Below are 57,671 nucleotides of genomic sequence, written 5' to 3' on the forward strand. Positions count from 1 at the left end.
GCCCATCGCTACTTTTTTGGTAGCTGATTACAATATCAATATGCTTTTGTCTTCTACAAAGCGTGGTGTAATCTGGAGCTATCCAATTTAATCCGCAAAGTTTAATCAGACTTTGCACAAAGCCAGTGACCATACGTAAAGACAGACGGAATAAGGATTTAATCATTAAGCAGCATTGGATGGCTGCGTCGGAGTAGGTTTGATTTCGCCCTTGTTTGCCTTTTGATGGCGCATACCATTGCGCAGGATCAAACCAAATGGCAATATTTCCGCGACTCATGAGTGCTCGGTTATATGCGGGCCAATTGGTTGTGCGGTAGATTTTGTGTGTAGGCTTCTTCATTTGAAAATTATATCGCTGAAAAAGCCTTTACAGATAGGTTTGTGCAACAAAGCCTATTTATAATTATAAAAAATTAGAGCATTATAAATATCGATTGTCTATTTTTCACCCAGTTTCTGTGAAAAGGAACGTATATCGGCAATACAAATATCTTAAATCTAAATTAAAGATGTATTTGCTAATGATAATTAGTATCACTTGCATTATTTTTTGTTTATAATTTTTCGAAATGGATTGATATGTAATGACTCAAACCACTGAGATGTTCGAAAAGGATTTTACGAATCTTAGTACTTGTGATACTACAAAGGTGCTTGTTTTACTTAAGCATAGTAGGCACGTGCGCACTTTAAAATTATCAATTCATTGTCTTATTTTTTCTCATTAGCTGTGAATGTCCTGATATGTTTAAACGTCCTCTCTCTACGCAAAAGCCACTCTATTTGGCGATGCAAATCATTTTTCTGTCTTCAACTGCCATGCTGTCTATGACACATGCAAACAGCGTAGAAGAGGAGGAGGCGAATGTAACGTCTCAGCCAAATGCACAGTTGGCGACCATTACCCTTACAGCCCAAGATAAAACAGCAGTTACCGAAAATACAGGCAGCTATACGACGAGCAGCACAAATACCGCAACCAAGTTAAATTTATCCCTACGTGAAACGCCACAAACAGTCAAAGTCTATACCCGAGAATATTTAGATGACCGTAACATTGAATCCTTCCAAGATTTGATGAGTAATATTACAGGTGTATCTACTCCGCGTACGGACGAACGTCAGCGACCTTATGCACGCGGTTTTGATGTAGATTATTTCCTCATCGATGGCAAGCCAACAACTGCAAACTTAGTGGCAGCTGACCTAGATTTAAGTATTTATGACCGTGTTGAAATTGTAAAAGGTGCTAATGGTTTAATGACTGGAGCTGGAAGCCCAGCAATGGGTATTAATTTAATCCGTAAGCATGCAAATTCAAGGGAATTTGCTGGATCAGTAAGTGCATCGGCAGGTTCGTGGAATAGTTATTCAAGCTCGGCAGATCTATCTGCACCTTTAAATAGTGATGGTTCACTTCGTGGACGCGTATTTGTAAAACATTTTGATGAAGATTCATTTATGGATTTTTATGAGAAAGAGCGAAATATTGTTTATGGTGCAATTGATTATGATATTAGCGATAAAACATTATTATCTTTCGCAGCATCTTATCAAGAGTTGAATCGCGATGGTGTGCGTTGGGGAGGTTTACCTGCTTTTTATACCGATGGCACAAAAACCAATTTTGACCGTTCATCGATTGTGAGTTCAGATTGGACATTTTGGGATGTAAAGTCCACAGCACTGTTTGCAAACTTAAAGCAAAACTTATTTAATGACGTTGATTTAAATGTTGCATACTCATACCGTCGAGATGATACCGATAGTTTTATTTTCTATACTGCTGGAAAAGTGACTAAAGCAACGAATACAATTCCCATTGAAAATGCCTCGGTATATCGCGACCAAAAGCGAAACGATGAAAATAATGTCGATGTTTATATTACTGCACCATTTACCCTTGCAGGGCGAAATCAGGAAATCGTTTTAGGTGGTTCTTGGAATAAAGCCCAGCTCAAGAAAAATACTTATGGGCAGACCTTTGTTCCAAATAACCCTGCGTTAACTAAGCAAAATCTAATCGATTTGTTAGGGCAAGATGTAATTGATTTTAATCACATGAATACGCGTTTGATTGGTTCATTAGAAATGGATAAAACCAATCCATTGAATGAAACCACGCAAACCGCTGGATATATTTCAGGTAAATTCCACATTTTAGATCCATTAAAAGCAGTTGCTGGTTTACGTGTTTCAAATTGGGAGTATGAGTCAGAAACACATACAACGGATCGTAAATTTGAAAATCAATTAACCCCTTATGCAGGTCTTATTTTTGACTTTGCACCGAACTATTCATGGTATGCAAGCTATACCAGTATTTTCAAACCACAAACAAATAGAGATCAGTCGGGTGACTACTTAGATCCTGTAGAAGGTAAAACGTATGAAACTGGTGTAAAAGGGGAGTTTCTTGATAAGCGTCTAAATGCGGGGCTTTCAGTGTTTCGCATCGAGCAAAGTAATGCAGCTCAAGCTTTACTGAAAGCAGATGGTACAAATGTTAAAGTTGATGGTACAACCAATGAAAATGCTTATTACGGGACAGATGGTGTCGTGAGCAAAGGGGTTGAGTTAAATATTGATGGTGAAATCAATGATAACTGGGGGCTTAGCTTTGGTGTTGCCAATTTTGATGCTAAGGATGCCAAAGGTGATGACTACAATCCTACAAACTCACGTACCACGGCTGATGTTTTTGTAAAATATAAAAATGATTCGTGGTATGCAGGCGCAGGTTTAAACTACTACAGTAAAATCTATATCGGTACAGGTGCTACACGAGTTGATCGGGGTGATTTGTATCTTGCAAATGCGATGCTGGGCTATAAATTTGATGAAAATATGAGTATGCAAGCAAACGTAAATAATATCTTTGATAAGAAGTATTATGAAGGGATTGGTCCAAATGCTATGGCTTGGGGTGATCCAAGAAATGCAACATTAAGCTTTCATTATAAATTTTAATTTTAAAGTTATGTTGCTGTAAAAACAAAAAAGACCCAATTGAGTCTTTTTTGTTTTTTAAGATTATGTATTTTTAAAATACTGAGCTCAGTTTTAAAACATCATGTAATCTAAAGCATAGAAATTGTACATTGAGAAACTTTAGCCTGTTCATCACTGACTTATCTGTTTTAGAATTAATGCAATAAGCATCATTGGATATCTCATGAACTATCAATTCGATGCATTTATGACCATTGTTGCAGCAGTTGCTGTGCTATTGGTCGGTTATGTATTTGTGAATAAAGTCAGTATTTTAAAAAAATATAACATTCCCGAACCAGTTGCGGGTGGGTTGGTTGCAGCTGTTATCACTTATATCTTATTTAAAGGTTCAAACATAACTGTCAACTTTGATACCAATATTCAGCAAATTTTTATGCTGATGTTCTTCACCTCTGTGGGGTTAAGTGCAAGCTTAGTTAAGCTCAAAGAAGGTGGGAAGTCGCTGCTTATATTTTTAGTCTGCGTCATTGTATTTGTCCTGCTGCAAAATGTGGTTGGTATTAGTCTTGCCAAAGTTTTAGGTCTAGACCCGCTGATTGGTTTAATTACCGGTTCGGTCACACTCACAGGTGGTCATGGGACAGCAGGTGCATGGGGCACGATATTTGAACAAGAACATGGTGTGCATGGTGCGATTGTGCTGGGTATGGCAAGTGCAACATTTGGTTTAATCATTGGTGGGGTAATAGGTGGACCTATCGCTAAATTTCTGATACGTCGCTACCAGTTGGCTGAAGAAATTCCAGCTGCAACAGGGCGTAATGAAGCGCCACCTTCAGCACAAACGGCGCCATTTGAATTTCCTGAAAAGACGCGTCTGATTACAGCGGATGATGCGGTCAAAACCATGGGGATGTTTGCCATTTGTATCAGCTTTGCATACTTCATGACAGCGGTAGCTAAAGGGCAGTGGTTTGAGCTACCAAGTTTTGTTTGGGCACTGATGTGTGGTGTGGTTTTACGTAATATTTTAGAGCATGGGTTGAGAGTTCAGGTTTTTGACCGCTGTATCGATGTATTTGGCAATGCTTCACTGGCACTGTTTTTAGCCATGGCGTTGATGTCCTTACAGCTTTGGTTGTTGGCAGATCTAGCAGGTCCTTTAGTGATTATCCTGATTGTTCAAACACTGTTCTTAGCACTTTATTTATACTTTGTGACTTTTCGTGTGATGGGTAAGAACTATGATGCTGCGGTACTCTGTGCAGGCCAATGTGGCGTCAACTTAGGCGCGACACCGACAGCAATTGCCAATATTCAAGCGGTAACCAATACCTATGGACCATCCCATAAAGCCTTTTTGATCATTCCGCTGACGGGCGCATTCTTTGTCGATATTGTGAATGCTTTTGTGATTCAGCTCTCAATTGGTATTTTGGGTTAATATTTTTAGAGATGATATCGTTAATAAAAAAGCACTTTAGGGTATTTTTTTATTGGTTACGGTTTTGTATTTGAATGATGTGCACTATCTAAAATATCAGAAATATAAAATCTATAGACATTAAAAAGCCCCATGGTTAGGGGCTAGTCGTATGCACATCTAAGGCACATACTGTAAGAGGCTCATCTCATACTGAGTGTATTAAACCACATTTACACAATATTTGCAGCAATCACTCAATCATAATGAGGTCGGATTTATTTTCGAGTTTTAAAGGGCGTAAGGCAAAAATGGAGCGTGTATGACGTACACCTTTCATTGAGTATAAGTTTTTACGCAAAAAGCGTTCATAGTGTTCTGCATTTTTCACTGCGACTTTGAGTAAGTAGTCGTAATCGCCAGTTACTAAATGTGCTTCAACCACTTCAGGCATGTAAGCCAGTGCTTCACTAAATTGCTCTAAGATTTCATCATCATGGCGTTCAAGCGTAATCTCAATAAAAAACAGCTCATTAATACCAATGGCTTTTGAATTAATCTTCGCTGTATAGCCTTCAATGATATTGAGGTTTTCTAGACGTTTTACACGTGTCCAGCACGGAGAAGACGAGAGCCCAACTTTCTCAGCCAACTGGGTAACAGTCAGGCGGCCATCTTGGCGAAGTTCAGACAAAATACGGCGGTCAATTTTATCTAAAACGTAGTGAGCGTCATTCATAACGTATTCCTGCGTATAATTTTCTTTATAAACTATTTTATGTGAAAATATTTCTCAATAAATACTCAAAATAAGCAAATAAAAGAGAAACACTCTGCATCGGTTATGACTACAATAAAGTGATTCAATCAAAGTCATTTGGGAAATTGGCTTTGATTTGCAAACAGCGTCTTTAAAGGGAAGGGTGCCTTTTAACGGCGCTGTTTGCTGACTTATTTATGGTATTTTTTGTGTTTTTGATCTTTGTTTAAACCAGTAAGTTAGAGTTAGGCAGCCAATCCAAAGTGGAATCAGCATCACTGCAATTCGCATATCAGGTGTAAGCCACATCACCACTAAAATACCAAGCATAAATACAATACAGATATAGTTACTGATAGGGTAAATCAAAGTTGGAAACAAGGTTGATTTTTGCAATGCCAGCATACGTTGCTTGAATTTTAAATGGGTCAACGCCAACATCATCCAGTTAATCACAATGGCTGAAACTACAAGACTCATCAGTAGTTTAAAGGCTTTTTCTGGGAAGATATAATTCAAGACGACGCACAGTAAGGTCACCAATGCAGAGCATAAAATGGCTGCATAAGGGATGCCACGCTGGTTAATTTTCTTTAAAAATTGTGGAGCATTGCCTTGTTCTGCCAGGCCTAGCAGCATACGACTCGTGCCATAGCTGGTACCGTTATACACCGATATAGCTGCGGTTAAGACCACAAAATTCAGCACAGTTGCAACGCCTTGACTACCTAAGGAGTCAAATATCAAAACAAAAGGACTACCGCCTTCTGCGATTTGATTCCATGGAAACAATGAGAGCAGAACAATGATCGTAAGCACATAAAACAGTAACACACGGTAGACAATTTGATTGACTGCTTTAGGAATAGTTGTGGTCGGATTTTTAGTTTCCGCAGCTGCTATACCAACGAGTTCAATACCGCCAAAGGAAAACATAATGATGGCCATCGCCATGATTAAGCCAGAAATGCCATTGGGAAAGAAACCGCCTAGAGCCCAGAGGTTGGAAATAGAGGCATGTGCACCACCGTGACCACTTGCCAGTAACCAAGCGCCATATCCAATCATGCCAATGATGGCGAGAATTTTAATCATGGAGAATAAAAATTCTGTTTCACCAAAGACTTTGACATGCAGCAGGTTGATGGCATTGATCAGTACAAAGAAACCAAGCGCTGAAATCCATGTGGGAATTTCAGGCCACCAATACTGGACATAGAGGCCGATGGCACTTAGTTCCGCCATGCAGACCAAGACATTGAGCACCCAATAGTTCCAGCCCGACATAAAGCCAGCAAAAGGGCTCCAAAATTTATAGGCAAAATAACTAAAAGAGCCACTCACGGGTTCTTCAACCACCATTTCACCCAACTGGCGCATCATGAAAAATGCAATTAAGCCCGCCAGTGCGTAGCCTAAAATAACGGAAGGGCCAGCCAGTTTAATGGTTTGCGAAATGCCTAAAAATAGGCCTGTACCAATAGAGCCGCCTAAAGCAATCAGCTGAATATGGCGGTTGCTCAGCCCATGCTTAAGCTGGGGTTGCTGTTGTGCAGACATGATTCATCCATCTCTAGCACATGCGATAGTCATCACATGAACTATGACTTAATAAAAATTCGTGGTGGAAATATAATATTTATTTATCGATTAATGAAATTAAATTTATCAATAGCGTTGGTTTTTATCTGAAAGCTGCAGTTTTGCGGTGAAAATAAAGCCAGTCAAGTAAGTGCTGCTTGAACTGGCGATAGGCTTGGCTTGATATGTACCGCCTTAAGATGAAAGCTGTGCTGCAATTTCAGGCCATAAGTTTTGATGGGAGCGCTTAAATATCGCCATATGTCCAATGACTTTATGGCCATAAGCCTGTGGTTTGAGTTCAATTTGATCTGTTTGTGCATTTGGGTAAAGGCTGAGTAAGCCTTTAACATTCACTTGTGTGGCAATTTCATCATCCGAGGCCCAAATGGCTGTAATTGGACAGCGAATATCACGGTGGAAATCATCTTGTACAGTTTTGCCTAAGGCATTGATGACATAACCAGGTTTGCTGCAAAACTGTGCCCAATCACGTGCCACATCTTTGGGTAGGTTTTCGCCCATGCCAATGGCATTGGTCGGTCCGTAACCTAAGGTATAACGTGCAATAGGAAAGATCAGTTTAAACATCACAGGAGCCAGAAGTTTAGTACGACCTTTCAAATCTTTTACGTGACCTGTTGATCCTGCAACAGCAACAACTTTTGCGACTTTTTCATAGTTTGGGTTAATACCTAAAAGTTGCCCACCTGCACTATGACCGAGCAAAATCACTTGTGTCGCTTGGGTCTTATTCAATAACACCTCCATCGCCGCTGGAATGTCCAATTGCCCCCATTGCACGATGCTGGCTTTCGACTTTTTAAGTGGTTCATGCAGAGACTCACCAATGCCGCGAAAATCAAAAACCAAAACGGCATAGCCTTGTTCGGCAAGCCATGATGCAAAATGGTGGTAAAACTGCTGGGTAATACCTGTGGCAGGGCAGATTAAAACAGGTAGGGCTTGCTGTGTACCTTGGGCTGCATAAAAGCGTCCACTGAGTGAATAATGGTCAGAGCAGGTGATAGCTAAAGTTTCGTAATTTTGCATAATCGGTTAAGCATAGAATTTTTTTCTACTCTACCTAAGTTCCAAAAAGAAACTTGTCTAATCTATGACTTTGAAGTCAAGTAGATCTGTATAGAATAGGGTGAAAATAAAAAAGGAAAACACATGCAGTTTGTTGAATTAGATATGTCGGTAAAATTTGCACTTTTGTTTAGTGGGATTTTTCTGTTTGTTGGGATGCTGACAGGGGTATGGAAATATGCGCAAATTCGCCATTCACCACAGTTTCGTGCGCATTATTATGTTGATATCGCACACCGCAGCAGTTTGTTATATGCACCTGCAAGTTTAATTATTGCGGTAATGGCCGCAATTTCAGTCTGGCCTGAACCTGTGAATATGCTGTTTGTGGGAATCAATTTATTCTTTTTTAGCTTCTCTATACTGAGCTATATTGTGCATGGGGTATTGCAAGACACCAATAACCAATTTCGTAGTCCGCATGTTTTAGGCAAATGGACTTTGCCCAAATCAATCATGCTGATGGCAATGATGGCATTGGTTGTGGGGGAAATTGTAGCGACGTTGGGTTTGTTGTGGGGAATGTTTTTAGGTTTATTTTAAGTTGTTCTTATAGCTTTTTAATTTTTATACTTTTACAAAGGTGGATGACTAATCATCCACCTGTTTGCTAGTCAATTGACTGTGTGGCCTTTCGGAATTTTTGATCGACGACTGCCCATAAATAAAAGGCAAATGATACGACGATAGCGTAAGCAAAATATTCAGCTTTAAGGTTACCTTGAATTAAGCCATGCATGATCATAATGACCATTAGGGCAATGGTGGTACTTAAATACGTCACCATATTCTTGTTTGCCTTCAGAGCGTTAATGAAGACTTGCTTGTTGAAATGTAATGATAACATCTCCATCCCTCCTTGAGTTTTTGACTAAAAACCAATGTGTTTAGTCGGATTAGTTCTAAATGTTGTACTGCTAAAACTTGCGTTGATCAAGAGCAAAAACAACTATTTTTCAGAGAAATTATGCTATACCAATCAGAAAATATGTATGTAGCATTTTTTTAGTGAATAAATAGTATTTCGTTACGGTATAAGATGACAAATAACTGATGTATGTAAGCTTATACATAGATTGTATAAAGCAATATTGATGCCATGAATGGCTTACTAGGACAGGCTTTAAAGAATTTTTTATTTTCTAATATTAAATTTAGAAGAGATATGAAGGAGTTGATATACGACTTTAGCGGTGTATATGAAATGTGTCAGTATGTACAAAAACTGATGTAGAAAGAAATGAAACAATATGTGTCCATTTGGATAAAATGTGACAAATATTGATCATGCTTAAAATCAGGTTTGGGTAAAACCAGATTTTAACAACATCAGTTTTTGCTTACTTTTTCACTTTGTCGATTACAACAGCAATTACAAAAACCACCAATGATGGGATAAGCCATGCAAGGTTTTGTTCTGCAAGAGGTAAGTGAGTCAGCGCATAAGGCAGTTCAAAGTTCGCAACTTTTAAACCGTCTAGAAGGCCAAAGACCAAAGACACTGCGGTAACAGGTGCAATCACTCGGCGAGGATGATTAAAGAATTTCCAGCCAAAGCTCAGCATAATTACTACAATTGCAGGTGGATAAATTGCACTTAAAACAGGCACAGAAAAGGCGATAAGTTTGGTTAAACCTAAGTTTGAAATAATGAAAGAGAAACCAATCAGAATGAAGACCCAAACTTTATAGCCAATTTTAGTGATTGAACTGAAATATTCAGCACATGCACAGGTCAGGCCAATCGCAGTGACCATACACGCAATAAAAATCATGGCAGAAAGGAAGATAGAACCTAAGTCACCAAATGCATGTTGAACATATGCATGCAGGATCACTGCACCATTGCTCGCATTTGCTGCGACTTCATGGCTTCCAAGGCCAAGTTTAAATAAGCTGAGGTAAACTACAGTTAAACCAATACCAGAAATGATACTCGCAATAACTGCATAACGCGTAATCAGTTTAGGGTTGCTGACACCACGTGAACGAATGGCTTGAATAATCACAATACCAAAAACCAAAGCACCTAAAGTGTCCATGGTTAAGTAACCATTTACAAAACCTTCAGAAACAGGGCTGTCAACATAATTATTGATGGCTGGCGGAACGAAACCCGTTGGAATCATCATCGCCGCAATGCCAAGGATGGCTAAAGATAAAATCTTCAGTGGCGAGAGTACATAGCCAACCGTGTCTAAAATCTTGTTTGGATACAGTGAAATGAGGGTGACTACACTAAAGTAGATTGCACTGTAGATCAGCAAGCTGCTGCTTGATGTTCCAAGATAAGATGAAAAACCAATTTCATAAGAAACGGTTGCAGTACGTGGTGTCGCAAAGAGTGGTCCGACAGTTAGGTAACACGTAATGGTTAAAATGAGACTGGCTATTTTACCCAAAGGTGAACTTAAAATTTGAATCGAACCTTCGACACGTGACAGCGCAATAATGGTGATTACAGGTAAGCCCACAGCAGTGATTAAGAAACCAAAAGCTGCTAGCCATACATGCTCACCCGCTTGCTGAGCCACAATCGGTGGAAAGATAATGTTGCCCGCACCAATGAAGAGTGCGAAAGTCATAAAACCCAAAGCAACAATATCCCGAGTACGCAGACTTGTCATAAAAGGGAGATCGAGTTGAACAAAGGGGACGATTTTAGTGCATAAGTGTTTTTTTGGCTAATTTATTTCATGGGTAGTATTAAATTTTTTTATAAGATGAAAAGTGAATATATCAACTTGTAAAAAATAGGTTGATATATGTGATTGATTATCCATTTTAAAATAGAAAAATTATAAATATTAAAAGCTTGAGGCGCTATTTTTCCTAAATTAAAAGTTGTAGTGCAAATGCTTTAAAATTACACAAATTATTTAGAGGTCAGTTGTTGAAGGCTAGCCTAAGATTTAAGTTTGAACAAAAATATTGAGAAAAGGTCTATACTTGCGACTTCATAATTGAGGATATTTCAATGCGTGGCTTAAATGTGAGCATAAAAACTGAACAAGATGTAGAAAAACTTCGTATATCTGGTCGTTTGGCTGCCGAAGTTTTAGCGATGATTGGTGAGCATGTAAAGCCGGGTGTCACGACTGAATATCTGGATGATATTTGTCATGACTTCATTGTAAATACCTTAAAAGTGACGCCTGCCAATATTGGTTATCATGGCTATACCAAAACCACCTGTATTTCTCCAAATGAAGTGGTCTGTCACGGTATTCCATCGCCGAATGTTGTACTTAAAGATGGCGATATTATTAATATTGATGTGGCGATTATTAAAGATGGCTACTTTGGTGATACCAGTCGTATGTACTATGTGGGTACAGTGAAACCGGAAGCCAAAAAGCTAGTCGATACGACTTATGAGGCGATGGTTGCAGGTATTCATGCTGTGAAGCAAGGTGCGACGCTTGGTGATATTGGTTATGCCATTCAAACTGTTGCGCACCGTGAAGGTTATAGTGTGGTACGCGAGTATTGTGGTCATGGTATTGGCAAAGTTTATCACGAACAGCCAAGCGTATTGCACTATGGTCAACCAGGTAAGGGGATGCAGCTTAAAGCGGGCATGGTGTTCACGATTGAACCGATGATTAATATGGGCAAAGCGCATGTCAAAGAGCTCAAGGACGGTTGGACAGTCGTGACTGCCGATAAATCTTTAACTGCGCAATGGGAGCATATGGTACTCGTGACTGAAACAGGTTTTGAGTTACTATCACCTTGGCCTGAAGGCACGGGCACTTATCTGGAAATTTAAGTTGATGTTTTGTCTGTGGTTAAATTTTAGACTTTGGTCTAGCTTTGTGACTTAAAAGCTAAATTAAGTCTTAAAAGCAATAACTGATATTTCTGAAACCCTTTATTTGTCGCATTTTTGCTATTTTTTGATTAAAACTTATACGTGTAAGCTATTGGTCTAGACTTCATTTTGTCACTAAAATTGTTTCTAAGATACTCGCTGTAGTTTCTTATTTTGAAAGTTTATGAGCTTATCCACCTCGGTTAAGCTCTTTTTTTTGTCTAATAGATTGGCTCAATGTCATTGAGCATGTGTAGAGTTTAAAGTGATTTATTTGAGCTAAGGTGTTCAATTAAATAGTCAATAAACACGCGGACAGCAGGCAATAAACCACGACGTGAAGGATACACCGCATGAAAAATACCGTGTGGTGCTTTCCAGTCGGGTAGGACACGAACCAGCTCACCACTTTTCACCATATCTTGTACGATGCTGTCTGGAAGTAAGGCAATACCGCAGTTCTTACGGACCAGTTGAGCCAACATACTCAAATCAGAGCCCATCACTACAGGATTGACGCGTATTTTCTTTTGTTGCTGCGCATCATTATGCACGATGATATGTTGATCTAAATGCTCATCAACCATACTCAGTATATGATGTTGGCTTAAATCTTTAGGTTGTTTCAGTTCGCCAAATTCATTTAAGTAGGCTTGGCTGGCAAATAAATGCTGCTCGATATTTTCAAATTTACGAATTACCAAACTTGGATCATCGTCTAGATTGGAGCGGACGCGAAGGGCAATATCAAAACCTTCGTTGATAATATCCACACGGCGATTGGTTACCATCATTTGCACTTTAATTTCGGGATAGGTTTTTAAGAAACTTGGTAAAATGCGTGCAATTTGGTTTTGTGCAATCGATACTGGCAGGCTGAGTTTAATGACGCCACGCGGTTGTAAACTGAGATGATCGACCAAATCGTGTGCGGCTTGTGCAGCATTCATCATCACTTGCGCATGACGGTAAATATTCATACCAATATCGGTCACTGCGAAATGGCGGGAGCTGCGTTGAATTAGGCGTACACCCAAGCGCTCTTCGAGGTTATACACGCGTCGACTGAGCTTGGATTTAGGAATATCTGTTGCGCGTTCGGCTGCGCTAAAACCACCATGTTCAACCACTTGAGCAAAACAATAAAAATCATCTAAATCGCTTAACATTCACGATGTCCATTTGTGCAACGATAGGCTTAATTAAAAAGTGATCGTTGCAGTTTGTCAATTTTGAAATTGTAGAGATTTAATTGAAAATACTCAGCTATTTTAAGGGTTTCGCTGAGTTTTCGCTTGTTTGAGTATTTCAAGCACCACTTTATATTCTTCAAGTCGTGCAAAGTCGTGTGCTGTTGGATTGTTTATGCGCGTAAGGTTCATATTATCGAGTACATCAACATATTTCACTTGGGTTGCAAGAGGGTTTAATACAGTGCGCTTAGCCGCTTCCAAACGTGATTCACCTGTTTGTTTGGTCAGTGCTTGTATGGATTGAATGATCTCGGCACTAAAGCCAAGCGCTTTTAAGTCTTCAGCAGTCGTTGCGGTGTCTTCCAAAATGTCATGCAACACCGCAATGATTTGTAGGGTGGGATTGGAAAATTGCAACATGAGGCGAAGTGGATGCAAGATGTAAGGTTGTCCGCCCTTATCGAGTTGCCCCGCATGTTGGGTTGCAGCCAGTGCAATGGCTTTTTCTAAAGTCGACATGATTATTCTAGGTACTTTATCCTATGCTAAACTTCGCAGCATCTTTGTTTAAAAACTAAATTATGACTTATCAATTGATCCCACTAGACTGTGAAGCGACAGATCCTGTAGCGTGTCCACACTGCCAACAACAGGTAATTGATTGGTCTCAGGAACAATACGTTCAGCCTTGTGAGCATACCTTATTTATTGCGATGGACATTGGTTTTGAATATATCACAGATGAATTTGAAGCGACCATGCAGCGCAGTGTTGATGATCTCCATGCACATGATGATCAAGTGATTATGTTTGAAGAGTTAACTCAAGCCAGTTACCCAAAATTTATCATGTTAAAAGCACCACTTGGTGTTGAAGGCTATTCACGCTATTTAGGCTTTACGGCTTAATAAATAAAAGCGCCATTGCGGCGCTTTTATTTGAATCTGTCTTAGTTTTCTAAAGCTTCTTCTTCACTTTCATCATCTGCGGTATCCATACCTAGTTCTTTAAGTTTACGCGTAAGGGTGTTACGCCCCCAACCGAGTAACTCAGCCGCATGCCGTTTACGGCCACGGGTTTGTTGCAGCGCAGCAATGATCAATGTACGTTCGAACATGGGGGTGGCGATATCGAGAATTTTCATCTCGCCATTTTTCAGCTTTTGCACAGCCCATTGACCCAATAACTCGTCCCAATGATGCACCGCAATGCGATCTAAGTTATGCGCGGCTTGTGCATCTTCACCTGAACGGGTAATTGGAATTTGCTTCAGTTCTGACGGAAGGTCTTCAGGATAAACTTCACGCCCTGTAATCATGACTGTTAACCAGCGGCAGGTGTTCTCAAGTTGACGTACGTTTCCTTGCCAAGGCAGCTGTTGCATATATTCTTGCGTTTCAGGGCGAAGGATTTTAGGGCTTACACCTAATTCTTTGCCTGCGCGTGCCAAGAAGTGCTGCGCCAACATCGGGATGTCTTCGCTACGATGCGCCAGTTTTGGAATGTGAATGCGAATCACGTTTAGACGGTGATATAAGTCTTCACGGAAGCGACCATCATGTACCAATTTTTCTAAGTCTTGGTGCGTTGCCGCGACAATACGTACATCTACTTTTACTGGGATATGCCCACCAACACGGTAAAACTCGCCATCAGCCAAGACACGCAGTAAACGCGTTTGTGTTTCAAAAGGCATATCGCCAATTTCATCTAAAAACAGCGTTCCACCATTGGCCTGTTCAAAGCGACCTTGGCGCTGGGTATTGGCGCCAGTAAATGCACCTTTCTCATGACCAAAAAGCTCTGTTTCAATTAGGTCTTTGGGAATCGCGGCCATGTTGAGTGCAATAAAAGGTTTGCTGCTCCGTGGTGAGTGGCGGTGTAGCGCATGCGCAACTAACTCTTTACCTGTACCAGATTCACCATTAATTAACACTGTAATGTGTGATTGAGACAAACGACCAATCGCGCGGAAGACTTCCTGCATAGCAGGAGACTCGCCAATGATTTCGGTCGATTGAATCGGTGGTACCGTTTTTGCCGATTCTTGCTGCTGCATTTTGGTGATGTGCAAAATCGCACGATTCACTAAAGCTAAGGCTTCATCAATATCAAAAGGCTTGGGTAAATACTCAAATGCACCTGTTTGATAACTTGAAACAGCAGACTCTAGGTCAGAGTGAGCCGTCATAATAATGACAGGTAGATCAGGATAGTTGGCTTTAACTTTCGCTAAAAAAGTTAAGCCATCGATGCCGGGCATTCGAATGTCGGTCAAAATTACATCGGGTGCATCTAAACTGAGTTGGTCTAAAGCAGATTGAGCTTCTTCAAAACTTGTGACGTCAAAACCTTCTTCTTTGAACGTTTTTTCCAGCACCCAGCGCATGGCGCGATCGTCATCAATTACCCATATTTTATTTCGCGACATGGTTTAACTCCCAAGGTATATATAAGCTAAAAGTTGTTTTTCCGGGAACAGATTGGCATTCAATCATTCCGTTATGTTGATGCATAATATTTTGCGCAATACTTAAACCCAGTCCTGTGCCTTTAGCACGACCCGTGACCAGTGGGTAAAACACGGATTCTAAAATTTCTTCTGGAACGCCCGGACCATTGTCTTCGATATCAATCCGTACCACAGAGCGTTGAAGTACACCATTAATGGTCACTAAACGTTGAATACGGGTGCGTAACATTAGTTCAGGTTGGTGGTCGACAAAGAACTCTTTATTTTCAGTCATGGCTTGCACTGCATTGACGCTAATGTTCAACATGACTTGTATCAACTGATCACGATCGGCCATGACTTCAGGTAATGACAAATCATAATCACGGGTGATCTTAATTTTCTTTTTGGTTTGGTTGGTTATGAGTGAGCGAACGCGCTCTAAAGGCTCATGTACATTGACCAATTCATAACTGGGGAGCTGACGAGAACCAAGCATGGTGTCTGCTAAATTACGTAAGCGATCAACTTCACTAATAATAATGTCGGTGAACTCGCTATATTGCGGATCATTGAGGCTACGCGCTAACAGTTGTGTAGCGCCGCGAATTCCGCCCAACGGATTTTTAATTTCATGTGCAACACCACGAATGAGTTGGCGTGCGACCTGATGTTGTTGTAGGAAATTTTCTTCCTTGGAAATTTTAAGCATCCGATCAATTGGATTGATCTCAATTAAAAGCAAAGGGTGATAGGGTTTATTTGAATTCAGCTGTGACACGGTATAGTCAACATGAATATCTTTAAAGTTGACCTTTATAATGGCTTCACGACGGGTGTAGTGTTGTCCCGAGTTTAAAGTATTGAGAAGTGCTTCTTCTGTATTGAACTCATCATTGGGTGCATGGAGTAAATTAAGCGCAGGTTGGCCAGAGGCACGTAAAAGACTGATATCAAATAATGCTTCGCAAGAGGAATTTAAGTAAAAAATATTTAATTTACTGTCGACCAATAAAATCGCAGTGGTCAAATTGTCCACTAAAAGGCGATAGTCGATAGAAATAGGGTGATCCATTAGCGAATGTATCCTGTATTAAAATAGCGCAATGGCATCTTGATAAAGCATTAACCGTTCCAAATAGCGGACTGAATTGATGCAAATAAAGCAAAATGCACGCCAACTTTGATTTTGTATAGTGAAATGAGCACACTTTTTTTGCGGAATGCGCTGTAAATGAACGATTAGCTAAAGATATAGCGGATTCTAAAAATCAAGTAAACCGAAAGTGACTTAAAATGGTGCGTTATGTTAATTCTACTACAGTGTTGGTTTTATTTTGGTGCATTAAACAAAGAGTGTGGAATCGATCTGTTTTTATAAACAGAAAAGACATACAATACGCGCATTCTAGTGGAGCGCAGATTCATGAAATCCCCCAAAGTCGGTTTTGTTTCTTTAGGTTGTCCTAAGGCATTGGTTGATTCCGAACGAATTTTAACTCAGTTGAAGACTGAAGGTTATGATGTAGCATCAGATTATGATGGTGCGGATTTAGTTGTTGTAAATACCTGTGGTTTTATTGAATCTGCAGTGCAAGAGTCTTTAGATGCCATTGGCGAAGCCATGAGTGCGAACGGTCGTGTAATCGTTACGGGCTGCCTAGGTAAAGACGAAGACAAAATTCGCCAAATGCACCCAAATGTCTTAAAAGTGACAGGGGCGGCTGCATATCAAGAAGTGATGGAAGCTGTGCACCAATACGTGCCTGAGCCACCAAAACACAACCCATTTATTGACCTTGTTCCAGAACAAGGGATTCGTTTAACGCCGAAGCATTATGCGTACTTAAAAATCTCAGAAGGGTGCAACCATCGTTGTACCTTCTGCATTATTCCAAGTATGCGTGGTGACTTAGTGTCTCGCCCAGTCGGTTCTGTTTTAGAAGAAGCGGCTGCGCTTAAACGTGCCGGTGTAAAAGAAGTACTCGTTATCTCCCAAGATACTTCTGCTTACGGCCTCGATACCAAATACAAATTAGACTTTTGGAATGGTCAACCTGTTAAGACGAAGTTCTATGACATGTGTGAGGCCTTAGGTCAACTGGGTATTTGGGTGCGTTTGCACTATGTCTATCCATATCCACATGTGGATGCAGTGATTGACTTGATGGCACAAGGTAAAATTTTGCCTTATTTGGATATTCCATTCCAACATGCCAGCCCAAAAGTTTTAAAACTAATGAAACGACCTGCGCATAGTGAAAATACACTTGAGCGTTTAAAGCTGTGGCGTGAAAAATGTCCTGACTTGGTGATTCGTTCAACCTTCGTTGTGGGTTTCCCTGGCGAAACTGAAGAAGATTTTGAAATCTTACTTGAGTGGTTAAAAGAAGCACAACTTGATCGCGTAGGCTGCTTCACCTATTCACCTGTTGAGGGTGCGACAGCAAACGACTTGCCAGATCACGTGCCTGAAGAGATTAAGCAACAGCGTTATGAACGCTTTATGGAAGTGCAACAGGCGATTTCTGCTGCCAAACTTCAAAAGCGTGTTGGTCAGAAAATGACGGTGCTGGTCGATGAGTTGGATGAAGAATTCCCAGTTGCGATTGCACGCTCATACGCAGATGCTCCTGAAATTGATGGCAATGTCTTTGTGGAAGATATTGATAAAAGCCAGATTAAATCAGGCGATTTGTTAGAAGTCGAAATTACCGATGCAGATGAATATGATCTGTATGCACAATTGATTTCGATTAAATCGAATTAAGACACAAATAAAATTTTAAAATTTAGATATTGGAGTTATTGCGATGTTGGATTCTAAAAAACCACGTTTTGAACGCATCTTACTGAAACTTTCTGGCGAAGCGTTGGCTGGAAATAAAGATATGGGTATTGATGCTCAAGTACTTGATCAAATGTCTTTGGCAATTGCGCACTTAGTAGGTTTGGGTGTGCAAGTCGGGATTGTTGTGGGTGGTGGTAACTTATATCGCGGTAGTCAATTGCAAAAAGATGGTTTGGTTGGTCGCGTAACGGGTGACCAAATGGGTATGCTTGCAACCGTGATGAATGGCTTGGCATTACGTGATGCTTTAGTACGCCGTAATATCAAAACCCGTTTGATGTCTGCATTGCCAATTGGTGCTGTGGTTGAATCATACTCAAGCCGTGATGCGATTCGTCACCTAACACAAGGTGAAGTTTGTGTGTTTGTCGCAGGTACAGGTAACCCGTTCTTTACCACAGATACAGCAGCATGCTTACGTGGTATCGAGATTGAAGCCAACCTGATCCTAAAAGCAACGAAAGTTGATGGTGTCTACAACAAAGACCCAAGCAAATATGATGATGCCGTTAAATATGACACTTTAACCTTTGATCAAGTGTTAGATGAAAAATTGGGTGTGATGGATTTAACAGCGATTTGTTTGTGTCGTGACCATAATGTGCCGCTTCAAGTCTTTGACATGAATAAAGCAGGTTCATTGCTTTCAGTGGTTATGGGTGAAAAAGAGGGTACTCACGTAACGAACTAATGTACGTGACCTCGAAAGCTCTTTATACTACACGCTATTTTAGAATTTATATCTTTTCGAATTAAGTAAGGAAGATCACATGATTAACGATCTTAAAAAAGACGCAGAAGACCGTATGAACAAGTCACTTGACTCGTTAGAACACGGTTTTGCCAAGGTTCGTACAGGACGTGCGCATCCATCTATCTTAAACGGGGTAATGGTTCCTTACTATGGCTCAGATGTGCCATTAAACCAAGTGGCAAACGTGGGTGTTGAAGACTCGCGTACCTTGTTGATTCAGCCATTTGAGCGCACGATGGTTGCAGCAATTGATAAAGCGATTCGTGAATCAGATTTGGGTTTAAACCCGATTACGGCTGATGCGATTCGTGTTCCAATGGCTGCATTGACGGAAGAAACACGTCGTGACATGCAAAAAGTTGCGCGTAACGAAGCTGAAAATGCAAAAGTTGCAGTACGTAATATTCGCCGTGATGTACTGGGCGACATCAAAGCATTGTTGAAAGAAAAAGAAATTTCTGAAGATGATGAACGTCGTGCATCTGATGATATTCAAAAAATCACAGATAAGTTTGTTGCTGAAATCGACAAACGTCTTGCGAATAAAGAAGCTGAGCTGTTGAAGGTCTAATTTGTATAATGACCGATTCAGAAGATAAGCTTACTCTTCCAAAACATGTTGCCATCATCATGGATGGCAACAATCGTTTTGCCAAAAAAAATGCAATGCAAAAGGGCGATGGTCACCGTGAAGGAAAAAATGTCCTGGACCCGATTGTAGAGCATTGTCGAAAAAGAAATATTCAAGCATTAACCGTTTTTGCTTTTTCGAGTGAAAATTGGAAGCGCCCTCAAGCTGAAGTTGATTTGCTCATGAAACTGTTGGAAGACACGATTCATGAACAGTTGCCTCGTATGCATCAATATCAAATGTCTTTACGTTTTATTGGTGATCGTTCTAAATTATCTCCGCAATTGCGTGACTTAATGTTGCATGCCGAACAAGACACTGCTAATTTCGACAAGATGACTTTGACCATCGCAATTAGTTACGGTGGGATGTGGGATATGGCGCATGCGGCTAAGCAGATTGCGCTTGCTGTTCAATCTCAAGCGTTAGATCCTGAGCAAATTGATGAACATATTTTTGGCCAATACGTAAGTTTGAGTGATTTACCGGCTGTGGATCTATTGATTCGTACAGGTGGGGATTTTCGTTTATCGAACTTTATGTTGTGGCAAGCAGCTTATGCAGAGCTTTACTTCACTCCAACTCTTTGGCCAGAGTTCAGTGTAGAAGAGTTTGATGACGCCTTGGCTGTATTTGGTGGGCGTGAACGTCGTTTCGGGAAAACGACGGAACAAATTCTACAAGATAAAATTGAGAACTAATAAATGTTAGAGCGGATTATAACCGCATTGGTTTTGGTGGCCGTTGTACTGAGTTGTATGTTTGCAACCCAGTCACACTATCCAATGTTTGTGCTGATGATTATTGCGGCAGGGGTTGCAGGCTATGAGTGGTTTAAACTCATGCCCCGTACAACAAAAAATGTTAATAAACCTCTAGCGTGGGGTTTTGGTTTACTAAGTGCTGGCCTTGCTACACTTGCTTTATACTTTAACGATATTGCGCTTCTACTTTGGGCTGCCTCTATCTTATGTTGGCTGCTCAGCCTGTATTGGGTTAAATCCTATCCAAATTATGATGCTTGGTATAATTCAACCCTTAAGGTGGTTGGGATTGTTCTGATATCTTCAGCTGTGACCGCTATTTTTGCACTCTGGAAGATGTCTCCGTGGTGGCTGATGTACCTGTTTTTATTGGTTTGGGGTGCTGACAGCGGGGCATATTTTGTTGGGCGTAAACTGGGTAAGCGTAAACTTGCACCTGAAGTGAGTCCAAATAAATCATTGGAAGGTCTCTATGGTGGTGTGATTACGGCCATGATCATCGTGGTTGCTGTTGAAATCCTCTATTTAGACTTAACGTACGCACAGCATTTATTATTTCTTATTTTATCTGTAGTGACTGTATTTAGCTCAGTTTTAGGTGATTTGTTTGAATCTATGATTAAACGTCGTGCTGGAATTAAAGACTCAGGTCGTATTTTGCCGGGGCATGGTGGGGTATTGGATCGTATTGACTCGTTACTGGCTGCTGCACCTATCTTTGCTGCGGGTGTATATGTGTTAAAACTTATTGGCGTAGATTTGTAAATGTCTCAATCTGTTTGTATTTTAGGTGTTACAGGTTCGATTGGGCAGAGCACCTTAAAAATATTGCATCAACATGCTGAACGCTATCGTGTGTTTGCTGTTACGGCACATAGTCGGATGCAAGAGCTTGTTGATATTTGTCAGCAGTTTCAACCGCAAATTGCAGTTGTACCTCAAGCAAAAGTAGATGAACTACGCCAACTACTTGTCGCAGCCAATTTGCAAAGCATTGAAATTTTGGCGGATGAGGCGGGTCTCATCGCAGTTGCTGAACATCCAGAAGTGGATGTGGTGATGGCGGCGATTGTGGGTGCGGCAGGTTTAATGCCGACGCTAGCAGCGGTAAAAGCAGGAAAGCGTGTCCTTTTGGCAAATAAAGAAGCACTAGTGATGTCGGGTGACATCATGATGCAGGCTGCTCATGATCATCAGGCTCTTTTACTTCCTGTGGACTCTGAGCATAATGCAATCTTCCAATGCTTGCCGCCGACCTATTTACAAGCTGAGCGTCACGGACAGCCGAAACTCGGAGTCTCTGGTATTCTTCTGACTGCATCAGGCGGGCCATTTCTAAAACATAGTTTAGATGAATTACACAATGTAACGCCTGCGCAGGCGTGTAAACATCCTAATTGGTCCATGGGGCAGAAAATTTCGGTTGATTCGGCGACCCTCATGAACAAAGGGTTAGAACTAATTGAAGCTTGTCATCTTTTTTCAATCGAAGAACATTTTGTTACAGTAGTTGTGCATCCGCAGAGTATTATTCATTCCATGGTGCAATATGTGGATGGTTCAACATTGGCGCAAATGGGAAATCCTGATATGTGTACGCCGATTGCACATGCATTGGCATGGCCTGAGCGTATTCAAACCCATGTTCCAGCTTTAGATTTATTTAAAAATCATCAGTTGGATTTTCAAGCGCCTGATACACATCGATTCCCAGCATTAAGCTTGGCACGTCAAGCGATGAAAACTGGGGGCACAGCCCCAGCGATTTTAAATGCAGCCAATGAAATTGCTGTTGCTGCATTTTTAAATCAACAGGTGGGGTTTATGGATATTCCTGCTATTGTTGAACACACTTTGAATACCATCTCACATCAAGCAGCAACACAACTTGATGTTATTTTAGAAGCCGATCAAAACGCACGTCATGTTGCTCAGCAATATGTGGTGAATATAGGAATTTAAGCATGAGCGCCTTGTTTATGATTGTTGCGGCAATTTTGCTTTTAGGCCCACTTATTGCAATACATGAGTTTGGGCACTATTTTGTTGCGCGTAAATTGGGCGTAAAAGTTTTAGTTTATTCCATTGGTTTTGGACCAACGGTTTTAAAGTGGACCTCTAAAAAGTCAGGTATTCAATATCAGCTTTCGGCATTGCCCTTGGGTGGTTATGTCAAAATGCTGGATGAGCGTGAAGGTGATGTTGCTGAAGAGGATGCGCCCAAAGCATTTAATCGTCAGTCACCTTGGAAGCGTATCGCAATTGTTGCGGCTGGTCCATTGATTAACTTGGCATTCGCTATTTTACTGTTTTGGATTTTATTTTTACCTGCACAAGAGCAATTGAATACACGTGTGGGTAAAGTGCTATCTAATACACCTGCAGCACAAGTTCAAATGCAAGTGGGCGATAAAATTACCGCTGTTGATGGCTTAATGACACCCACTTGGGAAAAGTTGAATTTTGCCTTGGTTGATCGTGTAGGTGAAACGGGATCAATCCAAATTCAGGCCGAACGTGCGGGACAAGTTAAGACATTTAGTTTGCCTATTCAAAACTTCTTGAAAGATCAAACACAGTCTCCGCTTGATGTTCTGGGTTTTACGCCTTATCGACCTAAAATTCCTGCGGTCGTGACTAAGTTGAGCGAAGATGGCGCAGCCATTCGTCAGGGTATGCAACAAGGTGACAAAATTGTCGCGATTGATGGCATCAAGATGAATGATTGGTTTGATGTGGTACAAGTGGTTCAAGCTTCACCTGAGAAATTGTTAAAAATTGATGTGCTTCGCCAAAATCAATTGGTACAACTTGAAGTGATGCCACAAGGTAAACGCGACAATATGGGCAAGGTTTCTGGTGTCTTAGGTGTACAAAGTGACCCTGGGAAAATCAGTATTCCTACAGAATATAAACAAACGATACAATATAATCCTGCCGAAGCCTTCATGATGGCGGTGGATAAAACCGGTCAACTGTCGAGTATGATTTTGAACTCGATTGTGAAAATGGTGCGCGGTTTGATTGGTCTAGACAACCTATCAGGACCTATCACGATTGCCAAAGTCGCAGGACAAAGTGCGGAAATGGGTTGGCAAACTTTTATCTCATTTATGGCACTGATGAGTGTAAGTTTAGGGATATTAAATTTATTGCCTATTCCTATGCTTGATGGTGGACATTTGGTCTATTATTTTATAGAACTAATACGTGGTAAACCTGTTTCTGAACAAATACAATTGGTTGGTTTAAAAATTGGTATGGTATTGCTCGGAAGTATGATGCTTTTGGCACTATTCAATGATTTTATGCGTTTGTAAAAAAGCGTAGATACGGAATTAAATTTTACATCGGAAAAAACTGGCATGCAGCACACACATTTATTTATGCCTTTGGCGCTCATCAGTGCTATGGCAACAGTACAACAAGTATATGCAGCAGAAGATTATATAGTACGTGATATTAAGGTTGATGGACTTGTTCGTTTAACGCCAGCAAATGTCTATGGAATGATTCCGTTGAATAGTGGGGATCGTGTGAGCGATGCAGCACTTGCCAATGCCATTCGTAGTTTATATGCAACAGGTTTGTTTGATGACATTAAAACAGAAAAGCAGGGTGATACGCTGGTTTTCAAAGTTGTCGAACGCCCACTAATTTCTAAAGTTGAATTTAAAGGTAATAAACTCATTCCTAAAGAGGCTTTAGAAGAAGGCTTGAAGAAGATGGGAATCACCGAAGGTGAAGTGCTGAAAAAATCAGCGCTACAAACGGTTGAGTCTGAGCTTGAACAGCAGTACATGCAGCAAGGTCGTTATGATGCTGATGTAAAAGTTGTGACAACAGCGAAGCCGAACAACCGTGTAGACCTTACTATTGAGTTTGTTGAAGGTAAGGCTGCAAAAGTTGTAGATATCAATATTATTGGTAATACCGTATTTAAAGAAAGCGAAATTGAACAAGCGTTTGCGGTAAAAGAAAGTGGTTGGACGTCCATTATTTCACGTAATGACCGTTATGCACGTGAAAAGATGGCTGCAAGCTTAGAGTCTTTACGTGCGCTTTATTTAAACAAAGGCTATATCAACTTTAATATCAATCACTCAAGCTTAAATTTAAGTGAAGATAAAAAGAATATTTTTGTTGAAGTTTCAGTAGATGAAGGCGAACAATTTAAATTTGGCGAAACCAAATTTTTGGGCGATGCTTTATACACGCCAGCAGAGCTGAAAGCTTTACAAATTTATAAAGATGGCGATATCTATTCACAAGAAAAAGTGAATGCGGTTAAACAGTTGCTTCTACGTAAATACGGTAATGCGGGTTATTACTATGCAGAAGTGAACGTCGTGCCTCAGATTGATAAAGAAACTCATCTGGTGGATTTAAATTATTACGTGAATCCAGGTCAGCAAGTGACTGTGCGTCGTATTAACTTTACCGGCAACACGAAAACTGCGGATGAAGTATTACGTCGTGAAATGCGCCAAATGGAAGGTGCACTTGCAAGTAATGAGAAAATTGATTTATCTAAAGTTCGTTTAGAGCGTACAGGCTTCTTTAAGACTGTAGATATCAAGCCGGCACGTGTTCCGAACACAGCCGATCAGGTTGATTTAAACATTAATGTTGAAGAGCAGCACTCAGGTACCAGTACTTTAGCAGTTGGTTTCTCGCAAAGCGGCGGTATAACCTTCCAAGCGGGTCTAAGTCAAACTAATTTCATGGGTACAGGTAACTCTGTTGCCATTGATTTATCACGCTCAGAAACACAAGATTACTACAACCTAAGTGTGACTGATCCGTACTTTACGATTGATGGTGTACGTCGTGGTTATAACATGTACTACCGTAAAACCAAGTTGGATGAAGACTATAACGTCAACAACTATGTGACGGATAGTTTTGGTGGTGGTATCAATTTCGGTTATCCAATTGATGAAAACCAAAGCATCAGTGCAGGTTTAAACATTGACCAAACTGAAGTGACTACAGGTCCGTATGTATCGACCTATGTACGTGATTACTTGTTGGCGCATGGCGGTAAGACAAAAAGTACATCGACTTATTGTATGGTGGATTTAGTTCCTGATTCGGAAGGCGTTTATGTTTGCCCAGATGGTCAGACATCTGCTCCTTATGGTTCTGAGTTTACCGGTGACTTCTTAACCTATAACTTAAACTTAGGTTGGTCATATAATACCTTAAACCGTCCGGTGTTCCCGACATCTGGTATGTCGCATCGTATTAATGGTGAAATTGCTTTACCAGGCAGTGATGTTGAATATCAAAAGCTGACTTATGATGCTCAGGCGTACTTCCCGCTTGCGAAAGATTTTGTGTTACGTGGCTATGGTAAGTTGGGTTATGGTAATGATTTACCATTCTATAAAAACTTCTATGCAGGTGGTTTTGGTTCGGTACGTGGTTATGATAACAGTACCTTAGGTCCGAAATACCCAGGCGTAACTTATAGTGAATCAAGATCTAAAGATAATGACTATGAGGAAGTGGGTGGTAACGCATTGATCCAATTTGGTACAGAATTGGCTTTGCCTTTACCATTTAAAGGAGATTGGACACGTCAAGTTCGCCCAGTTATCTTTGCTGAAGGTGCGCAAGTGTTTGATACACAGTGTGATGTTCCATCTGGTCAATTATATATGACTGGAAGTAAAACTGATGCTGGTGTGGATGCGAAGCAATACTGTAAAGACAACTTCGGTTTCGAGCTTGATAACATGCGCTATAGCGTGGGTGTAGGCTTTACTTGGATTACGATGATTGGTCCATTGTCTCTCAGCTATGCATATCCATTGAATGATAAAGAAGGCGACGAGACAAAGAACATTCAATTTGAAATCGGTCGTACCTTCTAAGGTCGACCTTTTCTCTACATGAAAGATATAAATATGAAAAAACTTCTTACAGCTTTAACACTTACAGCATTAACTTCTACAGTGGTGAATGCTGCTGGCTATGGTGTGGTGGATCTTGAGCGTGTTGTTGAAAATAGCACCTATTTAAAACAACAAAATTCGAGTTTTCAACAAAAAATTCAACCGCAAAGCACCAAGCTTGATCAACTCAGTAAAGAGGTTCAAGACTTACAACAGCGTTTACAAACAGGTGATAAGCTGAGCGCTGCGGATAAGCAAAAAATGGTGACTCAGTACCAAACCAAAATGAATGAGTTCAATACTTTACAACAAACCATGCAAAGCAGTGTGCAAAGCTCTATTCAGCAAGTACGTACTGTATTTGATGGTCGTGTAAAGCAAGTTGCTGAACAATTGCGTAAAGAAAATCAATTAGATGTTGTTTTGAATAAAAACTCAGCACTTGCCTATGACGCTAAGTATGATTTAACTGATAAAATGATTCAAAAGGTTAACGCAATTAAGTAATCAATGAATCCTCAACAGTACCGCTTAGAAGATCTTGCTCGTTTAGTCCAAGGTGAGTGTGTAGGTCAAGCTGATTTAATCCTTAAGGGATTAGCAAGTCTAGATTCGGCAGAATCTAGACATCTTGCATTTGTAAATGGTGAAAAGTATTTAGAGCAAGCACTGCAGTCTAAAGCTGGTGCATTCATTGTTACAGCTGATCTGAAAGATCTCTTGGTTGAACATCAAAACTTTATTGTTGTTGCCAATCCTTATTTGGCCTTTGCGATTTTGACCCATGCTTTTGAGGTTAAACACACTGAGCAGGGCATTGAAAGCACTGCACAGATACATCCTTCTGCAATCATCTCAGATACTGCTTATATTGGTCATTATGTAGTCATTGGTGAAAATTGCGTTGTTGGCGATGATACGATTATCCATTCCCATGTCAGCATACATGATGGTGTTGAAATTGGCCGCGGTGGTTTAATTGAATCACATGTAAATTTGATGTCATGCAAAATTGGCGATCGTGTTCGTATTCATGCCAATACTGTGATTGGTAGTGAAGGTTTTGGTTTTGCCCCTTATCAAGGGAAATGGCATCGAATTGCTCAATTGGGTTCGGTCATCATCGGTAATGATGTACGGATTGGTTCAAATTGTAGTATTGATCGCGGTGCATTGGATGACACAATTTTGGAAGATGGTGTCATTATTGATAACCTTGTGCAAATCGCCCATAACGCTAAAATTGGTGCCAATTCTGCTTTTGCTGCCAATACCGCAATTGCGGGTAGTACAACCATTGGCAAAAATTGCATCGTAGGTGGCGGGTCTGCAATTGCAGGACACCTAAATATTGTTGATAATGTCACTTTAACTGGAATGTCAATGGTCACAAATAATATTTCTGTGGCTGGAACATATTCTTCAGGAATTGGACTGTTTGAAAATCAAAAGTGGAAACGCACCGTTGTTCGTTTAAGACAATTAGCAGATGTGCCATTGACCCAATTGGTAAAAAAACTTGATCATATGCAGGCTCAAATCGAGTCCCTTGAATCAACAATTAAATTGCGTAAATAGAAATATGATGACTGAGTCGAATTCTACTAGTTTCACGAAACCTGAATTGCCAATGACGATTCAAACTATTCGTGAGTACTTACCACACCGCTATCCTTTTTTATTGGTCGATCGTGTTGTTGATGTGACTGAAAATGGAATTGTGGCGTATAAAAATGTGTCTATTAATGAAGAGTTCCTTCAAGGCCATTTCCCTAATTATCCAATTATGCCTGGTGTTTTGATTGTCGAAGCATTAGCGCAAGTTTCAGGTATTCTTGGTTTCATCATGAACAATGAGAAACCAAGTGAAGGTTCTTTGTTCTTGTTCGCAGGTGCAGAGAAAGTTCGCTTTAAAAAGCAAGTCGTTGCAGGCGACCAATTAGTGTTAAAATCAGAATTGGTCATGCAGAAACGTGGTATTTACAAATATAATTGTATTGCCACCGTTGACGGTGTAGTAGCAGCATCTGCGGAAATTATGGTTTCGCATCAGAAAATAGAGCAATCATGAGCAATAACGAATTTATTCACCCAACAGCAATCATCGATGCATCTGCCGTGATTGCAGCAGATGCAAAGATTGGACCGTATTGTATTATTGGTCCAAATGTCACTATTGGTGCAGGTACGCAGTTACATTCGCATGTGGTGGTCGGTGGTTATACGCGTATTGGAGAACAAAATGAAATTTTCCAATTCGCAAGCGTGGGTGAGGTCTGCCAAGATCTAAAATATGCAGGTGAAGAAACCTGGTTAGAAATTGGTGACCATAATAAAATTCGTGAGCATTGTAGTTTACACCGTGGTACGGTTCAGGATCACGGTATAACCAAGATTGGTAGCCATAATCTTTTAATGGTGAATACGCATATTGCACACGACTGTGTGGTCGGTGATCATAATATTTTTGCAAACAATGTCGGCGTGGCTGGCCATGTTCATGTAGGTGACTATGTGATTGTCGGCGGTAACTCGGGTATACACCAATTCTGTAAAATTGACTCTTATAGCATGATTGGTGGTGCATCATTGATTGTAAAAGATGTCCCTGCTTATGTGATGGTTTCTGGTAATCCTGCACATGCTTTTGCGATGAATGTTGAAGGCATGCGTCGTAAAGGTTGGTCTAAAAATGTGATTCAAGGTTTACGTACTGCATTTAAACTGATCTATAAAGAAGGTTTAACGACAGAGCAGGCTTTAGAACGTATCCGTGCAGAAATTTTGCCTGAAGTCGCTGAGGCACAGCTGCTGATTGACTCGTTAGAACAGTCAGAGCGTGGCATTGTGCGTTAAGCTTATTCCAAAGATAAAAAAAGACACTTCGCGTGTCTTTTTTTATATCTATAGAAAAATTATTTTTTAAAGAAAGAGGCCTCTTCAGACTTAGGATATTGTTTAAGGAGTTTGGCTTTGTATTGATTGGCCTGAGCCGTATTTTTATCCACTTCTTTTGCAATATTATAGAGTTGATAGACGGCTCGAGGCGCACGCGAAGAGTTTGGGTATTGGTTTGCCACAATCCCGTAGTTCTTTTTCGCTTCTGCATAGTTGGTAGGTTCAATCGCTAAATTAAATTCCGCTAACCAGAAATATGCATTGCTGATGTAAACACTGTTGGGGTTGTTTTTAATAAAATTTTGCATGGGTGCAATCGCTTTCTTCGCACCACCTTGCTTATAGGCATCCAATGCGACAGTATACGCGGCTTTTTCTAGCTCAGATGGCTCTGATGTGTTTTGCGTACTGACCACTACAGGTGCTTTGTTTACTGCTACCGTGGTTGTGCTACTGCTGGCGTTGGTGATTGTGGTGTTACTGGGAGGAGTATCCTGTTGGTTATCCTCCATTGTGGTACTCGCTTCAGGGTCTACTTTTTGCTGAAGTAACTCTAAGCGTTGATCTAGGTCAGCGTAACGGTTTTCCAACTCATGTTTGAGTTGAGCGATCTCATTGTCTTGTTCTTCAAGTTTGCCGCGTAAGCTACGCAAATCATTTTCTAATTGCTGGTTCTTTTGCATGATTTGCCAATTAATATTGGTTGCTGTTGCACTCGCACCTGTGTCTACTGCGACGCTGGTTGGATTGACACTATTGTTCGTTGCTTGGCTTAAGCCGCGAGATTCAATTGGAATATTGGCGAAAACAGGCATTGTGCAAAGTAGGGTGAGGGCACATAGGCTATGCTTCTTTAGCATCATAAAATATCCGTGTTATAAGGCTTTGATGGGGGATACATCAAACAAAATTCATTTACCCCATTAAAAACGGCAACGTTATGAATTGCAATAAGCTTTTACATTGTTGTCGTATATTTAGGTAAATGAATGTAGCCTAGTCGTTACCAATAATTGAGCGATTTTTCTTGAGTTTGTTTTATAAATAGTCAATTGAATGAAATGCTTATTGAAAAGTCGTTTATAGGCTTGCAACTTAGGGAAAAATCTCTATACTCTGTTCTTGCAATGGTAGCCCTGCTGGTTACTTCGCAATTGTATTCTACGAACCCCGCCAGGACCGGAAGGTAGCAACGGTAGTAGAAATATGATGTGCCGAAGGCTTGCTGGTAGGGTTGCCACCATATTCATTTATTAAAAATATAATAATCAATATACAAATATATTGTATGTAGATCAAATTTAAAATATCTTGTCCATTGACTGTTATTACATTTGTAATATTTCCTATTATCTTTACCCTTAACTTTTATTTTAAAATTCATTTACTCTATTCCTCACCTCTTTTTGCTCTCTACCATGTGTATTTTTTCTTTTGGGCGTGATGTATTTCAAGCATTAGAAATCATTGCATTATTTTTTATCTTACACGTCTTGTATATATTTAAGCTTTTCTGAGTTTGGTTTGATTTATACTTATTTAAGAGTGCTATAATTTTATAATTCATTAACGATTACATGTAGTTAATGTTGGGTGTGAATATAAGATCAATATTTATAAAGGTGATTTGGGTATAGCTTGGTCAAGAGCGAATGGTGATTAGTCATCAACCCTGCGATTAATCGCTTTCATAATCGCGTCCATTTCAAAGCCACGGTACATTAAAAAACGGATTTGTTTGGCTTTTAGTTTTGGATCTGTTGCGACCTCAGTTCCATACTTTCTAACTTTGAGTTGATAGGCTTGTTCGACCCAATCCGTTTCTTTCAATTCTTCTAAAATTAAACCAGTGTCAATCTTTTTGGTTTTTAGCGCCATTTTAATGCGATTAGGGCCTTTGCCTTTACGCTTTTGGCTCGATAGCATGATCTCAGCTACGCGTTGATCACTCTGATAGTTTTGTGCTGAAAGCTCTTCAACCAGTGTAATCACTTCTTCACGGTGCATCGCCCATGTAGCCAGTTTTTCAATCAATTCTGCTTTTGAATATTCCTTACGTGTTAATACAGCAAAGGCATAAGAGCGTAGACGGGAACCTGTTAAACCTGTGGGTTTGGGCTGATTCTCTTCATCAAAATCTAAAGCATCATCAGTTTCTTGTGTTACCTGCGTGTGGCAGTATTGAGTAGCAGGGGATTCTTCCTCGCCAAATTGTTGTTTGAGAGCATCGTAGTCAAGGAGTTTGGGAAATTTTGAATTAGGCATAATTGGGTATGAAGTAGATCTGAATAAACAAAACGCCCCGTGGGGCGTTCTTAGTGTAAGCCTAAATGTCGTGTAATAACATTTAATCTTTTTCGATACTTTTAATTAAGCATCTAAAAAGTCTGGCTCTTCTTCATTCTCTTCTACAGGCGCAGCGTTTGCAGTCGTCAGTAGTTTTTCTCGAATGATTTTCTCAATGGTTTCAGCCAACTGAGGGTTTTCTTCAAGGTGACGGATCACATTGTTTTTACCTTGGCCGATTTTATCACCTTGGTATGAATACCAAGCACCTGCTTTTTGTACGATTTCTTGTTGAACAGCCAAGTCTACAAGTTCGCCCAAATGGTTGACACCTTTACCATATAGGATTTGGAAGAGCGCTTCGCGGAATGGAGGTGCCATTTTGTTTTTGACAACTTTCACTTTGGTTTCAGAACCAACGATTTCATCGCCTTCTTTGACCTGACCTACACGGCGAATGTCTAAACGCACAGACGCATAGAATTTCAACGCATTACCACCAGTCGTGGTTTCAGGGCTACCAAACATTACACCAATTTTCATACGAATTTGGTTAATGAAAATCACCATACAGTTTGAACGTTTTGCATTACCTGTAATTTTACGTAATGCTTGGCTCATTAAACGTGCTTGGAGGCCCATGTGTGAGTCGCCCATTTCACCTTCAATTTCAGCACGTGGTGTCAATGCTGCAACAGAATCGACAACAATGAGGTCAATGGCACCAGAGCGAACTAGCATGTCTGCAATTTCAAGTGCTTGTTCACCATGGTCAGGCTGAGAAACCAAGAGATTGTCAATATCTACGCCAAGTTTACGCGCATACTGTGGGTCTAAAGCGTGTTCTGCATCGATAAATGCACATGTACCACCTGCTTTTTGACATTCGGCAATCGCTTGTAAAGTCATGGTTGTTTTACCTGAAGATTCAGGACCATAAATCTCAACGATACGACCCTTTGGTAAGCCGCCAATGCCTAGTGCAATATCAAGTGTCAAAGAACCCGTTGATACCGCTTCAACAGCTTGTACGGTGTTATCGCCAAGACGCATTACTGTGTTTTTACCAAACTGCTTTTCAATTTGGCTTAGCGCAGCATTGAGCGCCTTGCTTTTATTATCATCCATCTTACAACCTCAAAACGATGTCACGGATATTTACTGAATATGCTCAGTATAGTGACAGATTTAGTCTGTATCTTCTATAAAAGTCAGATCGTGTGCGACACAATATGACGCATGTCATTCATCATCATTATAAGACCAATATTGGTCAAATTGTTGATCATTTTCTTGTCTAAACTTACTGATATCGCGTCGGTCTTTTTTACTTGGACGATGATCAGGTCGAGCTAGATTATGCAACTTTCTTTGGCTTGCAATCAATTCCCGTCGTGTAATACTGACTTCAGTTTCTTCATATAATTTTTGTGCAACAGGAGCGGGGCCACGCACGTCAGAGAGTTCTTTGATCACCACGGTTTTCTTGTCAATACCTTGTTGTATGGTGAGTTCCATTCCAACCCGAACTTCTCTCGACACTTTGACACGTTCGCCATTGTGGTGAACTTTGCCTCCCTCAATTGCATTTTTGGCAATGGAACGCGTTTTAAAAAAACGTGCTGCCCATAACCATTTGTCAATGCGCATGCCTACAGCATCTTCCGCTAAAGTGGATTTACGCATATTTGGCAGTGACCTCAGCTTGCTCTAAATAAGGAATTAAATCGGTGAGCTGATTTAAGATCGGATAAGGGCTGGATGTCTTGCTTTGACCTAGTGATGAGGGTTGAGCAATGGTAAATAGGTTTTGAATACCATAACTTTCAGCACCTTTTAATACTTTTTCAGTGTCATCGATAAAGTAACACTGTGTGGCTGCAAAAGGATGGCGTTCATGGAGATGTTGCCAAAACTCAGTAAACTCTTTGGCATGACCGAGGGTTTCGCTGCTAATAATGACATCGAAATATGAGGCTAGTTTCGTGTGTTCGAGTTTGAACTTGAGTCCCTCACAGTCCGCATTAGTGGCAAGCCAGCAAGGGTAGCCGTTACTTTTTAAATAGTCGAGAAGTTCAAGACAGCCTTCACGTAGGCTAACTTTATGCTTAAATTCCTGCTGCAAAGCGAGCGTATCTACGCCAACTTTAGCTGTCCAAAAGCGCGTAGAATACCAATTGAGTGTATGATTATGGGTTTGATAAAACTGAAACAGGGCCTGAGTACTTTGTTCTAAAGAGCACTGGTGTTGTTCAGCATAACGGATAGGAAGCTGATGATTCCAAATAAAATCATCATAGGCAAGATCCAGTAATGTACCGTCCATATCAAAAATGATAATTGGCTTTTCCACTCAAAAAATCTCCAATGTTTCAAAGTTCAGCAATCGCGATAGAAAACAGTTAGCAACCGATTTAGCAGTTTTGCTTTATGCAAATATGGCGTAATTATAGCGTATAGCTGTATAAGATTACGGGCTTGCATAGCCCATTGTCAAAAATTGAAGAATACGAGATCTCAATTTTTTAAGTAAGAACATATAAGATGTGTTAACTGCACATTGATCCACTGCAATATTGAAATTTCAGCATTAGGAATGATTCACTTTAATGAAGAAGGAAACGCTTTTATAAATATTCGATGAGAACGCTTAGAGCTGCCATTATTCTCCAAAAGCCGCTACTGTTGCTGCTGACCTAAATCAGCCATGGATTACAACGGACTGCATCATTGGTTTTGTCAGCTTTTCAGTACCACTTAGCTATTCGGCTTTCATGTCTATCTAATCTGTTTCATCAAATGTTCATTTTACATCGATACCATTAACACCACCTGAGGGTGATTTTTTATGTTTGAAACTAAATATAAACCACTTCAGCTGACGGAGAAAGATTCGTTGTATCCAGCTCAATAATGCAATAAAAGTAAGTTTTTTGACAAAAATAAAAATAAAGTGGTTTTGCTGGTTATTTACACAAGAATCGGTTAAAAAAGATGTGGCGAATGAGAATAAAATAGAGAGGAATGGATGAGTGAGTTAAATTTAGATTTTTTAGATGAAACCTTAGATAAATATGAAGCAAAAGGTAAGAAAAAGGCCATTAAAAAAATCCGTATTGGTTATATGCTCTATGCAAAATTTATGTCGAATAAAAAATTTGCAGAAAATGTAATGAGTTCATCTTTAGATCCAAATAAGCGGACTTATCGCAATACCAAGATTAAAATTACGCATGATGAATATGAGTTAACCTTTTTACGTAATGATGATTAAGTATTCAATTGTGTTAAAAACCCTAAGGTTTCATTTATTTGAAATATTTGGGCTGTAAAGTGTGCGACATAAAGCAATGAAAATATAATGATTAGATGATGTTTGTGCAGTTAAGCCTGTTTATTTGGAGAGAGGTAAACAGGTTTTTTATTATAATAACTTTCTGGTCTAAGTGATTACAGACAAAAAGCCCGATTTGTTTTGATACTGATCGGGCTTTCATTTTGCTATTGAAATGAAAATAGTGAGAAAGATGATTTCTGACATCTTTTGATCATATTGTTCATGGATAATCTTTTTTATTTTGAGTTGCTTCGATATGTCAATTGTTACTGCAAATGAACTAGATGATATTCTAAAAGAATTAATTTCCAAAAATAAAAAGCCTGAAAAGATTATGATTGGTTATAAAGCATATAGCGAGCTTATGAATGATCGAAAGTTTTTGCATGAAGTCGCTAGCTCTGCTATGGATCCGAATAAAAGAAAGTATCAAAAGATTAAGATCAAAGTGACGCAGGATGAGTATCAATTAGAAGTGAAGTGCTCAGATAAAAATGAGTAGCTGTAAAGTAATTTAAAAAAACTGCAGGTATACCGCATTTTTTAATTGATGTATTTTAAATACAGGTTTATACTAAACTCGAAATTAAAGCGCTGTAGCTTTTCTTGTTTTATATCCCACGCTCCCATGCGTGGGATTTTTTTGCGCGATGATTTTTCCTAAAGTAATCACTTGGATGTATAAAGCTGAAAAGAAATTAAGCGTAAGCACAAATTAGAAACGGTCAGCTTGTGACTTTCTCTAGTCTCAATATTTAAGGTGTGGGTAAAGCTAAAGTCAGGTTGATTGGACTACTCAACCCAAAGTCAAAAGAAGAATTGGAATTGAGTGATATTTCCTGAGTGTCTTAGGCGTATAATATTTTAAGGCGGCGTTGAAAAATTGTTCGCGTGTTCTCACTCTTAGGTGACAGTATACCGTTGAATACGAGGCGATCAGCATGCTGCTATCCCAATAGATGAACTTCTCGATCTATAACTTAATGAATAAAAAGGCGGTCTCATGTTTAAGCCCACAACTGCACCTCAAGATGCACTGATATTGCAACTTGTACCGATTGTGACTCAAGCGTGCGAGATTTTACGAGCAGAGTATCAAGCTTATGTTGCAGGTGGTGATTTTACAGTTGAACGAAAATCCGATCATTCACCCGTCACGCAAGCGGACTATCGTGTCAATCAATTTATTACTGATGCTTTAAACAATACCTTTCCTCATTTGCCTGTTCTTTCTGAAGAAGGGCAGCATGCGCATAGACAGCAGTGGCAGTCTTTTTGGATGCTTGATCCTTTAGATGGTACCAAAGAATTTTTGCATCAACGTCCAGAATTCACCATTAATCTCAGTCTTATTGAGGGTGAGCATACAACCTTTGCTGTGTTGGCTATTCCTTGTGAACAGCAAATTTACTTCTGTCCACTACAAGGTCAGCCTTTAAAATACAATATTGAAAAAGACGTATGGTCTGAATATGTTCCAGTTGAAAACCACAGTGCTGTTCAAGTCGGCTTAAGCCAAAGTAGTCAGAATAAGCCGCAGTATCAAGTATATTTAGAGCAGTTAGAAAAACTTACGCCTATTCAAGAGTATCGCGCAGGGAGTGCATATAAGTTCTGCATGGTGTTGGAAGACCGAGTCGATATTTACCCGCGCTTTCACCCAACGAGTGAGTGGGATACCAGTGCTGGACAGTGTTTATTGGAGCGGATAGGTGGTGGTTTAGTTGATTTTCAGGGACGACCATTCGTATATAACCAAAGATTGAGTTTACTGAATGGCGGTTTTATTGCATATCGAAATAACGATATGAAAAAACTGGCATTACAAGCACTTGAACTAATGCCTTCGTCGGCTTGAGCTAAAAACTGAGCGTGCTATAGTGTTTTTTGAATTATTGAGTTGCTAGTGATTATGGCCTTAGAGTTACTCCCGCCTAGTATGTTGAAGGCAATCGATTTATTGCCAGATGCAAAAACGCCAGTGACGTTGTTTACACGTCATTCCATTCGTGAAGTTGTTACGGGTCAGGGGCTTGCAGGCTATGATTTACAGTTGACGCATCAAGGGCGCGATTTGGCACAGGCATGGGGTTCCTATCTGATCGATAATACGGATCGAGTGATACAACACTGTATTTCTAGCCCAATTCAACGTTGTATTGATACCGCTGCGCTAATGATTCAAGGGGCAGATGGACAAACCCTTGAGCCAAATACCCACCGTATTGAAATTATCGAACAAGGTTTATTGGTTGAGCCAGGCAGTTTTGTTTTGGATATTAAGCAAGCTGGGCCTTATTTTCAGCGTCAAGGTGCTCTAGGATTTATTAATAGCTTTGTTAATAATGCCTTACCCGGTATGAAGCATCCGATTCATGGCGTCGTAGATGTATTGGAGCTTATATATAACACGCATCCGAACAACCCTTATGGTTTGAGCCTTGCGGTCAGTCATGACACGATTTTAGCTGCGATTTTGGCGGTTATTTCAGGGCGCACGATTGTGACCAAAGAAGACTGGCCGAAAATGATGGAAGGTCTTTTTGTGTGGTTTGAGGGAGATGTGTTTTTGGAATCAAAATTGAAATGGATTTGGCGCGGAGAAATGAATGAACTGAATATTCATGAATTTCAAAATCTGTAAGTGATTTGTTTATTAATAAAAATCAGCTATAAATCTCGTTTCTTCATTTATACAGTTGTTTGAACGAAAAAAGAATATACGAGATTTATAGATCGATCATTCGTCAACCTTATTAAATGCTATATCGCATCAGTTTAAATTTTTGCTTTGAGTCGATTGGGAAAATCGAGCAAGTCGATACTTAGGCCTTCATCATTTAAAGGCCATAATGAGGTATTCACTGCTACGCTGTGCTGATGAATGCGATTGTATTTATCTGCAGCAATGAGTGTGGCAATCTCATGATTCGAAAGGGTATATGCATTGACAACATCGGCTGGATATTGAGTACGGTCATAAAACTCAGCTTCGCTTTCCCCTTGGTGTAGTGCAAAAATACGTTCAATTGCAGGCAAATAGACGCCATAGCCTAACCACGCATCAACGCCCTGAGAAGCCTGAATTTCTGCGGTTCCACGCATATTTGAGATGACTTTGGCGAGTATGTCTTTTTCACCTTTGGCATGAAAATACTCAATATATTGTTGTTCTGTCAGTTGGAATTTTTCAAGTGTTGGAAGAAATTTATTAATCATGCTATTCCCCAGTAGAACATTCTATGTGGTTTCATTATAAGAAAACAGAATACCATAATTTATTTATGGGATTTTAATTTTAATCATTTTGGATTTAAAAATTAAAATAAGTTACATGCTTACAAAGAAAATTAATTGAAATATATTTTTTTTATTGATTGACAAATATTGGCACTATATTGGTGCAAATTTAAATGTATAACTCATCATTATTTTTCATAAATTCAAGCCCTGTCACAGAACTTTTATTTTTCGGGCATTAGTTTCAAGACCGATAAAAAATATGTCCTGAAGTGACAAATTATGTAAATTGAATATGTATAGAAAATAGTGTTAAATAATTAAGCTTTTGATTTATATAAATTATTAATGGTTTTTTAATTTTTATTTGTGACTATTTTGGGGGGAAGATGTGAAAAGTGTGAATGAGTTCTTGTATTGCAAGCTAAGTCTTTGCGTTGTAACACTGATGTTAGCTGCGTGTGGTGGAGAAAGTGGAACCGAAAACTCTACAACGTCTGTAGTGAAAACCTATGCTGAACCTACACAGGATGTGGCTGATGGAAATACATTGGGTTATTTTGATTACGATGCAAACTCAAGAACACGTATGATACGAAATGACTTAACTGGTAACTTCGAAGCAATGCTGCAATTTGGTCAGAGTCATGTGGTTGATCCAAATGGTAATGAAAGTAAAAAAATGCCGCGTCTGACGATGGAAAAAGAAGCGCTATTGTTAGTTACGCCAACTGATAGCATGGGGAAAATTGATGGTCTGAATGCTGATATTTACATGAATAATCAGTTGCTCCGCACAGTTACATTTAACGATCCAACTCAGATTCCTCAGTCTGATCAAACCAATACCGATGAGCGTGCGCGTGTGCAATATAGTAAGCGTGCGTGGAGTGCTCAACTCAATTGGGATGAAATACGTCCAGGTTTGCGTATTCAGCTCAAAGATTCTCTTGGACGTCAGGGGCAAATTGCGGAAGATAAAATTGATTTTGCCTCTCCGGGAGAGTTGGTCTTAAATAATATTCGTATCGGCATGTTAACTGCTCCCCCTGTTTTCAATGGTCACTATATGCTGAATGATCCTGTTCGGGCAGGTTCAGATTACTTTCAAACGATTCCAGCTGCTGAAATGACCGTTGCAAAATATGATGATATTCAGTTGGATCGCGTCATGATTGCAGACGGGACGATTTACGATACGGCAAGTGCCAGCCAAGGTGGGGTTTATGAGGGTGACATGCGTGAAAACGTGGGTAAGTCGACATTTAGCGTGGGCATTAACCTAGCAAACTGGGGCATTACCAGTGCTTCGATGGCAAGTCAAAATCAGCCTCAATTAACTCAAACAGTAGTTGCACACCATAGTCGTGGAAAATATGCCAATGGCGAAATTAGCCATGGTTTAAGTGGTGGTAACGGCATGCTGACGTTGTATGATTCAGTTGGCAACGAGTTTAGTCATGAAATTGGACACCACTATGGACTGGGGCATTATCCTGGGCAGGAGGGTGATAACCAGTTCTGGACTTCACATCATGCGGATAGTGGTTGGGGTTATATTCCCTATCGCAATATGATGCGGGGTAATTTGACTTGGAATAATAAGGATTTATGGGCTGCCTCTACAGGAATTGCAAACTTCTTAGCTTTATATCCACATAGCCGAGATGCAATGTCTGGTGGTTATGCATCAAGCTCAGTTTCACGTTATACCCACTATACGGGCTATAGCACTTATTTAAAAATTCAACCGCACTTTAACCGTTATGTGTGGGATAAGACTTCACCAACGGGCTATAAAAAATGGAATGAAGTCACACGGCGGATGGAGGTGATTCAGCCGACTATGCCAGATTCTGCTGCACCTGTTTGGTATCAACCAAAGCAAAACTATTTACGCCCACGTGTTTTTGGTGAGCCTGTAGTGACCATTTTGGGTGGCTATGACCCTGTTGCAAAGGTTGGGCTACTCTATCCTGCGGCACGTTCAAACTGGGGCAATGTCTATGATTTACCCACTGCAAATACGGCGTTAAATCAGGATGCATGTTGGTTAAATGTACAGTATCCAAATACAGTAACCAATATTGCACTGGCTCCGACACGATTAGGTAGTAATGCCAATAAATTACATGTCAATTTAGCGCTTGCAGATCACCCTCAAAAAGTTGATTTATATTGTAAGCAGGCCAATGCTGCTGCCAAATTATTATCGACTACAGTGATTCCCCAATATACTACGGCTATTACACCTGCTGTTAAGATTGGGAAAGCGCAGGGTTATAAAGCCTTACGCGATGTAGAGTTGCCCCTACTTGAGCAAGAGCTACTGAATCAAGCGGCGAACAATATTATTGTTTTGTCACCAAATGGTTCAATGCTTTATCTGTCTTATAAATCGTATAAAAATGAGATGAGTTTGGCTGCACAGCAGGTACTTGAGCGTTATGAAGAGCAAGAAACTAGATGGGTGCGTTTAAATCGTTGGGTAAATGTTTATTATGATGATTTGGCCAAAGATGTACCTGCTGCGATTGATGCACTCAATGCTTTTATCAAGCAGCTAGGTTTACAACAAGATGACCCACTTGCACAAAGTGGATTGTTGAAAAATAACAAGAATTGCTTGAAAACAGAGCTGGCATCTAACCAAAAAATCGATGTTTACATTAGTGGCCCATCAGCTTGTACTGCTGATGAGACCGAGCAATGGGTTTATGACAGTTTAGGTCGTATCCATAGCAAAGCGGCTATGGGGCAGTGTCTAACGGGTAATGGAGGAAGTGCTAAAGTCACCTTGACTGACTGTGTGGCGAATAATGCAGCACAAGTGTGGTCAATGGATGCCACGACGTCTGCCATTAAACAATCAGGACAGTGCTTAGATTTAAACTCGGGTAATTTGGTAAATAACCGTCAAATTGCAATTCGATATAGTTGTTCTGGAAATAATAATCAACGATGGACAATGCTGAACCAAAATACAAGTATGATTTTAGCTGGGGCAACATCGAGAAATATTGGTATTTTAGTGAAAAACCTGAAAACTCAATCTTTGAATTAAACCACTGCTCATTTGGCAAATGATTTAACATGAAATGAAAACGAGCTCCCTAAAGGGGGCTTTTTTTGTAAGTAGATGTTCTTGTGGGGGCTAGAGAGCGCTTGCTAAATTTTATTTGAGTTTTAAGCTGTATTGTTAAGTCGCAGATGTATTGGAAAAGGTGTAGGCGTTAGAAGGTTCAAAAAATAGATACAAAAAAAGCCCTTTAAAAAGGGCTTTTTTTAATGCATAAATTAGTTAGCTAAAGCTTTAACTTGTGCATTTAAACGGCTCTTATGACGAGCAGCTTTGTTCTTATGGATGATGCCTTTATCAGCCATACGGTCGATTACTGGTACAGCAGTTTTGTATGCTTCAGAAGCAACTGCGTAATCACCAGCAGCGATAGCAGCTACTGTACGTTTGATGTAAGTACGAACCATAGAACGTAAGCTAGCGTTGTGTTTGCGTGCTTTAACGTTTTGACGAGCACGTTTTTTAGCTTGAGCAGAGTTTGCCACTCGTGCACTCCTTGAAATAGATTGGTCTGGGCGGGCTGAAATTCAAACTGAAAACCACATCAGAAGAACAATCACCAGCCCGTAAACAAGTGGCATATTTTGATTAATATACGCAGTGAAGTCAAGTCTTGACATGCTTTGACTATATTTAAGATACATAAAAATTCTAAAGAAAAGGTAAGATTAGCCATCTGCATGGAAGTTTGTATAAAAATGACACAAAATATAGAACAAGCGATTGTGATTGGAGCAACGGGTTTGGTGGGCTTAAACCTGATTCAACAATTACAACAACTGCCAAGTTGTAGCAAAATACTGGCTGTGGTCAGAAAGCATAATGTGCAGCTCGATCACTATGACAAAGTTCAGCAACTGAAGCTGGATGATTTTTTATTACTCAACCATGAAGATGTTCAGGGCTACAGTCATGCTTTTAGTTGTTTGGGGACGACTTTAAAGAAAGCTGGCTCAAAAGAGCAGTTTTATGCCATCGACTATGTGGTGAATGCACATTTTGCTGAATTGTTTGTTTTGACCAAAACCCATTATGTGTTGATCAGTGCCTTGGGGGCGCAAGCCAATTCAAAAATTTTCTATAATCGCGTCAAAGGTGAGCTTGAAGAGACTATTCGAGGACTCGATTTATATAAGGTTAGTATTCTGCAGCCATCCTTACTGATCGGACAGCGTAATGAAGGTCGCATGTTGGAAGATATTTTCCAAAAGGCTTATACCAAACTATCGCATTTTATACCAAAGCATTTTAAATATAAGCCAGTGACAGCAGAACAAGTGGCTCATACTATGGTCGAGGCTGCCCAAACGCAGACCGAAAAATTTGAAATATATGATAATTTACGTATACAAAAGACAAAATGAGGGGAAGTGTGGTGACGACAGCATTTGTGACATGCGATTTATTGGATGATCATCCTGAACTTGATTTACAAGTGGTCAGCCCATCAATGGATGGTAAGTTCTTTAATAGCTATGGTGCGCGTAAAACCTTTGGTGGTCAGGTGGTGACGGTTAAATGCTTTGAAGATAACTCTCGGGTGAAAGAGCTGTTAGCAACAGATGGTACGGGTAAAGTATTGGTTGTGGATGGTGGCGCTTCGATGCGCTGTGCCTTGATGGGAGACTTAATTGCAGAGTCAGCAGTCAAAAATCACTGGAATGGTGTGGTGATTTATGGCTGTGTCCGTGATGTAGATGCGATTGCTGAACTGGATTTAGGGGTGCATGCTTTAGCCGCCATTCCACAAAAAAGTAATCGTAAGGGTGTAGGAGAAGTTGATATCAGCTTGCATTTTGGTGGTGTCACCATTCAATCAGGTCATTATCTCTATGCGGATAATAACGGTATTGTCATTGCAAAAGAAAAACTGGTCGATGAATAAGCACCAACCAGACTCATAACAACATAAACAAAAGATATGGACGTGTAATATGGTGAAGCATCAAATTAAAGTGATTCAGGCTCTTTTTTCGGGGCTTGCACAAGGTGGGCGTGGTGTAACTGGAACGCCGCATCCTAAACAACCTGAACAACCTTTAAAGCTCTATGAGTTTGAAGGCTCGCCATATTGTCGTCGTGTGCGTGAAGTACTGACTTTGTTGAACTTGGATTATGAAGTGTATCCATGTCCTAAGGGTGGAACTAAATATCGTCCTTTGGTGAAACAGTTGGGTGGGAAAACCCAATTTCCTTTTTTACTCGATGAAAATACAGACACTAAGCTATACGAGTCTGAAGATATTATTCACTACCTGTTTGAACAATATGGTCGCAGTGGTAAAACACCGAAAAAGTATGTACATTATCCCAAAACACCTTATGTTGCTTATGTCGGGACATTGGTAAATGGTGCGAGTGGGGTGTGGATCAATAAGAGTATTAAAGATCGCGTAGCGCCAGAACAGCTGTTACAACTTTGGGGATTTGAAGCCAGTCCTTATACTCGGATTGTCCGTGGTTTACTGACCGAGTTGGAGCTCCCTTTTAAGTTTCATAATGTGCCTAAAGAACGTTGGCAAGATCAAGGCCCAGCAGTACTGCGTTTAAAGCCGGGCAAATATGTACCTTTGGCAGGTGGAAAGCGTGAGCAAGTCATGCAGGTGATGGGGCGTGATATTCAAGTGCCATATTTGGTTGATCCGAACACTGAAACAGCTTTGTTTGAGTCGGCAGATATTGTTGCTTATCTCAAGCAGACCTATGCAGCATAAGAAAAAGGCGTCTCTTAGAGATGCCTTTTTTAATTCCTAAGCATTGGTGTTTTATCGGACTGATTTAATTTTTTTGTCATTACAATGCAATGATTAATTGTATTTATCTTCAGCTATTATAAAAATATTCATCATTTGGCTGATAATACGACATGCATTTAAATATTCGTGGCGTTGAGGAAACGTGTAATTTCTTGGGAGAATTTGTGCGGTTCACTCAATAAAGGCGTATGCCCAGATTTTTTAAAGATCACCGTTTTGGCATGCGGTACGCTTGAGGCAATCAGCTTTTGTCCTTGAGCGGCATAAAGCTTTGATTCTTCACCAATAAAAAATGTAGCTGGTCGGTCAATCTGACTGAGCGCACCGCGATAGTCTTCTTGATGGTCAAGATAATTTTGAATATACCAAGCCATATAGTCTAAACGCTGGATCGGGAGCATGAATTTTTGCAAATATGGCTGTTGAAATGCTTTTTGAAATAAGGCCGCAGTTCGAGATGGTGTGGCTTGTAGTTGAATAAAAGCCAACCATTGCTTAACCAGTTCTGTACGCATAGACGCTGTTAAGTCTGAGACCAAACGGTACTGTGCATTTTGGGCCAATAGGTCTGCAATGTTTTGTAGGATGGCTTTGAAATTAGCATGTTTTTCAGCAAATAAACCATGTGGCCAGTCTGCATCAACGCTAATCTTGGGGGTTTGGTCGATGTGTAAATAGCTGCGGATATGGTCTTGAAAGCGACCATATTGCATGCCGTGCATGGCTGTTGTGGCGCCCATAGAGTAGGCAATCACATGGAATGCTGTATCAGCATATTGATTTAAAAAGCAGTTTAAATCTTGCCAGTGACTGGAAATCGCATCCAGTGTGGGAATTTTGCACTGTGCTGAACCACCAAAACCCCGCCAGTCAGGAATGTAAAAGCGGTACTTTTTACGGTGCTGATATAAAAAAGGTAGCCATTGCCAACTTTGCATTCCTAAACCAGATAAGACCAGTACAGGTGTACCTTGTCCAAATTCTCGAACATAGAGTTTTTCGCCATCTGGCATTAAATAATGTGGCATGGTCAATCCTTTGCGTGGCTTATTATTTTTCGAAGTTTTTAAGCGCTGGAATCATGGTCTCTAGCCACTCAATCCAACCACATTCTAAATTAATTCCAAGTTGTAAAATCATTTTATGAATATATAAGGTACGATCATTTTCTTCTGCATGGCCAAAATCTTTGGCAAAAATGCTTTGGTAAATTTGTAGTTTTTCTTTGTGTAGGATGAGATGTCGTTCCAGTTCAGGCAAAACCGTGTTGCCGCCAAGTTGAGCTTCAACACGCAGTCTCACCATCAGTTCTTCACGGAGCTGGGCAGGTGGGCTTTGTTTTACCAGCCAGTCGGCAAGTTCTGTACGTCCGAGCTGTTCTGCCTGATAGGTTTTTTTACGCGAGGTTGCACCATCATCTTCTATCGTTGAAATCCAGCCTTTGCTTTGCATAGCGCTGAGTTCTCTATATATCTGTTGATGTGTCGCATTCCAAAAGAAGCCCATTGAACGGTCAAAACGACGCGCTAACTCAATACCTGTGCTTGGTTTTTCAATCAAACTGGTCAATAAAACATGAGCTAATGACATTTCGGTAATATTTCGCAATTAAAATGGACGTAGAGTCATTATGCAACATGTTGCATAAAAAACAAATCTCGATTATAAAGATAAACATTATGCAACTTGTTGCATTAAATAATTTGATCTAACCTTGTATTTAAAATACCAGCCAGTGAAAGCACGCCAAGGAGTACACATGTCTAATTACCCGCATTTACTTGCGCCTTTAGATTTAGGCTTTACCACATTAAAAAACCGCGTATTAATGGGATCTATGCACGTTGGACTTGAAGAAGTTGAAGGTGGTTATGATCGCATGGCGGCATTTTATGCAGAGCGTGCCGCTGGCGGTGTAGGGCTAATCGTAACAGGTGGTATTTCACCGAATGATCATGGTGTGACTTTTCACGGTGGTTCTAAGTTAGATACTTTAGAAGAAGCGGAAAAGCATAAAGTCATCACACAAGCCGTACATGATGCGGGTGGTAAAATCGTATTACAGATTTTGCATACCGGTCGTTATTCGTATCAGGCTGAAAATGTTGCACCTTCTGCAATTCAAGCACCGATTAACCCAGTCAAACCTCATGCTTTGACTTCTGCTGAAGTGAATCAGACTATTGCGGACTTTGTGAATTGTGCAAAATTGTCACAAGTTGCTGGCTATGATGGTGTTGAAATCATGGGTTCAGAAGGCTACTTAATCAATGAATTCATTGCGGCACGTACCAATCATCGTGATGATGAATGGGGTGGTAGCTATGAAAACCGTATTCGTTTTCCGATTGAAATCGTAAAACGCACTCGTGCAGAAGTTGGTGAAAACTTTATTATTATTTACCGTCTTTCAATGTTGGATTTGGTTGAAGGTGGTTCGACTTTAGAAGAAGTGATTCAGCTTGCCAAAGAAATTGAAAAGGCAGGTGCAACCATTATCAACACAGGTATTGGTTGGCATGAAGCGCGTATTCCAACGATTGCAACCAAAGTGCCACGTGCGGCATTTACATGGGTGACCAAGAAGCTAAAAGGTTCGGTTCAGATACCTTTAGTGACATCTAACCGTATTAATACCCCTGAAATGGCTGAACATGTTTTAGCTCAGGGGGATGCGGATATGGTGTCGATGGCACGCCCAATGCTTGCAGATGCTGAGTTTGTACTCAAAGCAGAACAAGGCCGTAGTGATGAAATCAATACTTGTATTGGTTGTAACCAAGCCTGTTTGGATCAAATTTTCTCCATGCAAATTGCGACGTGTTTAGTCAACCCGCGTGCATGCTATGAAACTGAACTGATTTTTAAAGAAAGTGCAGTTAAGAAAAATATTGCGGTGATTGGTGCTGGGCCTGCAGGTTTGAGTTTTGCGACTTATGCCGCTGACCGAGGACATCAAGTGACTGTTTTTGATGCAGCCAGTCAGATTGGTGGGCAGTTTAATATTGCGAAAACTATTCCTGGTAAAGAAGAGTTTTACGAAACACTGCGTTATTTCAAACGTAAAATTGAATTACAACCGAATATCAAGTTGGTGCTGAATCATACCGCAACTTATGAGGAACTGAGCGCTGAGAACTATGATGATATCGTGGTTGCAACAGGCGTTACTCCACGTGAGCTAACTATAGAAGGGATTGATCACCCGAAAGTGTTGAGTTATATCGAAGTTCTACGTGAGCGTAAGCCTGTCGGTAAAAAAGTCGCGATTATTGGTGCGGGTGGTATTGGTTTCGATACAGCAGAATACTTAAGCCATGAAGGTGAAAGCGGTAGTTTAAACCCACAAAAATTCTATGATGAGTGGGGAATCGACACCAGCTATGCGCATGTTGGTGGCTTAAAACAACCAGTCTTGGAGCAGTCGGATCGTGAAATTTACCTTCTACAGCGTAAAGCGAAGGCAGTCGGTGCAAGCTTAGGTAAAACCACGGGTTGGATTCACCGAACAGGGCTAAAACATCGCGATGTAAAAATGATTGCAGGCGCAAGCTACGACAAAATTGATGATCAAGGTCTCCACATTACAGTGAATGATCAGCCAACGGTTTTAGAGGTTGATCACGTGATTATCTGTGCAGGACAAGAGTCTTATACTGCAATGTATGATCAGTTAAAAGCCGATGGTAAAAATGTACATTTGATTGGTGGCGCGAAAGAAGCAGGTGAGTTGGATGCGAAGCGTGCGATTCGTCAAGGTGCGGAATTGGCTGCGACCATTTAATCGATAACAATAATTTATCAGCTTAAAATTTGTAATAAAGCTCCCTCTCCTACACGGAGAGGGTTTGGGAGAGGTATTTTCTAAAATCTTATCTTTTCCCTCGTGTTGCCTTTTCCTTGAAACGTATGTGGTGCAAGAGAAGGTGCCTTTATTGCAGATTTGAGTGGATTCACTTTCATAAGGACATAAGAATGAGTTTAGCAACAACAAAACAAGCCTTGGTACGCTGGCATGATATGGTCACGACACGTGATATGAGCATCTTAAATGAGCTTTTAGCAGAAGATGTCGTGTTCCGTTCACCGGTGGCGTTTAATCCTTATCCGGGTAAGCAAGTGGTTTTTTTTATTTTAAGTAATGTGATTCAGGTTTTTGAAAACTTTACTTACCACCGTGAATTTTTTACAGAAGATGATTTAAGTGTCGTCCTTGAGTTTTCTGCCAATGTCGGCGAGAAAAAGCTCAAAGGGATTGACATGATTCGTTTTAATGAGCAAGGTCAAATTGTAGATTTTGAAGTGATGATCCGTCCTAAATCGGGGCTAGAGGCCTTAGCTGTACAAATGGGACAGCGAATGGCAGCTTTTGCACCTCAAGCTGGATGATAAAGGTGTGACTTGTTATTTATAGTTAGGCACGAAAATTGATGCATCACCAAGAAAGATAGGAAAAAGAAGGTACTGATATGAATGCTGTGTTCAGTTTGCTAAACCAATTAAGCCAAACGGCGTGGGATCGAGTGACTGGTGCGGAACAACCGAAGCTCTATATTAACCCGAAAGGGCAAATTCAAGTGACTGTTGGGGCGCTTACACAGCTTCAAGAGAAGTACCGACCAACGCCGTGGTTATCCAACACGCATGCCCATCTTTTGTATTTTGATGTGATTCGAAAGCGTCAGATTCAATTGGAATATGATCATTTTGATCAGTTAGAGATGCAAGACGGTGGGGTCACTGGCATCATGTGGTTTGGTTATGACTTACCTGAAGCGACGCCAACGGTTGTGGTTATGCATACGATTACAGGCTCTCCTGAAAGTATGCGTGAGGTGGTGCGTGACTTAAATCGCTATACGGGTTGGCGTGTTGCACTGTGCTTACGCCGTGGACATGCAGACCTTCCAATGCCTGTACCCAAAATGAATCTTTTCGGTTCAACCGATGATTTACGTGAACAAATTGCGTTTATTCAAAGCACATTTCCAAGTTCAACGTTGTATGCGGTAGGCTCTTCTGCGGGAACGGGGCTTTTGGTGCGTTACTTAGGTGAAGAAGGGAGTCAAACCCCTTTTAAGGCGGCCTTTGCCCTGTGTCCGGGCTATAACACTGAGTTGGGTTTTGTAAATGTGCATCCCTTTTACAGTAAAGTCATGACCAAGAAACTGTTTAAGAAATTTATTTTTCCTTACCAGCAAACGTGGCAACAAACAGCGTCTGTGTCGCAAGTCTTAATGACCAAAACCTTGGCTGAGTTTGAGTCGAGTTATTATGAAATGGCGGGTTATGTGGACTATGATAGTTATAACCAAGCCACAAACCCAATCTATGTATTTGAAAATGTCACCATTCCATTGCTGATTTTAAATGCAGAGGATGATCCCGTCTGTCACATTAAAAATTTTGAACCGTATAAAGACATGATCCGTCAAATGCCGAATATTGCCGTAGTGACCACCAAAAAAGGCAGCCATTGTGGCTTCTATGAAGGGGCGCTCAATACCGAGTCTTGGGCAACCAAGCTGATTGCGGATTTTTTGAAATTGGAACAACAAAAACACTAAGTATAAAAAAGACCTACAGCAGTGTAGGTCTTTTTTGATTGGTTCAGTCGTGTAAGGCTTAAACTGCTTCACAGGCTTTCTTGCTAAGACCGAACTTCATTTGCAGTAAGACCAAGATCAAGGCCATAAAGCTGAGTGCGGCACCTGCATATGAAACCGCTGCGTAGCTAAGTTGCATACTCAGTACGGTTGCACCAGCAAAGGCACCTAAGGCATTGCCTAAGTTAAACGCACCAATGTTAACTGAAGAGGCAAGCCCAGGCGCATCTGCTGCGACCGACATGACGCGCATTTGCAGTGGCGGTACTACCGCAAATGCCGCCGCACCCCAAATCACCAAGCCAATCGCTGCACCAACGGTTGTTTGTGCTAATACTGGGAAAACAAGCATCATCACCATCAAAAGTACAAGGAAGCCAATCAGGGTTTTCTCTAGGGATAGATCGGCAAACTTTCCACCCAGATGATTACCAATGGAGAAGCCGATCCCGATTAAAACCAACATCAAGGTGATGGTTTGCGGTGATGCCTGCATAAATACGTGTAGGCTCGGAGCAATGTAGGTATATAACGCAAACATGGCACCCGCGCTCATGACTGTGGTTAATAAAGCAAGGACGACAGGCGCACGTGTTAAAACGCGCAATTCTTTTGCTACATTCGGTTTAACCACATCGTGATCTTGCGAGAGTGCTTTCCATAGTGCCAACATGGTCATGATGCCTAAGATTGAAATCGCAGCAAAGGCCATGCGCCAACTGGTATTTTGACTGAGCCACGTTGCAAGTGGCACACCGCCAATATTGGCAATGGTGAGGCCCATAAACATCATTGCGACTGCACTGGCTTGTTTGTCTTTAGGCACAACACTGGCTGCCACCACCGAACCTAAGCCAAAGAATGCACCATGGTTTAAACTGGTAATTAAACGTGCACCCATTAAGCTCATATAATCAGGTGCAACGGTCGCCAACACATTCCCAATCGTGAAAATCGCCATCAATAGGATTAAAGCTGTTTTCTTAGGAAAGCGTGCCAACCATAAGGTCATGAGCGGAGCCCCAAGCATGACGCCTACAGCATAGGCACTAATTAGCAGTCCGGCTTGTGGAATTGAAACGGACAAATCGTTGGCAATTTCAGGCAAAAAGCCCATGGGGGAAAACTCGGTGGTTCCAATGGCAAAAGCACCCACCGCAAGCGCCAAAAGTGGAAAATTAATTTTCATAGCGATGCTCAATCCCAAATAGGAGCCAATCCCTCAGGATTAACTTCACGTTGATTTCGGTCTAATTGCGTAATTGCCATCATTTCTTCAGTCGACAGTTGAATCTCTTGTGCCTTTAAGTTGGACATCAAGTGTTCACGTTTGGTTGAAGATGGTATGACTGCAAAACCACGTTGTAATGCCCAAGCTAGGCTAATTTGTGCAGTCGATACCTGATGTTGCTGCGCGATGTGCATTAAAACAGGATCATTCAAAACCTTACCGTAAGCCAGTGTCATATATGAAGTGACATCAATGTTTTGAGCTTGGAGGAAATTAACTAACTTATGGTTTTGTAGGTAAGGACTGAGTTCAATTTGGTTAGTCGCGATGTTTTCTAGCCCAATACTCTCAATCGCCTGTTGAGTCAGCTCAATATTGAAGTTAGAAATACCAATGTGTTCGGTCAAACCTTGTTGTTTCGCTTCCAATAAGTTCTGCATGAGTTCTGTAATGTTTACACCTGTACTTGGGGCAGGCCAGTGGATCAAGGTTAGATTCACTGCATCGGTTTTTAGCTTATGCAAACTTTCTTTTAAGCTTGGAATCAATTTTTCTGCTGAATAATTTTCCGTCCAAATTTTTGTGGTGAGAAAAAGATCTTGACGATTGATACCACTGAGTTCAATGGCTTGACCAACTTCAGCTTCATTACCATAGATTTGAGCAGTATCGACCGCACGATAACCGACTTCTAGTGCAGTTTTCACAGACTCAATGACAGTGTCACCTGTTAAACGGAAAGTACCTAAGCCGAATTGAGGAACGATATTCATTTTTTACTCGATAACTTGTTTTATGGAATGAGGCTATTTTGTAGAAAAAAGACTTGCTTAAAAACTGGGTAATTTGCAAAATATTATTGACTATTAATCAATAATTACACATGAAATCAACCATAGAAGAATTAACAGCTTTTGTGAGCATTGTTGATAGTGGCTCTATCGTCAAAGCTGCCCAGCAGTTGGATCAAACCACATCGGGTGTCAGCCGTGCCTTACAACGATTAGAGTCGAAGTTGAATGTGACTTTGCTGGAGCGAACGACACGGAAGCTCAAACTGACCTATGAAGGCCAGCAGTTTTTGACAAAGGCACGTAAAATTTTACTCGATCTGACCGAAGCTGAAGAAAGTCTGCAAAATACTGATGCTGAGGCGTCTGGTTTAATTCGGATTGATTCAGCAACGCCTTTTGTGCTGCATGTGATAGTGCCGCTGATTGAAGAGTTTATGCAGTGTTATCCAAAAATTGATATAGAAATTACCAATCACGATCAGGTTATAGACTTACTTGAGCATAAAACCGATGTCGCGATTCGGTTTGGTGAGTTGGCGGATTCAAGCTTACATGCCAAGCTGCTTTGTAAAAGTCGGTTATATATTGTGGCAAGTCCTATTTATGCACAAAAACATGGTCTACCTAAAAATGCAGCAGAATTAAGCTCACATACTTTGCTTGGTTTTAGTCAGCCTGCACATTTAAATACGTGGCCTATTCAGTTGGAGGATGAACCTTTAACAATTCAGGCCAAAATTAAATGCTCAAATGGTGAAACGGTTCGTCAGTTGGCATTGCAAGGGGCGGGGATTGCGTGTTTGTCACGCTTTATGGTCGAGCAAGATATTCAAGATGGGCAGTTCATTGCTTTGTTGGAAGATCAAATTCAGATCAAAGAGCAGAAAATACATGCGGTTTACTATCAACAAAACTATGTGCCAAAGCGTATTCGCTTATTTATTGACTTTCTTGCAGAAAAATTAAAAGCTTATTTATAAGCCGGCAATAAAAAAACCCGATATCAATCGGGTTTTTTTAATCATCTAATATAGCGATGATTAGTTTTCTAAAGCTGGTGTCGCTGCTGCAATGGCTGCTGCAACCGCATCATCTTCAGTTTGCGTATTTGGGTTTGTATTACTTGGGCGTGCTTGCGTTGGTTTTTCTTCAGCTTTTGATGCTTCTGCTTTTGGTGCAGGCTGAGCTGCTGGAGCAGGTGCTGGCGTTTCACGACGGATCTCAGTAGTTGTATTCGGTGTTTCTTCGCGAATCACTTCAACTTGCGCTGGAATCTCAGGCTCAGATGCTGCTAAAGGTTGAAGTTCAACAGTTTGTTGTTGCTCTGTAGTAACGACTTCAACTTGTTCTTGTTCATCTTCTTTAGGTGCTTCTTTCTTTACACATGCTGTTAATAGTAAGCCTGCTGCAATGGCACCACAAATTAAAAGTTTTTTATTCATAATTACATAAAATCGAGTGTTTGAAGGATCGCGCCATTATAACAGCAAAATGCAAGATGAAAATCCTATGAACTTAGCTTAATTTTATCTGCCAAATGCTGATAGAATATCCAATTGTTTATTGTTCTATGAATTGATGCGGATTGACTTTGCTTTATTGGTACAAGGTAAAGTAAAATTGCGCAACATTGCAGGCCGAATTAGGCTCGATTGTACGAGAAACCCAATGACCCATTTTATTTTCGTGACTGGTGGTGTAGTTTCATCACTAGGTAAAGGTATTTCAGCTGCTTCAGTTGCTGCGCTTTTAGAAGCCCGTGGATTAAAAGTAACCATGGTAAAAATGGATCCATACATTAATGTCGATCCAGGGACTATGAGCCCGTTCCAACATGGTGAAGTTTTTGTCACAGAGGATGGTGCAGAAACCGATTTAGACTTGGGTTATTACGAACGTTTCTTGCGTCGTGCGAAAATGACCAAGTTAAATAACTTTACTTCTGGTCGCGTATACCAAGACGTTTTAAATAAAGAACGCCGTGGTGACTACCTTGGTGGAACTGTTCAAGTTATTCCACATATTACAGACAACATCAAAGAACGTGTACTTCGCGCAGGCGAAGGTTATGATGTTGCGATTGTTGAAATTGGCGGCACAGTAGGTGACATCGAATCTCTCCCATTCATGGAATCTGTACGTCAACTTATGGTTGAACTAGGTCATAAGCGCACTATGCTTATGCACTTAACTTTACTTCCATATATCAAATCTGCGGCAGAGTTGAAAACTAAACCAACTCAGCACTCGGTAAAAGAATTGTTATCGATTGGTATTCAGCCAGACATTTTAATTTGTCGCACTGAATATGATGTTGATGCAGACACGACCCGCAAAATTGCCTTGTTCACAAACGTTGAAGCACGTGCAGTTGTGGTGTGTAAAGATGCGCGCAGCATTTACCAAATTCCACGTACGTTCTATGAACAAAATGTTGATGACCTGATCTGTGAACGTTTTGGTTTCAATGATTTGCCTGAGGCTGATTTAACAGATTGGGACAATGTTGTAGAAGCACTACTAAACCCTGAATACACGGTTCGTGTTGCAATGGTGGGTAAGTATGTTGAACTTCCAGATGCGTATAAGTCTGTGAATGAAGCGCTTTTACATGCGGGTATTCAAAACCGTGTGAAAGTTCAAATTGACTATGTTAATGCTGAAGAACTTGAAAGCCAAGATGTCAATGAAGTATTGAAAGATATGGATGCAATCCTGGTACCGGGTGGTTTTGGTGAACGTGGTACTGAAGGGAAAATGCAAGCGATTAAGTTCGCACGTGAAAACGGTGTTCCATTCTTGGGTATCTGTTTAGGTATGCAGTTGGCTGTGATCGAATATGCACGTAATGTCGTGGGTATTAGTGATGCGAGTTCGACTGAATTCAACCGTTCGACTAAGTCTCCATTGATTGGTCTAATCACTGAATGGTTAGATGAACGTGGTGAAGTTCAACAGCGTAATGTTGACTCTGATCTTGGTGGTACGATGCGTCTTGGTGCTCAAAAATCAGAATTGGTTGAAGGCACTAAAACACGTGAAGTGTATGGTTCAGCAGATATTATTGAACGTCACCGTCACCGTTATGAGATGAATAACCGTTTTATTCCAGCGCTTGAAGAAGCTGGTATGAAAATTTCGGGCTATTCACCTGTACAGCACTTAGTAGAAACAGTTGAAATTCCTCAACATCCTTGGTTTATTGCTGTACAATTCCACCCGGAATTTACAAGTTCACCACGTGATGGACACCCATTATTTGCTAGTTTTATTGATGCTGCGAAAGCACAGTACAAAAAAGCGAAGTAATTTGGGTTAAGCAATAAACTAGGAAGTTTAAATGTCACAATTAAAACCACAAGAAATTGTACGTTTAGGCGATATACAAATGGCAAACCACTTGCCATTTGTACTATTCGGCGGCATGAACGTACTTGAGTCTAAAGATTTGGCTTTTGAAATTGCAGAGACTTATGTCGATATCTGCAAGCGTTTGGAGATTCCTTACGTATTTAAAGCCAGTTTTGATAAAGCCAACCGTTCAAGCTTGAACTCGTTTCGAGGGCCGGGCCTAGAAAAAGGGATTGAGTGGTTAGCTGACATTAAAAAACATTTTAATGTACCCATTATTACTGATGTACATGAACCTTACCAAGCTGCACCTGTAGCGGAAGTTGCGGATATTATTCAACTTCCTGCTTTTCTAAGTCGTCAGACGGATTTGGTTGAAGCGATGGCCAAAACGGATGCCATCATTAACATCAAAAAAGCACAATTCCTTGCTCCTCATGAAATGCGCCATATTTTGCATAAGTGTTTAGAGGCAGGGAATGACAAGCTCATTATTTGTGAACGTGGTTCGGCATTTGGTTACAACAATTTGGTTGTAGACATGTTGGGCTTCGACATCATGAAAGAAATGAATGTTCCTGTGTTTTTTGATGTGACCCATGCGCTTCAAACTCCGGGTGGTCGTGCGGATTCTGCGGGCGGTCGCCGTGCGCAAATCACGACACTTGCTCGCGCGGGAATGGCAACAGGTCTAGCAGGTTTATTCTTGGAAGCGCATCCAGACCCAGAAAAAGCCAAGTGTGATGGACCATGCGCGTTGCGTATGTCTCAGCTTGAGCCTTTCTTGGCGCAGCTAAAAGAATTGGATACCTTGGTTAAAGGCTTCCAAAAGCTAGATACACACTAAATTATAAACTCATTGATGCCATCTAAAGCATCTCGTTATTAATCAACTGAGGAATTGTTCATGAGCCAAATCGTTGACATTCGTGCACGTGAAATTTTGGACTCTCGTGGTAACCCAACCATCGAAGCAGACGTAATCTTAGCATCTGGCGTAGTTGGCCGTGCATGTGCACCATCTGGTGCTTCAACTGGTTCTCGTGAAGCTTTAGAACTTCGTGATGGCGACAAAGCACGCTATTTGGGTAAAGGTGTTAAAACTGCGGTTAACAACGTAAACACGATTATCCGTGATGCTTTAGTGGGCAAATCAGTATTTGAACAAAAAGACATCGATAACACCATGATTGCGCTTGATGGTACTGAAAACAAAGAAAAATTGGGTGCGAATGCAACTTTAGCGGTATCACTAGCTGCTGCACGTGCTGCTGCTGATGAAAAGAAAATTCCTCTTTTCCAATACATTGCAGACTTACGTGGTCAAACTATTTTAACTATGCCTGTACCAATGATGAACATCATCAATGGTGGTTCGCATGCAGACAACAATGTGGATATTCAAGAGTTCATGATAGAGCCTGTAGGCTTCACGTCATTCTCTGAAGCATTACGTGCAGGCGCTGAAATCTTCCATTCTCTAAAATCAGTTTTAAACAAAAAAGGTTTAAATACTGCTGTAGGCGATGAAGGTGGTTTTGCACCGAACTTACGTTCAAACGAAGAAGCAATCACGGTTATTCTTGAAGCGATTGGTCAAACTGGCTACAAAGCGGGTTCTGATATTATGCTTGCGCTTGACTGTGCATCTTCAGAATTTTACAAAAATGGTCAGTACATTCTTGCGGGTGAAGGCAACAAAGCGTTCACAAGCAACCAGTTCTCTGACTATTTAGCGGGTCTTGTAAACCAATATCCAATTATCTCGATTGAAGACGGTTTAGATGAGTCGGATTGGGAAGGTTGGTCTTACTTGACATCTATCCTTGGCGACAAAATCCAATTGGTAGGTGATGACTTATTCGTTACAAACCCGAAAATCCTTCAACGTGGTATTAATGAGAAAGTAGGTAACTCTATCTTAATTAAATACAACCAAATTGGTACGTTGACTGAAACTTTAGATGCAATCTATCTTGCGAAAGAAAATGGTTATTCTACAGTAATTTCACACCGTTCTGGCGAAACTGAAGATTCTACGATTGCGGATCTTGCGGTAGGTACTGCTGCTGGTCAAATTAAGACAGGTTCACTGTGCCGTTCTGACCGCGTAGCGAAATACAACCAATTGCTTCGTATTGAAGAATTGACAAATGCTGCTTACCGCGGTAAAGCTGAGTTTAAAGGTTTAAACTAAGCGACTGATGTCAATGTTCAATGTATTCGACTCGTTGATGAGTAAAGTACTACTAGGCCTTGCGATCATTTTGATCGCAGGGTTTCAGTATTTATACTGGTTTGGTGAGGGTGGTTATCAAGACCATTTACAACTCACACAAAAAATCCAACAACAAACTGAAATTAATAACGACTTAAAAGAACGTAATCGTGTCTTGGCGGCAGAAGTGTATGATTTGAAAAATGGTATTGAAGCCATTGAAGAGCATGCGCGCTTGGACTTGGGTTTAATCAAACCTCGAGAAACGTTTATTCAAATGAGTACTATCAGTACTCAATATAAGCCTGTTTATATTGATCCTAACGCCCAAATTGATTTGCGAACCAATGAAGACGATGAGCCTGAAACCCCTCCAGCTACCCCATAAATTGTGGGCTATTATTCCTGCTGCTGGCTCGGGTAGTCGCTTTTCTCAAACTGAACTAAAACAATATCAAATGATTGGACAAAAGACCGTACTTGAACATACGGTTTTACGTCTTAACCAATTGCCTTTACAGGGCTATGTTTTGGCGATTGGTTCAGATGATGATGTTGCTCAAAGTTTGCCTTTTACTCACATAGAAAAAGCACATTTCTGTGAAGGTGGTGCTGAACGTGTAGACTCAGTGCTCAGTGCGCTCAATTATCTTTCCACAATCGCTGATGCTGACGACTGGGTTTTTGTGCATGATGCAGCAC

The 57,671-nt window shown here is 40.6% G+C and carries 56 protein-coding genes and 1 other RNA gene (1 of these 57 running past the window's edge); 35 read left to right on the plus strand and 22 right to left on the minus strand.

The genetic code is table 11. The annotated features are described in order from the left end of the window. On the minus strand, positions 1–343 hold a 343-nt coding region (locus MF4642_RS00005), incomplete at its 3' end, for a transposase (protein ID WP_171262482.1). A gap of 404 nt (positions 344–747) precedes the next feature. On the opposite strand from MF4642_RS00005, the gene MF4642_RS00010 reads away from it, so the two are divergent. Then, entirely contained in the window at positions 748–2,973 is a 2,226-nt protein-coding gene (locus tag MF4642_RS00010; RefSeq protein WP_078424891.1) for a TonB-dependent siderophore receptor, read from the plus strand. A gap of 205 nt (positions 2,974–3,178) precedes the next feature. Continuing rightward, complete coding sequence (gltS, locus tag MF4642_RS00015; protein WP_078424892.1) at positions 3,179–4,402, plus strand: sodium/glutamate symporter; 1,224 nt, start codon at positions 3,179–3,181, stop codon at positions 4,400–4,402. Between the two features lie 232 nt (positions 4,403–4,634). Here gltS and MF4642_RS00020 read toward each other — a convergent pair whose 3' ends face one another. The 3 genes from MF4642_RS00020 to MF4642_RS00030 form a co-directional block, all read right to left on the minus strand. After that, positions 4,635–5,120 (minus strand): Lrp/AsnC family transcriptional regulator, encoded by a 486-nt coding sequence (locus MF4642_RS00020; RefSeq protein WP_004696532.1) that lies wholly within the window; start codon positions 5,118–5,120, stop codon positions 4,635–4,637. A gap of 216 nt (positions 5,121–5,336) precedes the next feature. Continuing rightward, positions 5,337–6,701: an amino acid permease gene (locus MF4642_RS00025; protein WP_004696534.1), complete on the minus strand. Its 1,365-nt coding sequence runs from the start codon at positions 6,699–6,701 to the stop codon at positions 5,337–5,339. Between the two features lie 216 nt (positions 6,702–6,917). Then, positions 6,918–7,775 (minus strand): alpha/beta fold hydrolase, encoded by an 858-nt coding sequence (locus MF4642_RS00030; RefSeq protein ID WP_078424893.1) that lies wholly within the window; start codon positions 7,773–7,775, stop codon positions 6,918–6,920. 123 nt (positions 7,776–7,898) lie between these two features. Between MF4642_RS00030 and MF4642_RS00035 the strand changes: the two genes are divergently transcribed. Next, on the plus strand, positions 7,899–8,357 hold the full coding sequence (locus MF4642_RS00035) for a hypothetical protein (RefSeq protein WP_078424894.1): 459 nt from the start codon (positions 7,899–7,901) through the stop codon (positions 8,355–8,357). Between the two features lie 67 nt (positions 8,358–8,424). On the opposite strand, the gene MF4642_RS00040 is transcribed toward MF4642_RS00035, so the two are convergent. Further along, positions 8,425–8,661, minus strand: coding sequence for a hypothetical protein (locus MF4642_RS00040; protein WP_004696541.1), 237 nt, complete (start codon positions 8,659–8,661; stop codon positions 8,425–8,427). Positions 8,662–9,154: 493 nt separating this feature from the next. Continuing rightward, positions 9,155–10,441, minus strand: a complete 1,287-nt coding sequence (gene brnQ, locus MF4642_RS00045) for a branched-chain amino acid transport system II carrier protein (RefSeq protein WP_004981952.1) — start codon at positions 10,439–10,441, stop codon at positions 9,155–9,157. A 350-nt stretch (positions 10,442–10,791) separates the two neighbouring features. Between brnQ and map the strand changes: the two genes are divergently transcribed. Next, a complete protein-coding gene (gene map, locus MF4642_RS00050; protein WP_078424895.1) occupies positions 10,792–11,586 on the plus strand; it encodes a type I methionyl aminopeptidase in 795 nt (264 codons plus the stop codon). 302 nt (positions 11,587–11,888) lie between these two features. Here the strand turns inward: map and MF4642_RS00055 are convergent, their stop codons facing one another. Further along, positions 11,889–12,797, minus strand: a complete 909-nt coding sequence (locus MF4642_RS00055) for a LysR family transcriptional regulator (RefSeq protein ID WP_078424896.1) — start codon at positions 12,795–12,797, stop codon at positions 11,889–11,891. Between the two features lie 102 nt (positions 12,798–12,899). Then, positions 12,900–13,340 carry a phosphohydrolase gene (locus tag MF4642_RS00060; RefSeq protein WP_078388764.1) on the minus strand — a complete coding sequence of 147 codons (441 nt, stop codon included), beginning with the start codon at positions 13,338–13,340 and terminating at the stop codon, positions 12,900–12,902. Positions 13,341–13,402: 62 nt separating this feature from the next. Here MF4642_RS00060 and MF4642_RS00065 point away from each other — a divergent pair, with 62 nt between their 5' ends. Next, positions 13,403–13,729 carry a hypothetical protein gene (locus MF4642_RS00065; RefSeq protein ID WP_004696551.1) on the plus strand — a complete coding sequence of 109 codons (327 nt, stop codon included), beginning with the start codon at positions 13,403–13,405 and terminating at the stop codon, positions 13,727–13,729. Positions 13,730–13,770: 41 nt separating this feature from the next. Here MF4642_RS00065 and glnG read toward each other — a convergent pair whose 3' ends face one another. Then, positions 13,771–15,252 carry a nitrogen regulation protein NR(I) gene (glnG, locus tag MF4642_RS00070; protein ID WP_004981946.1) on the minus strand — a complete coding sequence of 494 codons (1,482 nt, stop codon included), beginning with the start codon at positions 15,250–15,252 and terminating at the stop codon, positions 13,771–13,773. Further along, positions 15,239–16,348, minus strand: a complete 1,110-nt coding sequence (glnL, locus tag MF4642_RS00075) for a nitrogen regulation protein NR(II) (RefSeq protein WP_004696555.1) — start codon at positions 16,346–16,348, stop codon at positions 15,239–15,241. Before glnL ends, glnG begins: the two co-directional genes overlap by 14 nt. A gap of 351 nt (positions 16,349–16,699) precedes the next feature. Between glnL and rimO the strand changes: the two genes are divergently transcribed. From rimO to lpxA, 12 genes are all read left to right on the plus strand, one after another. After that, positions 16,700–18,043, plus strand: coding sequence for a 30S ribosomal protein S12 methylthiotransferase RimO (gene rimO / locus MF4642_RS00080; protein WP_004696556.1), 1,344 nt, complete (start codon positions 16,700–16,702; stop codon positions 18,041–18,043). A 43-nt stretch (positions 18,044–18,086) separates the two neighbouring features. After that, positions 18,087–18,815 (plus strand): UMP kinase, encoded by a 729-nt coding sequence (gene pyrH, locus MF4642_RS00085; protein WP_004696558.1) that lies wholly within the window; start codon positions 18,087–18,089, stop codon positions 18,813–18,815. A 79-nt stretch (positions 18,816–18,894) separates the two neighbouring features. Then, on the plus strand, positions 18,895–19,449 hold the full coding sequence (gene frr / locus MF4642_RS00090; protein WP_004981941.1) for a ribosome recycling factor: 555 nt from the start codon (positions 18,895–18,897) through the stop codon (positions 19,447–19,449). 8 nt (positions 19,450–19,457) lie between these two features. After that, positions 19,458–20,210 (plus strand): polyprenyl diphosphate synthase, encoded by a 753-nt coding sequence (uppS, locus tag MF4642_RS00095; protein ID WP_004696563.1) that lies wholly within the window; start codon positions 19,458–19,460, stop codon positions 20,208–20,210. A 3-nt stretch (positions 20,211–20,213) separates the two neighbouring features. Beyond that, on the plus strand, positions 20,214–21,038 hold the full coding sequence (locus MF4642_RS00100; RefSeq protein ID WP_004981939.1) for a phosphatidate cytidylyltransferase: 825 nt from the start codon (positions 20,214–20,216) through the stop codon (positions 21,036–21,038). Next, positions 21,039–22,235 (plus strand): 1-deoxy-D-xylulose-5-phosphate reductoisomerase, encoded by a 1,197-nt coding sequence (ispC, locus tag MF4642_RS00105; protein WP_078424897.1) that lies wholly within the window; start codon positions 21,039–21,041, stop codon positions 22,233–22,235. It begins immediately after the preceding gene. 2 nt (positions 22,236–22,237) lie between these two features. Further along, a complete protein-coding gene (gene rseP, locus MF4642_RS00110; protein WP_078424898.1) occupies positions 22,238–23,593 on the plus strand; it encodes an RIP metalloprotease RseP in 1,356 nt (451 codons plus the stop codon). 45 nt (positions 23,594–23,638) lie between these two features. Continuing rightward, positions 23,639–26,152: an outer membrane protein assembly factor BamA gene (bamA, locus tag MF4642_RS00115; protein WP_078424899.1), complete on the plus strand. Its 2,514-nt coding sequence runs from the start codon at positions 23,639–23,641 to the stop codon at positions 26,150–26,152. A 33-nt stretch (positions 26,153–26,185) separates the two neighbouring features. Then, a complete protein-coding gene (locus MF4642_RS00120) occupies positions 26,186–26,680 on the plus strand; it encodes an OmpH family outer membrane protein (RefSeq protein ID WP_078424900.1) in 495 nt (164 codons plus the stop codon). A gap of 3 nt (positions 26,681–26,683) precedes the next feature. Continuing rightward, complete coding sequence (gene lpxD / locus MF4642_RS00125) at positions 26,684–27,751, plus strand: UDP-3-O-(3-hydroxymyristoyl)glucosamine N-acyltransferase (RefSeq protein WP_078424901.1); 1,068 nt, start codon at positions 26,684–26,686, stop codon at positions 27,749–27,751. A 7-nt stretch (positions 27,752–27,758) separates the two neighbouring features. Further along, a complete protein-coding gene (gene fabZ, locus MF4642_RS00130; protein ID WP_010326983.1) occupies positions 27,759–28,244 on the plus strand; it encodes a 3-hydroxyacyl-ACP dehydratase FabZ in 486 nt (161 codons plus the stop codon). After that, positions 28,241–29,029: an acyl-ACP--UDP-N-acetylglucosamine O-acyltransferase gene (gene lpxA, locus MF4642_RS00135; RefSeq protein WP_078388772.1), complete on the plus strand. Its 789-nt coding sequence runs from the start codon at positions 28,241–28,243 to the stop codon at positions 29,027–29,029. The genes fabZ and lpxA overlap by 4 nt, the downstream gene beginning before the upstream one ends. 59 nt (positions 29,030–29,088) lie before the next feature. Here lpxA and MF4642_RS00140 read toward each other — a convergent pair whose 3' ends face one another. Further along, entirely contained in the window at positions 29,089–29,934 is an 846-nt protein-coding gene (locus MF4642_RS00140) for a YbgF trimerization domain-containing protein (RefSeq protein ID WP_078424902.1), read from the minus strand. A 274-nt stretch (positions 29,935–30,208) separates the two neighbouring features. Here MF4642_RS00140 and ffs point away from each other — a divergent pair. Beyond that, positions 30,209–30,305, plus strand: an RNA gene (gene ffs / locus MF4642_RS00145) — signal recognition particle sRNA small type. A gap of 425 nt (positions 30,306–30,730) precedes the next feature. Here the strand turns inward: ffs and MF4642_RS00150 are convergent. The 4 genes from MF4642_RS00150 to MF4642_RS00165 form a co-directional block, all read right to left on the minus strand. Continuing rightward, entirely contained in the window at positions 30,731–31,336 is a 606-nt protein-coding gene (locus MF4642_RS00150) for a regulatory protein RecX (RefSeq protein ID WP_078424903.1), read from the minus strand. 105 nt (positions 31,337–31,441) lie between these two features. Next, the gene (recA, locus tag MF4642_RS00155) at positions 31,442–32,485 is read right to left on the minus strand and encodes a recombinase RecA (protein WP_005401034.1); all 1,044 of its coding nucleotides are present in this window, start codon (positions 32,483–32,485) and stop codon (positions 31,442–31,444) included. Positions 32,486–32,599: 114 nt separating this feature from the next. Next, positions 32,600–33,043: an RNA-binding S4 domain-containing protein gene (locus tag MF4642_RS00160; RefSeq protein WP_004696588.1), complete on the minus strand. Its 444-nt coding sequence runs from the start codon at positions 33,041–33,043 to the stop codon at positions 32,600–32,602. After that, on the minus strand, positions 33,036–33,710 hold the full coding sequence (locus MF4642_RS00165) for an HAD-IA family hydrolase (RefSeq protein ID WP_004981908.1): 675 nt from the start codon (positions 33,708–33,710) through the stop codon (positions 33,036–33,038). Before MF4642_RS00165 ends, MF4642_RS00160 begins: the two co-directional genes overlap by 8 nt. A 675-nt stretch (positions 33,711–34,385) precedes the next feature. Between MF4642_RS00165 and MF4642_RS00170 the strand changes: the two genes are divergently transcribed. From MF4642_RS00170 to MF4642_RS00185, 4 genes are all read left to right on the plus strand, one after another. Next, a complete protein-coding gene (locus tag MF4642_RS00170; protein ID WP_004696593.1) occupies positions 34,386–34,631 on the plus strand; it encodes a hypothetical protein in 246 nt (81 codons plus the stop codon). Between the two features lie 319 nt (positions 34,632–34,950). Then, the gene (locus tag MF4642_RS00175; protein ID WP_078424904.1) at positions 34,951–35,196 is read left to right on the plus strand and encodes a hypothetical protein; all 246 of its coding nucleotides are present in this window, start codon (positions 34,951–34,953) and stop codon (positions 35,194–35,196) included. Positions 35,197–35,697: 501 nt separating this feature from the next. Further along, positions 35,698–36,552 carry a 3'(2'),5'-bisphosphate nucleotidase CysQ gene (locus tag MF4642_RS00180; RefSeq protein ID WP_078424905.1) on the plus strand — a complete coding sequence of 285 codons (855 nt, stop codon included), beginning with the start codon at positions 35,698–35,700 and terminating at the stop codon, positions 36,550–36,552. 54 nt (positions 36,553–36,606) lie between these two features. Continuing rightward, positions 36,607–37,338, plus strand: a complete 732-nt coding sequence (locus MF4642_RS00185; RefSeq protein WP_078388778.1) for a histidine phosphatase family protein — start codon at positions 36,607–36,609, stop codon at positions 37,336–37,338. A gap of 134 nt (positions 37,339–37,472) precedes the next feature. On the opposite strand, the gene MF4642_RS00190 is transcribed toward MF4642_RS00185, so the two are convergent. Continuing rightward, positions 37,473–37,913 carry a hypothetical protein gene (locus MF4642_RS00190; RefSeq protein WP_058869816.1) on the minus strand — a complete coding sequence of 147 codons (441 nt, stop codon included), beginning with the start codon at positions 37,911–37,913 and terminating at the stop codon, positions 37,473–37,475. 412 nt (positions 37,914–38,325) lie between these two features. Here MF4642_RS00190 and MF4642_RS00195 point away from each other — a divergent pair, with 412 nt between their 5' ends. Beyond that, positions 38,326–40,998, plus strand: a complete 2,673-nt coding sequence (locus tag MF4642_RS00195; RefSeq protein WP_153041786.1) for a M66 family metalloprotease — start codon at positions 38,326–38,328, stop codon at positions 40,996–40,998. Positions 40,999–41,231: 233 nt separating this feature from the next. On the opposite strand, the gene rpsT is transcribed toward MF4642_RS00195, so the two are convergent. Then, positions 41,232–41,498, minus strand: a complete 267-nt coding sequence (gene rpsT / locus MF4642_RS00200) for a 30S ribosomal protein S20 (RefSeq protein ID WP_004696602.1) — start codon at positions 41,496–41,498, stop codon at positions 41,232–41,234. 213 nt (positions 41,499–41,711) lie between these two features. Here rpsT and MF4642_RS00205 point away from each other — a divergent pair, with 213 nt between their 5' ends. The 3 genes from MF4642_RS00205 to MF4642_RS00215 are packed head-to-tail and all read left to right on the plus strand — an operon-like array spanning position 41,712 to position 43,727. Beyond that, complete coding sequence (locus tag MF4642_RS00205) at positions 41,712–42,377, plus strand: nucleoside-diphosphate sugar epimerase (protein ID WP_078424907.1); 666 nt, start codon at positions 41,712–41,714, stop codon at positions 42,375–42,377. 8 nt (positions 42,378–42,385) lie between these two features. After that, positions 42,386–42,898, plus strand: a complete 513-nt coding sequence (rraA, locus tag MF4642_RS00210; protein ID WP_039890392.1) for a ribonuclease E activity regulator RraA — start codon at positions 42,386–42,388, stop codon at positions 42,896–42,898. 49 nt (positions 42,899–42,947) lie between these two features. Beyond that, the gene (locus MF4642_RS00215) at positions 42,948–43,727 is read left to right on the plus strand and encodes a glutathione S-transferase N-terminal domain-containing protein (RefSeq protein ID WP_078424908.1); all 780 of its coding nucleotides are present in this window, start codon (positions 42,948–42,950) and stop codon (positions 43,725–43,727) included. Positions 43,728–43,885: 158 nt separating this feature from the next. Here the strand turns inward: MF4642_RS00215 and MF4642_RS00220 are convergent, their stop codons facing one another. Both MF4642_RS00220 and MF4642_RS00225 read right to left on the minus strand, forming a co-directional pair. Beyond that, on the minus strand, positions 43,886–44,797 hold the full coding sequence (locus MF4642_RS00220; protein WP_078424909.1) for an alpha/beta fold hydrolase: 912 nt from the start codon (positions 44,795–44,797) through the stop codon (positions 43,886–43,888). 22 nt (positions 44,798–44,819) lie between these two features. Further along, positions 44,820–45,359, minus strand: a complete 540-nt coding sequence (locus MF4642_RS00225) for a PadR family transcriptional regulator (protein WP_035326948.1) — start codon at positions 45,357–45,359, stop codon at positions 44,820–44,822. A gap of 169 nt (positions 45,360–45,528) precedes the next feature. Between MF4642_RS00225 and MF4642_RS00230 the strand changes: the two genes are divergently transcribed. From MF4642_RS00230 to MF4642_RS00240, 3 genes are all read left to right on the plus strand, one after another. Beyond that, positions 45,529–47,553, plus strand: a complete 2,025-nt coding sequence (locus MF4642_RS00230; RefSeq protein WP_078424910.1) for an NADPH-dependent 2,4-dienoyl-CoA reductase — start codon at positions 45,529–45,531, stop codon at positions 47,551–47,553. 191 nt (positions 47,554–47,744) lie between these two features. Further along, entirely contained in the window at positions 47,745–48,158 is a 414-nt protein-coding gene (locus MF4642_RS00235) for a nuclear transport factor 2 family protein (protein WP_078424911.1), read from the plus strand. Between the two features lie 80 nt (positions 48,159–48,238). Next, positions 48,239–49,336 carry a YheT family hydrolase gene (locus MF4642_RS00240; RefSeq protein ID WP_078424912.1) on the plus strand — a complete coding sequence of 366 codons (1,098 nt, stop codon included), beginning with the start codon at positions 48,239–48,241 and terminating at the stop codon, positions 49,334–49,336. A 58-nt stretch (positions 49,337–49,394) separates the two neighbouring features. On the opposite strand, the gene MF4642_RS00245 is transcribed toward MF4642_RS00240, so the two are convergent. Beyond that, positions 49,395–50,564, minus strand: coding sequence for an MFS transporter (locus tag MF4642_RS00245; RefSeq protein WP_078424913.1), 1,170 nt, complete (start codon positions 50,562–50,564; stop codon positions 49,395–49,397). Positions 50,565–50,572: 8 nt separating this feature from the next. Further along, on the minus strand, positions 50,573–51,379 hold the full coding sequence (dkgB, locus tag MF4642_RS00250) for a 2,5-didehydrogluconate reductase DkgB (RefSeq protein ID WP_078424914.1): 807 nt from the start codon (positions 51,377–51,379) through the stop codon (positions 50,573–50,575). Positions 51,380–51,489: 110 nt separating this feature from the next. On the opposite strand from dkgB, the gene MF4642_RS00255 reads away from it, so the two are divergent. Beyond that, positions 51,490–52,380, plus strand: a complete 891-nt coding sequence (locus MF4642_RS00255) for a LysR family transcriptional regulator (protein ID WP_078424915.1) — start codon at positions 51,490–51,492, stop codon at positions 52,378–52,380. A gap of 60 nt (positions 52,381–52,440) precedes the next feature. Here the strand turns inward: MF4642_RS00255 and MF4642_RS00260 are convergent, their stop codons facing one another. Beyond that, on the minus strand, positions 52,441–52,842 hold the full coding sequence (locus MF4642_RS00260) for an internalin (RefSeq protein WP_078424916.1): 402 nt from the start codon (positions 52,840–52,842) through the stop codon (positions 52,441–52,443). 226 nt (positions 52,843–53,068) lie between these two features. On the opposite strand from MF4642_RS00260, the gene MF4642_RS00265 reads away from it, so the two are divergent. The 5 genes in view from MF4642_RS00265 to ispD are tightly spaced (at most 60 nt apart) and all read left to right on the plus strand, a layout consistent with a single transcriptional unit that may run on beyond the window. Beyond that, positions 53,069–54,709, plus strand: coding sequence for a CTP synthase (locus MF4642_RS00265; RefSeq protein WP_004696627.1), 1,641 nt, complete (start codon positions 53,069–53,071; stop codon positions 54,707–54,709). A 31-nt stretch (positions 54,710–54,740) separates the two neighbouring features. After that, entirely contained in the window at positions 54,741–55,598 is an 858-nt protein-coding gene (kdsA, locus tag MF4642_RS00270) for a 3-deoxy-8-phosphooctulonate synthase (protein WP_004981871.1), read from the plus strand. A gap of 60 nt (positions 55,599–55,658) precedes the next feature. Beyond that, positions 55,659–56,948: a phosphopyruvate hydratase gene (gene eno / locus MF4642_RS00275; RefSeq protein ID WP_078424917.1), complete on the plus strand. Its 1,290-nt coding sequence runs from the start codon at positions 55,659–55,661 to the stop codon at positions 56,946–56,948. Between the two features lie 7 nt (positions 56,949–56,955). After that, entirely contained in the window at positions 56,956–57,357 is a 402-nt protein-coding gene (locus MF4642_RS00280) for a septum formation initiator family protein (RefSeq protein WP_010326966.1), read from the plus strand. Next, positions 57,317–57,671, plus strand: partial view of a 2-C-methyl-D-erythritol 4-phosphate cytidylyltransferase gene (gene ispD, locus MF4642_RS00285; RefSeq protein ID WP_101495433.1) — the 5' end (the start) only. It continues 365 nt past the right edge of the window; the window shows 355 of its 720 coding nt (coding positions 1–355); it begins with the start codon at positions 57,317–57,319; its stop codon lies off the right edge, out of view. The genes MF4642_RS00280 and ispD overlap by 41 nt, the downstream gene beginning before the upstream one ends.

Source organism: Acinetobacter sp. MF4642, from assembly GCF_002018925.1.
Taxonomy (GTDB): Bacteria; Pseudomonadota; Gammaproteobacteria; order Pseudomonadales; family Moraxellaceae; genus Acinetobacter; species Acinetobacter johnsonii.

Bases quoted from the DNA above. Each gene is read 5' to 3' on its own strand.
- MF4642_RS00010 (WP_078424891.1), top strand. From the start codon at position 748: ATGTTTAAACGTCCTCTCTCTACGCAAAAGCCACTCTATTTGGCGATG.
- gltS (WP_078424892.1), top strand. From the start codon at position 3,179: ATGAACTATCAATTCGATGCATTTATGACCATTGTTGCAGCAGTTGCT.
- MF4642_RS00020 (WP_004696532.1), bottom strand. From the start codon at position 5,120: ATGAATGACGCTCACTACGTTTTAGATAAAATTGACCGCCGTATTTTG.
- MF4642_RS00025 (WP_004696534.1), bottom strand. From the start codon at position 6,701: ATGTCTGCACAACAGCAACCCCAGCTTAAGCATGGGCTGAGCAACCGC.
- MF4642_RS00030 (WP_078424893.1), bottom strand. From the start codon at position 7,775: ATGCAAAATTACGAAACTTTAGCTATCACCTGCTCTGACCATTATTCA.
- MF4642_RS00035 (WP_078424894.1), top strand. From the start codon at position 7,899: ATGCAGTTTGTTGAATTAGATATGTCGGTAAAATTTGCACTTTTGTTT.
- MF4642_RS00040 (WP_004696541.1), bottom strand. From the start codon at position 8,661: ATGTTATCATTACATTTCAACAAGCAAGTCTTCATTAACGCTCTGAAG.
- brnQ (WP_004981952.1), bottom strand. From the start codon at position 10,441: ATGACAAGTCTGCGTACTCGGGATATTGTTGCTTTGGGTTTTATGACT.
- map (WP_078424895.1), top strand. From the start codon at position 10,792: ATGCGTGGCTTAAATGTGAGCATAAAAACTGAACAAGATGTAGAAAAA.
- MF4642_RS00055 (WP_078424896.1), bottom strand. From the start codon at position 12,797: ATGTTAAGCGATTTAGATGATTTTTATTGTTTTGCTCAAGTGGTTGAA.
- MF4642_RS00060 (WP_078388764.1), bottom strand. From the start codon at position 13,340: ATGTCGACTTTAGAAAAAGCCATTGCACTGGCTGCAACCCAACATGCG.
- MF4642_RS00065 (WP_004696551.1), top strand. From the start codon at position 13,403: ATGACTTATCAATTGATCCCACTAGACTGTGAAGCGACAGATCCTGTA.
- glnG (WP_004981946.1), bottom strand. From the start codon at position 15,252: ATGTCGCGAAATAAAATATGGGTAATTGATGACGATCGCGCCATGCGC.
- glnL (WP_004696555.1), bottom strand. From the start codon at position 16,348: ATGGATCACCCTATTTCTATCGACTATCGCCTTTTAGTGGACAATTTG.
- rimO (WP_004696556.1), top strand. From the start codon at position 16,700: ATGAAATCCCCCAAAGTCGGTTTTGTTTCTTTAGGTTGTCCTAAGGCA.
- pyrH (WP_004696558.1), top strand. From the start codon at position 18,087: ATGTTGGATTCTAAAAAACCACGTTTTGAACGCATCTTACTGAAACTT.
- frr (WP_004981941.1), top strand. From the start codon at position 18,895: ATGATTAACGATCTTAAAAAAGACGCAGAAGACCGTATGAACAAGTCA.
- uppS (WP_004696563.1), top strand. From the start codon at position 19,458: ATGACCGATTCAGAAGATAAGCTTACTCTTCCAAAACATGTTGCCATC.
- MF4642_RS00100 (WP_004981939.1), top strand. From the start codon at position 20,214: ATGTTAGAGCGGATTATAACCGCATTGGTTTTGGTGGCCGTTGTACTG.
- ispC (WP_078424897.1), top strand. From the start codon at position 21,039: ATGTCTCAATCTGTTTGTATTTTAGGTGTTACAGGTTCGATTGGGCAG.
- rseP (WP_078424898.1), top strand. From the start codon at position 22,238: ATGAGCGCCTTGTTTATGATTGTTGCGGCAATTTTGCTTTTAGGCCCA.
- bamA (WP_078424899.1), top strand. From the start codon at position 23,639: ATGCAGCACACACATTTATTTATGCCTTTGGCGCTCATCAGTGCTATG.
- MF4642_RS00120 (WP_078424900.1), top strand. From the start codon at position 26,186: ATGAAAAAACTTCTTACAGCTTTAACACTTACAGCATTAACTTCTACA.
- lpxD (WP_078424901.1), top strand. From the start codon at position 26,684: ATGAATCCTCAACAGTACCGCTTAGAAGATCTTGCTCGTTTAGTCCAA.
- fabZ (WP_010326983.1), top strand. From the start codon at position 27,759: ATGACTGAGTCGAATTCTACTAGTTTCACGAAACCTGAATTGCCAATG.
- lpxA (WP_078388772.1), top strand. From the start codon at position 28,241: ATGAGCAATAACGAATTTATTCACCCAACAGCAATCATCGATGCATCT.
- MF4642_RS00140 (WP_078424902.1), bottom strand. From the start codon at position 29,934: ATGATGCTAAAGAAGCATAGCCTATGTGCCCTCACCCTACTTTGCACA.
- MF4642_RS00150 (WP_078424903.1), bottom strand. From the start codon at position 31,336: ATGCCTAATTCAAAATTTCCCAAACTCCTTGACTACGATGCTCTCAAA.
- recA (WP_005401034.1), bottom strand. From the start codon at position 32,485: ATGGATGATAATAAAAGCAAGGCGCTCAATGCTGCGCTAAGCCAAATT.
- MF4642_RS00160 (WP_004696588.1), bottom strand. From the start codon at position 33,043: ATGCGTAAATCCACTTTAGCGGAAGATGCTGTAGGCATGCGCATTGAC.
- MF4642_RS00170 (WP_004696593.1), top strand. From the start codon at position 34,386: ATGAGTGAGTTAAATTTAGATTTTTTAGATGAAACCTTAGATAAATAT.
- MF4642_RS00175 (WP_078424904.1), top strand. From the start codon at position 34,951: ATGTCAATTGTTACTGCAAATGAACTAGATGATATTCTAAAAGAATTA.
- MF4642_RS00180 (WP_078424905.1), top strand. From the start codon at position 35,698: ATGTTTAAGCCCACAACTGCACCTCAAGATGCACTGATATTGCAACTT.
- MF4642_RS00185 (WP_078388778.1), top strand. From the start codon at position 36,607: ATGGCCTTAGAGTTACTCCCGCCTAGTATGTTGAAGGCAATCGATTTA.
- MF4642_RS00190 (WP_058869816.1), bottom strand. From the start codon at position 37,913: ATGATTAATAAATTTCTTCCAACACTTGAAAAATTCCAACTGACAGAA.
- MF4642_RS00205 (WP_078424907.1), top strand. From the start codon at position 41,712: ATGACACAAAATATAGAACAAGCGATTGTGATTGGAGCAACGGGTTTG.
- MF4642_RS00215 (WP_078424908.1), top strand. From the start codon at position 42,948: ATGGTGAAGCATCAAATTAAAGTGATTCAGGCTCTTTTTTCGGGGCTT.
- MF4642_RS00220 (WP_078424909.1), bottom strand. From the start codon at position 44,797: ATGCCACATTATTTAATGCCAGATGGCGAAAAACTCTATGTTCGAGAA.
- MF4642_RS00225 (WP_035326948.1), bottom strand. From the start codon at position 45,359: ATGTCATTAGCTCATGTTTTATTGACCAGTTTGATTGAAAAACCAAGC.
- MF4642_RS00230 (WP_078424910.1), top strand. From the start codon at position 45,529: ATGTCTAATTACCCGCATTTACTTGCGCCTTTAGATTTAGGCTTTACC.
- MF4642_RS00235 (WP_078424911.1), top strand. From the start codon at position 47,745: ATGAGTTTAGCAACAACAAAACAAGCCTTGGTACGCTGGCATGATATG.
- MF4642_RS00240 (WP_078424912.1), top strand. From the start codon at position 48,239: ATGAATGCTGTGTTCAGTTTGCTAAACCAATTAAGCCAAACGGCGTGG.
- MF4642_RS00245 (WP_078424913.1), bottom strand. From the start codon at position 50,564: ATGAAAATTAATTTTCCACTTTTGGCGCTTGCGGTGGGTGCTTTTGCC.
- dkgB (WP_078424914.1), bottom strand. From the start codon at position 51,379: ATGAATATCGTTCCTCAATTCGGCTTAGGTACTTTCCGTTTAACAGGT.
- MF4642_RS00255 (WP_078424915.1), top strand. From the start codon at position 51,490: ATGAAATCAACCATAGAAGAATTAACAGCTTTTGTGAGCATTGTTGAT.
- MF4642_RS00260 (WP_078424916.1), bottom strand. From the start codon at position 52,842: ATGAATAAAAAACTTTTAATTTGTGGTGCCATTGCAGCAGGCTTACTA.
- MF4642_RS00265 (WP_004696627.1), top strand. From the start codon at position 53,069: ATGACCCATTTTATTTTCGTGACTGGTGGTGTAGTTTCATCACTAGGT.
- kdsA (WP_004981871.1), top strand. From the start codon at position 54,741: ATGTCACAATTAAAACCACAAGAAATTGTACGTTTAGGCGATATACAA.
- eno (WP_078424917.1), top strand. From the start codon at position 55,659: ATGAGCCAAATCGTTGACATTCGTGCACGTGAAATTTTGGACTCTCGT.
- MF4642_RS00280 (WP_010326966.1), top strand. From the start codon at position 56,956: ATGTCAATGTTCAATGTATTCGACTCGTTGATGAGTAAAGTACTACTA.